The 57158-nt window shown below is 47.9% G+C and carries 57 protein-coding genes and 1 pseudogene (2 of these 58 only partly in view); 34 read left to right on the forward strand and 24 right to left on the reverse strand.

Annotation, left to right across the window (positions count from 1 at the left end):
* The 8 genes from secF to BRW83_RS01220 form a co-directional block, all read left to right on the forward strand.
* Positions 1–340, forward strand: partial view of a protein translocase subunit SecF gene (gene secF / locus BRW83_RS01185; protein WP_005882303.1) — the end only. Its footprint begins 602 nt before the window's first position; 340 of the gene's 942 nt are visible here — the last part of the coding sequence; the start codon falls outside the window, past its left edge; its stop codon occupies positions 338–340.
* A 57-nt stretch (positions 341–397) separates the two neighbouring features.
* Complete coding sequence (icd, locus tag BRW83_RS01190) at positions 398–1651, forward strand: NADP-dependent isocitrate dehydrogenase (protein ID WP_005882301.1); 1254 nt, start codon at positions 398–400, stop codon at positions 1649–1651.
* A gap of 287 nt (positions 1652–1938) precedes the next feature.
* Positions 1939–2712: a fumarylacetoacetate hydrolase family protein gene (locus BRW83_RS01195; RefSeq protein WP_005882299.1), complete on the forward strand. Its 774-nt coding sequence runs from the start codon at positions 1939–1941 to the stop codon at positions 2710–2712.
* 245 nt (positions 2713–2957) lie between these two features.
* Complete coding sequence (locus BRW83_RS01200; protein ID WP_005882297.1) at positions 2958–3503, forward strand: Spy/CpxP family protein refolding chaperone; 546 nt, start codon at positions 2958–2960, stop codon at positions 3501–3503.
* Positions 3504–3675: 172 nt separating this feature from the next.
* Positions 3676–5391: an arginine--tRNA ligase gene (gene argS, locus BRW83_RS01205; RefSeq protein ID WP_005882294.1), complete on the forward strand. Its 1716-nt coding sequence runs from the start codon at positions 3676–3678 to the stop codon at positions 5389–5391.
* A gap of 7 nt (positions 5392–5398) precedes the next feature.
* Positions 5399–6007, forward strand: coding sequence for an SPOR domain-containing protein (locus BRW83_RS01210; protein WP_005882292.1), 609 nt, complete (start codon positions 5399–5401; stop codon positions 6005–6007).
* Between the two features lie 5 nt (positions 6008–6012).
* Positions 6013–6720, forward strand: a complete 708-nt coding sequence (locus tag BRW83_RS01215; protein WP_005882290.1) for a thiol:disulfide interchange protein DsbA/DsbL — start codon at positions 6013–6015, stop codon at positions 6718–6720.
* 232 nt (positions 6721–6952) lie between these two features.
* The gene (locus tag BRW83_RS01220) at positions 6953–8521 is read left to right on the forward strand and encodes a DNA methyltransferase family protein (RefSeq protein WP_005882289.1); all 1569 of its coding nucleotides are present in this window, start codon (positions 6953–6955) and stop codon (positions 8519–8521) included.
* A 27-nt stretch (positions 8522–8548) separates the two neighbouring features.
* On the opposite strand, the gene lipA is transcribed toward BRW83_RS01220, so the two are convergent.
* The 9 genes from lipA to BRW83_RS01265 form a co-directional block, all read right to left on the reverse strand.
* The gene (lipA, locus tag BRW83_RS01225; RefSeq protein WP_005882287.1) at positions 8549–9523 is read right to left on the reverse strand and encodes a lipoyl synthase; all 975 of its coding nucleotides are present in this window, start codon (positions 9521–9523) and stop codon (positions 8549–8551) included.
* A 21-nt stretch (positions 9524–9544) separates the two neighbouring features.
* Positions 9545–10240: a lipoyl(octanoyl) transferase LipB gene (gene lipB / locus BRW83_RS01230; RefSeq protein ID WP_005882285.1), complete on the reverse strand. Its 696-nt coding sequence runs from the start codon at positions 10238–10240 to the stop codon at positions 9545–9547.
* Positions 10241–10260: 20 nt separating this feature from the next.
* Complete coding sequence (locus BRW83_RS01235) at positions 10261–10533, reverse strand: HP0495 family protein (protein WP_005882283.1); 273 nt, start codon at positions 10531–10533, stop codon at positions 10261–10263.
* A gap of 12 nt (positions 10534–10545) precedes the next feature.
* Complete coding sequence (locus BRW83_RS01240) at positions 10546–11691, reverse strand: D-alanyl-D-alanine carboxypeptidase family protein (protein ID WP_050757752.1); 1146 nt, start codon at positions 11689–11691, stop codon at positions 10546–10548.
* A gap of 44 nt (positions 11692–11735) precedes the next feature.
* The gene (locus tag BRW83_RS01245) at positions 11736–12359 is read right to left on the reverse strand and encodes an alpha/beta hydrolase (RefSeq protein WP_005882280.1); all 624 of its coding nucleotides are present in this window, start codon (positions 12357–12359) and stop codon (positions 11736–11738) included.
* Between the two features lie 161 nt (positions 12360–12520).
* The gene (locus BRW83_RS01250) at positions 12521–13120 is read right to left on the reverse strand and encodes an ABC-type transport auxiliary lipoprotein family protein (protein WP_036603292.1); all 600 of its coding nucleotides are present in this window, start codon (positions 13118–13120) and stop codon (positions 12521–12523) included.
* Between the two features lie 27 nt (positions 13121–13147).
* Entirely contained in the window at positions 13148–13912 is a 765-nt protein-coding gene (locus BRW83_RS01255) for an MlaD family protein (RefSeq protein ID WP_232451493.1), read from the reverse strand.
* 103 nt (positions 13913–14015) lie between these two features.
* Positions 14016–14834: an ABC transporter ATP-binding protein gene (locus BRW83_RS01260; protein WP_005882277.1), complete on the reverse strand. Its 819-nt coding sequence runs from the start codon at positions 14832–14834 to the stop codon at positions 14016–14018.
* Complete coding sequence (locus tag BRW83_RS01265; protein ID WP_005882276.1) at positions 14834–15958, reverse strand: MlaE family ABC transporter permease; 1125 nt, start codon at positions 15956–15958, stop codon at positions 14834–14836. The genes BRW83_RS01260 and BRW83_RS01265 overlap by 1 nt, the downstream gene beginning before the upstream one ends.
* 582 nt (positions 15959–16540) lie before the next feature.
* Here BRW83_RS01265 and BRW83_RS01270 point away from each other — a divergent pair.
* The 12 genes from BRW83_RS01270 (at position 16541) to BRW83_RS01325 (ending at position 26104) form a co-directional block, all read left to right on the forward strand.
* Positions 16541–17311: a type III pantothenate kinase gene (locus BRW83_RS01270; RefSeq protein ID WP_005882275.1), complete on the forward strand. Its 771-nt coding sequence runs from the start codon at positions 16541–16543 to the stop codon at positions 17309–17311.
* A 16-nt stretch (positions 17312–17327) separates the two neighbouring features.
* Positions 17328–17996, forward strand: a complete 669-nt coding sequence (locus tag BRW83_RS01275; protein ID WP_005882273.1) for an SPOR domain-containing protein — start codon at positions 17328–17330, stop codon at positions 17994–17996.
* A gap of 188 nt (positions 17997–18184) precedes the next feature.
* A complete protein-coding gene (locus tag BRW83_RS01280; RefSeq protein ID WP_005882271.1) occupies positions 18185–18820 on the forward strand; it encodes an MBL fold metallo-hydrolase in 636 nt (211 codons plus the stop codon).
* A gap of 255 nt (positions 18821–19075) precedes the next feature.
* Positions 19076–19420 (forward strand): ATP synthase subunit I, encoded by a 345-nt coding sequence (locus tag BRW83_RS01285; protein WP_036603289.1) that lies wholly within the window; start codon positions 19076–19078, stop codon positions 19418–19420.
* 2 nt (positions 19421–19422) lie between these two features.
* Positions 19423–20259 (forward strand): F0F1 ATP synthase subunit A, encoded by an 837-nt coding sequence (gene atpB / locus BRW83_RS01290; RefSeq protein WP_005882270.1) that lies wholly within the window; start codon positions 19423–19425, stop codon positions 20257–20259.
* 64 nt (positions 20260–20323) lie between these two features.
* Positions 20324–20566, forward strand: a complete 243-nt coding sequence (gene atpE, locus BRW83_RS01295; protein WP_005878511.1) for a F0F1 ATP synthase subunit C — start codon at positions 20324–20326, stop codon at positions 20564–20566.
* A 75-nt stretch (positions 20567–20641) separates the two neighbouring features.
* Complete coding sequence (locus BRW83_RS01300; RefSeq protein WP_005882269.1) at positions 20642–21112, forward strand: F0F1 ATP synthase subunit B; 471 nt, start codon at positions 20642–20644, stop codon at positions 21110–21112.
* The gene (locus tag BRW83_RS01305) at positions 21112–21645 is read left to right on the forward strand and encodes a F0F1 ATP synthase subunit delta (RefSeq protein WP_036603285.1); all 534 of its coding nucleotides are present in this window, start codon (positions 21112–21114) and stop codon (positions 21643–21645) included. The genes BRW83_RS01300 and BRW83_RS01305 overlap by 1 nt, the downstream gene beginning before the upstream one ends.
* A 49-nt stretch (positions 21646–21694) precedes the next feature.
* On the forward strand, positions 21695–23245 hold the full coding sequence (atpA, locus tag BRW83_RS01310) for a F0F1 ATP synthase subunit alpha (protein WP_005882267.1): 1551 nt from the start codon (positions 21695–21697) through the stop codon (positions 23243–23245).
* A 37-nt stretch (positions 23246–23282) separates the two neighbouring features.
* Entirely contained in the window at positions 23283–24152 is an 870-nt protein-coding gene (atpG, locus tag BRW83_RS01315; protein WP_005882265.1) for a F0F1 ATP synthase subunit gamma, read from the forward strand.
* 59 nt (positions 24153–24211) lie between these two features.
* A complete protein-coding gene (atpD, locus tag BRW83_RS01320; protein ID WP_005882263.1) occupies positions 24212–25588 on the forward strand; it encodes a F0F1 ATP synthase subunit beta in 1377 nt (458 codons plus the stop codon).
* Between the two features lie 93 nt (positions 25589–25681).
* A complete protein-coding gene (locus BRW83_RS01325) occupies positions 25682–26104 on the forward strand; it encodes a F0F1 ATP synthase subunit epsilon (protein WP_005882261.1) in 423 nt (140 codons plus the stop codon).
* Positions 26105–26170: 66 nt separating this feature from the next.
* On the opposite strand, the gene argB is transcribed toward BRW83_RS01325, so the two are convergent.
* The 5 genes from argB to BRW83_RS01350 all read right to left on the reverse strand — a co-directional run bounded on the left by argB (position 26171) and on the right by BRW83_RS01350 (position 30120).
* Positions 26171–27052 (reverse strand): acetylglutamate kinase, encoded by an 882-nt coding sequence (gene argB / locus BRW83_RS01330; RefSeq protein WP_005882260.1) that lies wholly within the window; start codon positions 27050–27052, stop codon positions 26171–26173.
* A 94-nt stretch (positions 27053–27146) separates the two neighbouring features.
* Positions 27147–27911 carry a BPSS1780 family membrane protein gene (locus BRW83_RS01335; protein WP_005882258.1) on the reverse strand — a complete coding sequence of 255 codons (765 nt, stop codon included), beginning with the start codon at positions 27909–27911 and terminating at the stop codon, positions 27147–27149.
* Complete coding sequence (locus BRW83_RS01340; RefSeq protein WP_005882257.1) at positions 27908–28867, reverse strand: homoserine kinase; 960 nt, start codon at positions 28865–28867, stop codon at positions 27908–27910. Before BRW83_RS01340 ends, BRW83_RS01335 begins: the two co-directional genes overlap by 4 nt.
* 47 nt (positions 28868–28914) lie before the next feature.
* Positions 28915–29328, reverse strand: a complete 414-nt coding sequence (locus BRW83_RS01345) for a hypothetical protein (protein ID WP_005882255.1) — start codon at positions 29326–29328, stop codon at positions 28915–28917.
* A 54-nt stretch (positions 29329–29382) separates the two neighbouring features.
* The gene (locus tag BRW83_RS01350; protein ID WP_005882253.1) at positions 29383–30120 is read right to left on the reverse strand and encodes an LOG family protein; all 738 of its coding nucleotides are present in this window, start codon (positions 30118–30120) and stop codon (positions 29383–29385) included.
* Between BRW83_RS01350 and polA the strand changes: the two genes are divergently transcribed.
* Entirely contained in the window at positions 30121–32865 is a 2745-nt protein-coding gene (gene polA / locus BRW83_RS01355) for a DNA polymerase I (RefSeq protein ID WP_005882251.1), read from the forward strand.
* A gap of 5 nt (positions 32866–32870) precedes the next feature.
* Here polA and BRW83_RS01360 read toward each other — a convergent pair whose 3' ends face one another.
* Positions 32871–33824 (reverse strand): DMT family transporter, encoded by a 954-nt coding sequence (locus tag BRW83_RS01360; RefSeq protein ID WP_050757751.1) that lies wholly within the window; start codon positions 33822–33824, stop codon positions 32871–32873.
* A 246-nt stretch (positions 33825–34070) separates the two neighbouring features.
* On the opposite strand from BRW83_RS01360, the gene BRW83_RS01365 reads away from it, so the two are divergent.
* The 4 genes from BRW83_RS01365 (at position 34071) to folE2 (ending at position 38030) form a co-directional block, all read left to right on the forward strand.
* Positions 34071–34319 (forward strand): exodeoxyribonuclease VII small subunit, encoded by a 249-nt coding sequence (locus tag BRW83_RS01365; RefSeq protein ID WP_005882249.1) that lies wholly within the window; start codon positions 34071–34073, stop codon positions 34317–34319.
* Positions 34319–35212, forward strand: coding sequence for a polyprenyl synthetase family protein (locus BRW83_RS01370; RefSeq protein ID WP_005882247.1), 894 nt, complete (start codon positions 34319–34321; stop codon positions 35210–35212). The genes BRW83_RS01365 and BRW83_RS01370 overlap by 1 nt, the downstream gene beginning before the upstream one ends.
* On the forward strand, positions 35212–37071 hold the full coding sequence (gene dxs / locus BRW83_RS01375; protein WP_005882245.1) for a 1-deoxy-D-xylulose-5-phosphate synthase: 1860 nt from the start codon (positions 35212–35214) through the stop codon (positions 37069–37071). The genes BRW83_RS01370 and dxs overlap by 1 nt, the downstream gene beginning before the upstream one ends.
* Positions 37072–37217: 146 nt before the next feature.
* The gene (gene folE2 / locus BRW83_RS01380) at positions 37218–38030 is read left to right on the forward strand and encodes a GTP cyclohydrolase FolE2 (protein WP_005882243.1); all 813 of its coding nucleotides are present in this window, start codon (positions 37218–37220) and stop codon (positions 38028–38030) included.
* Positions 38031–38032: 2 nt separating this feature from the next.
* Here the strand turns inward: folE2 and BRW83_RS01385 are convergent, their stop codons facing one another.
* The gene (locus tag BRW83_RS01385; RefSeq protein WP_005882241.1) at positions 38033–38572 is read right to left on the reverse strand and encodes a cob(I)yrinic acid a,c-diamide adenosyltransferase; all 540 of its coding nucleotides are present in this window, start codon (positions 38570–38572) and stop codon (positions 38033–38035) included.
* Positions 38573–38675: 103 nt separating this feature from the next.
* Here BRW83_RS01385 and pyrC point away from each other — a divergent pair, with 103 nt between their 5' ends.
* Positions 38676–39707 carry a dihydroorotase gene (gene pyrC, locus BRW83_RS01390; RefSeq protein ID WP_231284520.1) on the forward strand — a complete coding sequence of 344 codons (1032 nt, stop codon included), beginning with the start codon at positions 38676–38678 and terminating at the stop codon, positions 39705–39707.
* Between the two features lie 48 nt (positions 39708–39755).
* Here the strand turns inward: pyrC and BRW83_RS01395 are convergent.
* Positions 39756–41039: pseudogene (locus BRW83_RS01395) on the reverse strand (malic enzyme-like NAD(P)-binding protein); the annotation flags it as partial.
* Positions 41040–41532: 493 nt separating this feature from the next.
* Between BRW83_RS01395 and mnmG the strand changes: the two are divergent.
* The 4 genes from mnmG to BRW83_RS01415 are packed head-to-tail and all read left to right on the forward strand — an operon-like array spanning position 41533 to position 45867.
* A complete protein-coding gene (mnmG, locus tag BRW83_RS01400) occupies positions 41533–43452 on the forward strand; it encodes a tRNA uridine-5-carboxymethylaminomethyl(34) synthesis enzyme MnmG (protein ID WP_005882236.1) in 1920 nt (639 codons plus the stop codon).
* Between the two features lie 7 nt (positions 43453–43459).
* On the forward strand, positions 43460–44122 hold the full coding sequence (gene rsmG / locus BRW83_RS01405; protein ID WP_005882235.1) for a 16S rRNA (guanine(527)-N(7))-methyltransferase RsmG: 663 nt from the start codon (positions 43460–43462) through the stop codon (positions 44120–44122).
* Between the two features lie 52 nt (positions 44123–44174).
* Positions 44175–44948 (forward strand): ParA family protein, encoded by a 774-nt coding sequence (locus BRW83_RS01410; protein WP_005882234.1) that lies wholly within the window; start codon positions 44175–44177, stop codon positions 44946–44948.
* Positions 44949–44988: 40 nt separating this feature from the next.
* A complete protein-coding gene (locus BRW83_RS01415; protein WP_036604080.1) occupies positions 44989–45867 on the forward strand; it encodes a ParB/RepB/Spo0J family partition protein in 879 nt (292 codons plus the stop codon).
* Between the two features lie 47 nt (positions 45868–45914).
* On the opposite strand, the gene BRW83_RS01420 is transcribed toward BRW83_RS01415, so the two are convergent.
* Positions 45915–46484 carry a hypoxanthine-guanine phosphoribosyltransferase gene (locus tag BRW83_RS01420; RefSeq protein WP_005882232.1) on the reverse strand — a complete coding sequence of 190 codons (570 nt, stop codon included), beginning with the start codon at positions 46482–46484 and terminating at the stop codon, positions 45915–45917.
* A gap of 150 nt (positions 46485–46634) precedes the next feature.
* On the opposite strand from BRW83_RS01420, the gene BRW83_RS01425 reads away from it, so the two are divergent.
* Positions 46635–48449 carry an aminopeptidase P family protein gene (locus BRW83_RS01425; protein ID WP_005882231.1) on the forward strand — a complete coding sequence of 605 codons (1815 nt, stop codon included), beginning with the start codon at positions 46635–46637 and terminating at the stop codon, positions 48447–48449.
* A gap of 179 nt (positions 48450–48628) precedes the next feature.
* Positions 48629–48889: a hypothetical protein gene (locus BRW83_RS01430; RefSeq protein WP_005882230.1), complete on the forward strand. Its 261-nt coding sequence runs from the start codon at positions 48629–48631 to the stop codon at positions 48887–48889.
* A 71-nt stretch (positions 48890–48960) separates the two neighbouring features.
* Here the strand turns inward: BRW83_RS01430 and BRW83_RS01435 are convergent, their stop codons facing one another.
* The 6 genes from BRW83_RS01435 to dnaA all read right to left on the reverse strand — a co-directional run bounded on the left by BRW83_RS01435 (position 48961) and on the right by dnaA (position 56339).
* On the reverse strand, positions 48961–49407 hold the full coding sequence (locus BRW83_RS01435) for a host attachment protein (protein WP_005882229.1): 447 nt from the start codon (positions 49405–49407) through the stop codon (positions 48961–48963).
* 155 nt (positions 49408–49562) lie between these two features.
* Positions 49563–49799, reverse strand: a complete 237-nt coding sequence (locus tag BRW83_RS01440) for a DUF6139 family protein (protein ID WP_005882228.1) — start codon at positions 49797–49799, stop codon at positions 49563–49565.
* A gap of 42 nt (positions 49800–49841) precedes the next feature.
* Positions 49842–50969 (reverse strand): AI-2E family transporter, encoded by a 1128-nt coding sequence (locus BRW83_RS01445; RefSeq protein WP_005882227.1) that lies wholly within the window; start codon positions 50967–50969, stop codon positions 49842–49844.
* Positions 50970–51194: 225 nt separating this feature from the next.
* Complete coding sequence (gyrB, locus tag BRW83_RS01450) at positions 51195–53687, reverse strand: DNA topoisomerase (ATP-hydrolyzing) subunit B (protein ID WP_005882225.1); 2493 nt, start codon at positions 53685–53687, stop codon at positions 51195–51197.
* Positions 53688–53793: 106 nt separating this feature from the next.
* Complete coding sequence (gene dnaN / locus BRW83_RS01455; protein ID WP_005882222.1) at positions 53794–54900, reverse strand: DNA polymerase III subunit beta; 1107 nt, start codon at positions 54898–54900, stop codon at positions 53794–53796.
* Between the two features lie 59 nt (positions 54901–54959).
* Positions 54960–56339, reverse strand: a complete 1380-nt coding sequence (gene dnaA, locus BRW83_RS01460; protein WP_005882221.1) for a chromosomal replication initiator protein DnaA — start codon at positions 56337–56339, stop codon at positions 54960–54962.
* A 365-nt stretch (positions 56340–56704) separates the two neighbouring features.
* Here dnaA and rpmH point away from each other — a divergent pair, with 365 nt between their 5' ends.
* Both rpmH and rnpA read left to right on the forward strand, forming a co-directional pair.
* On the forward strand, positions 56705–56839 hold the full coding sequence (gene rpmH / locus BRW83_RS01470; RefSeq protein ID WP_036603280.1) for a 50S ribosomal protein L34: 135 nt from the start codon (positions 56705–56707) through the stop codon (positions 56837–56839).
* 23 nt (positions 56840–56862) lie between these two features.
* Positions 56863–57158: the 5' portion of a ribonuclease P protein component gene (gene rnpA, locus BRW83_RS01475; protein ID WP_005882217.1), read on the forward strand. 82 nt of this gene lie beyond the right edge of the window; 296 of the gene's 378 nt are visible here — the first part of the coding sequence; the start codon lies at positions 56863–56865; the stop codon falls past the right edge of the window.

Genomic DNA, 57158 nt, shown 5'->3' on the forward strand with positions numbered 1-57158 from the left:
TTCGGTGAATGAATCGGTCATTATTTTCGACCGGATTCGCGAAAACTTCCGCAAGATGCGCAAAGCGTCCGTCAAGGAAATCGTGAACCACGCCATTACCAGCACGATTTCAAGAACAGTCATCACCCACGGCTGTACCCAGATCATGGTTTTATCGATGCTGATTTTCGGTGGCCCGACCCTGCACAACTTTGCCATTGCACTGACCATCGGTATCTGTTTCGGCATTTATTCTTCCGTTTTCGTTGCTGCCGCCATCGCTATCTGGCTTGGCATCAAACGTGAAGATCTGGTCAAGCCGGTCAAGGAAAAAGGCAACGCCGACGGCGCTGTTGTCTGATCCGTGTTTATGAATGGTTTTGCTTTATTGTTTTAAAAGATTATTCCGGAGCTTCTGATGTATCAACATATTCAAGTACCCCAGTCCGGTGACAAAATCACGGTCAATCCCGATTTTTCACTGAACGTACCCGACCGTCCAATCATTCCTTTCATCGAAGGCGATGGCATCGGTATCGATGTAACGCCAGTCATGCGCAAGGTTATCGACGCTGCCATTGAAAAAGCCTACGGTGGCAAGCGCAAGATCGAATGGATGGAAGTTTATGCAGGCGAAAAATCCTTGAAAGTTTATGGTGAAAACGTCTGGCTTCCTGACGAAACCCTCGAAGCAATGAAAGACTTCGTCATTTCCATCAAGGGACCGTTGACGACCCCGATCGGTGGCGGCATCCGCTCACTGAACGTCGCGATGAGACAGCGCCTTGACCTTTATGTCTGCCTGCGTCCTGTCCGTTATTTTCAGGGAGTCCCATCACCGTTGCGTGAACCGGAAAAAACCGATATGGTCATTTTCCGTGAAAATACCGAAGACATTTACGCCGGCATCGAATGGGCTGAAGGCTCCCCGGAAGCCAAAAAAGTCATCGATTTCCTGACAAAGGAAATGGGCGTCAGCCAGATCCGTTTCCCGCAAACTTCCGGCATCGGCATCAAGCCGGTTTCCCGTGAAGGTACGGAACGTCTGGTTCGCAAGGCCATTCAATACGCCATCGACAATGACCGTCCATCCGTCACGCTTGTTCACAAGGGCAACATCATGAAATTCACGGAAGGCAGCTTCCGTGACTGGGGTTATGCTCTGGCAAAACGTGAATTCGGCGCCGAACTCATCGGCAAAGGCCCATGGTGCACATTCAAAAATCCGAAAACCGGCAAGGAAATTGTCGTCAAGGACGTGCTGGCTGACGCATTCCTGCAGGAAATCCTGCTGCGCCCTGCCGAATTCAGCGTGCTGGCAACACTGAATCTGAACGGCGATTACGTTTCCGACGCACTGGCTGCACAGGTTGGCGGTATCGGTATCGCACCGGGTGCCAACATTTCCGATTCCGTCGCCATTTTCGAGGCGACTCACGGTACAGCGCCAACGATGGCCGGGCAGAATAACGTCAATCCGGGTTCGCTGATCCTTTCCGCAGAAATGATGCTGCGTCACATCGGCTGGACAGAAGCCGCCGATCTGGTCGTTAACTCTATGCAGAAAGCCATTTCTTCCAGACAGGTCACCATCGATTTCGCCCGCCTGATGAACGATGCCAAACAGGTATCGACTTCTGAATTCGGCGATATCATGATTTCCTTCATGTAATGAAATCAACCGGCCGGAAGGTATTATCCTTCCGGCCTTTTTTATTTCTGTTGCTCTTTTGCGATTTCAGGACTGGCAGACATATTCACTTTCAGTCGCAAAAATAAAAAACTGGTTCATTGTTTATACCAATTTTGAAGCAGTTCGGTTATGATGGTTTTTCTAAACCATTGGTTAATTTAAAACAATAGTCTGGCAAATAACCGGGCGAAGTTGTTCCTGTTTAAGGAATACCATTTTCAGGATGCTGCAAAAAAGCTTCCTGCAATGTTTTTTAAGGAGAGAAGATGAAAACTTGGGTCCGTTTCCAACAAGGCGATGCAGTCAAATTCGGTACACTGGAAGGAGATACCATCAGCGTTTACAGTGGTAACATGTTTGACAATCCAAAAGCTACCGGCGAAACCGTAAAGCGTGCAGATGTCAAACTGATGACGCCTTGTTCACCCAGCAAGATGATCCTGTTGTGGAACAACTTTTACGCCCTTTCAAGCAAACTGGGCGTTGCCATTCCGGAAGAACCTCTTTATCTCCTGAAACCGAGTACTTCCTATATCGCTGACGGCGAAATCGTCAGGAAACCGAATTCCTACGACGGCAAAGTCGTTTACGAAGGCGAACTTGGCATCGTTATCGGCAAACGCTGCAAGGAAGTTTCCGAAGAACAAGCCAAAGACTATATCTTCGGCTATACCTGTTCCAATGACGTTACTGCCGGCCAGCTGATCCAGAAAGATCCTACCTTTGCACAGTGGACCCGCGCAAAAGGCTTCGACACCTTCGGTTCATTCGGCCCCGGCATTGTTTCCGGTATCGATGATCCGGACAAACTGGTTATCAAAACCATTCTGAACGATCAGGAACGCCAGAATTATCCTGTTGCCGACATGATTTTCCGTCCATTCAAACTGGTCAGCATGATCTCCCATGACATGACCCTTGAACCAGGCGACATCATCTCCTGCGGTACTTCCGTCGGCGTCGGTTCCATGAAACCGGGCAGCACAGTTGAAGTTGTTATCGATGGTGTTGGACATCTCGTCAACAAATACGAAGCCTGATCCCCGTATTACGTTCAAACGAACGGCAAACAGTAACAAACTGTTTGCCGTTTTTGTTTTTCCTCTTGCACCCCGGCTTCTTCCTCTTTCTTCCCGCTATCTCACGCCATCTTTCATTAATTTGATCAAAATCAGTCGAAACAAACTGTTACATATTCATTTGCTCAAAACCTTACGCTTAAAAGCATGGCAACGTATACTTCTTCACGTGCACAATTCGTTTAATTCATCCGAAAGGAAAAAGAATGAAAATCTTGAACAAATGCCTGATTGCCGGAATCGCAGCAATCGGATTAAGTGGGGCCATTCTTGGTACATCCGCCATCGCGGCTCCTGCAGACAGTGGCTATGACGGCTGTCCGATGAATATGGGCGGCCCCGGTCCGGGTAACTGCTACGTTGATCAGGATAACCGTGGCTACCATATGGAACGCTGGCATCATTACAGGCAGCAACGCCAGACGGCCCTTCACGATCAGCTGAAATTGAATGCGGATCAGGAAAAGGCATGGAAAAATTATCTGGCTGTCGTCGACGCCAACTACAATTCATGGAAGCCCATTTCACGCGCTGACATTGAAAAAATGACGGCACCCCAACGCATGCAAACCATGCTGGACCGCATGAAAGAACGTGAAGGCAAAATGGCCAACCAACTGGCTGCCCTCAAAACGTTCTATAACAAACTGACTCCGGAACAACAGAAAACCTTCGACAACGAGTCCCTGTTCAATCGTGGTTACCACAGGGGTGGCGGTTACGGTCACAGAGGTGGCCCGGGCCCAAGATAAGCAATCGTATTCATTACTCTCCTTCCTGTAACGCCTGACAAGACTGTCAGGCGTTTTTTTATGGAATAAGGCCCGCAAATCCCCTTTAATTTTGCCGAAACAGTATAATTTCTATTTTCGGCAGAATAAGGCCGAAGCCGTCTTTTACTGATTACAGATTTTCGCCATTTCCATGCTTGCACAACAGAAACAACTCATCTCGGGTTTATTACAGGATGCCGTCAATGCCATCATTGATGGACAAAGTCTCGAAAAACAACCAGTCGTTGCGCTGGAAAGACCACGGGATGCCTCTCACGGAGACATTGCCTGCAATATTGCCATGCAGTTGTCGAAACCCCTGAAAAAAAATCCGCGGGAGATTGCCCAGACAATCCTTTCTTCCTTGATGACCAACCCTCTGCATCAGGGTCTGATTGAATCGGGTGAAATAGCCGGTCCCGGTTTCATCAACCTGCGACTCACTGCATCGGCCAAACAGGATGTCGTGAAAGCGGTTATGGATCAAAAAGACAAATACGGATACAGCAATACCGGTACCGGCAGGAAAGTCATGGTCGAATTCGTTTCTGCCAACCCGACCGGTCCCCTTCATGTCGGCCATGGACGGCAGGGCGCACTGGGTGATTCCATCTCGGCACTCTTTGCTTCACAGGGCTACGATGTCACGCGTGAGTTTTACTATAACGATGCCGGTGTCCAGATCGATAACCTGACCTTGTCGGTTCAGGCCCGTGCAAAAGGATTGAAACCGGGTGAAGAAGGCTGGCCGGAAAGCGCCTATAACGGCGATTACATCGCCGACATTGCCACTGACTTTCTTGCCAAAAAAACGGTCGCGGCCCGCAACTGCGAAACCGTTACGGCATCCGGCGATCCGGACGACCTGAAATCGATCCGTGAATTCGCTGTGGCTTATTTGCGCAACGAACAGGATAACGATCTGAATGCATTCGGCATCCATTTTGACAATTTCTTCCTTGAATCGTCCCTGTATCGCGATGGCAAGGTCAAGGATGCGGTCGATACCCTGACCAAAGAGGGAAAAACATTTGAAAGCGAAGGCGCTCTCTGGTTGAGAACGACCGAATACGGCGACGACAAGGATCGTGTGATGCGCAAAACCGACGGTACTTATACGTATTTTGTGCCGGATGTCGCCTATCACATCAACAAGTTCTCGCGCGGTTTCGACAAGGTCATCAATATTCAGGGCAGCGACCATCACGGTACGGTAGCGCGCGTTCGCGCCGGTTTGCAGGGTGTCAACAAGGGAATACCTAAAGCTTTCCCGGATTATGTCCTGCATAAAATGGTGACCGTCATGAAGGACGGCGCTGAAGTGAAAATTTCCAAACGTGCCGGCTCCTACGTTACCGTTCGTGATCTGATCGAATGGTCCGGTGCAGGTGATGTCGTCCGTGGAAGGGATGCCGTCCGTTTCTTCCTGATATCCCGTAAGGCAGATACGGAATTCGTTTTCGACGTCGATCTGGCACTATCCCAGTCGGATGAAAATCCCGTATATTACGTTCAGTATGCCCATGCACGCATCTGTTCCGTATTTTCGCAATGGGGTGGCGATGAATCCGCTCTCGACAACGTCGATCTGTCGCCGCTGACATCGCCTCATGAATATGCGCTCTTGTCCAAGCTGTCGGATTATCCGGACATCCTGACCAGAGCACAGGAAGAATTAAGTCCTCATCTGGTCGCTTTCTATCTGCGTGAACTGGCTGGTGAACTTCACGGGTATTACAATGCAGAGCGTTTTCTGGTAGAAGACGAAACAGTCAAACTGGCGCGTCTTGCACTTTTGAAAGCAACCCGACAGGTTTTGCGTAACGGTCTGGCCTTGCTGGGCGTTTCCGCACCAACCAAAATGTGATTTCACTATGATGAACTTGAAAAATCAAAAAGGCGGTACATTCCTTGGATTTATCATTGGCCTGATTACCGGACTGGTTATTGCCGTCATCGTGGCCTTGTTGATAACCAGAACACCGATCCCCTTTGCCGGGCGTCAGGATAAACCTGAAAGCGCACCGGTACCTGCGACGGCCACCACACCGGCCACTGACCCGAATCAGGCCCTGTATGGTAAAGATGCCAAACCAGCGACCGATGCAGCGACAGCTCCAGTCACTACGGGTATGAACGGTGCGACGGTGACAACACCGGCGAATAACACTGGCTCTGCTGCTGTGTCGACAGAGGAAAAAGATCCTATCGCTGCCGCCATCAAACAGAAAGAAACGGCGAAAGCGGAAGACAAGTCGGTTTACTGGCTGCAGGCAGGCGCTTTCAAAAACAGAACGGATGCTGAAAACATGCGGGGCAATCTGGCATTGCTCGGGTTTGAATCGTCCATATCTGAAGCGACATCAAACAATGGAAAAGTTTATCGTGTACGCTTGGGACCTTACAAGAGCAGTAATGTAAACAGCGCTCACAGCAAACTGACGCAAAACGGTATTAAAACGACGATAACCCGAACCAAATAAATAAAATGATCAGATTATTTTATCGACTAATCGCCGCCGTACTGGTCGGCATGATGGCAACGGCAGCATTCGCTTCTCCCGCCAATCCACAAAAAAACGTTGATTATCAGGTTCTGAAAGTACCTCAACCAACCAATACCGGCAATAAAATCGAGGTCATCGAATTCTTCGGTTATTTCTGCCCTCATTGCTACGCATTCGATACGACGCTGACCAACTGGGCCCGGAAGCAGAAAAAGAACATTGTTTTCAAACGCGTTGCCGTCAAATTCAGTGAATCGATGGAACCGCACCAGAGAATGTTTTATACCCTGTCGGCCATGGACGAACTGACCAACGAACTTCACCACAAGATTTTTGAAGCGGTACAGGTGCAGCGAGTCAATCTGAGAACGGATGAACAGATTTTCGATTTCGTCGAAAAGCACGGCATCGACCGCAAGAAATTCGCTGAAATGTACAAGTCTTTTTACGTCAAGATGCTGGGCAACAAGGCCGTGGAAATGCAATCCACTTACGAAATCGAAGGCGTTCCCATGATTATTATCGACGGGAAATACCTCACTTCTCCCGCCATCGTCAGCTCCGGAAACCAGATGGACCTGACCGAACAGGAAATGCATGTCCAGACCCTGAAGGTAATGGATGCCCTCGTCGCCAAAGCCCAAAAGGAAAAAGCGGTATCCAGAAAAGGATCCAAAAAAGCGAAGTAATAAATACCTGAACCGAACAGGATGAACGGCTCTTGCATTGTCAAAGGGCCGTTTTTTTATAGCCGTTTCGTGCCCGGTAACCCATCAGGGATTCGTGTCCGATGCAAATCCGTTTTTCTTTCATCAATGTTTAGTACAATCGACGTTTATATATTGTTTTTTGAGTACTCAACCGATTAAACTTGTGGTTTCGACCAGTTCGTCCAACTTTCTTTTTTTATGAGATAAATCGATGGAAAACACAGACAACAAACCGGTAACTTCTCTTTTCCATACTGGCATTCTTGAGAACGAATTAAATTCTCCGTCCAGCGTGCCTCCTTCAAAAACGGTTCTGGAAGCATGGATAAAAGGGCTTGATGAACTCAGGAAAAAAGACAGCTCCGCCCAATGTTCGGCATTCGCTTTTAGCATTCTCGAAAAACTGCTGGGATATGACGCCAGTACACTTGAACTGAACACGTCGCCTGACCGTTTTTTCGATATATTCATTAAAAATACCGCCAAAGATGAAACAGGCGCTGCCGTGAAGATCATTGACGGTTTCGGCATCTCTTCCGCACAGGAAAAGACTTTCCTTGAAAAAGCATGGAAAAACGAGGAAGTCTCAAAAAGCGGGTTTTATCTGATGACCAACCTGAACGAAATCCGTCTTTATCCCGCTTCCCGCAAAGAAAAAAGCTTTGAACGTTTCAACCTCACCGACCTTTTGGAAGACGATGCCGCGTTCAAACGTTTCTACCTGCTGATGAATGCCGACAATCTTATGTCGGGCAAAACGGCAAAATGGCTTCATGAAAGTGCCGTAAAGTTGCTGCAGGAAAAATTGACAGGGACTTATCCGACCCTGAAAGAAATGTACGGCCCTGTTTATCAGGGTATTACCACCGGGCTGGACGAAGCTTTCATTGTCGATGAAGCGACCAAAACAAAACTGGTTGAAGAAGATCCCCGTTCTGCCGATATCCTGAAACCATTTGCAGATAAACAGGATATCGAAAAATGGGCAACGGAAAGCCGCTCGCTCTGGCTGATCTATACCCCCGCAAATCTATACAATATCGACGACTATCCGGCCATCAAAAAACATCTGGAATCATTCAGGGATAAACTGGAAAAACGCTCTGGTACCCAGAAATGGTATGAGCTTCAGCATGCCGGCGCCCATCCGGAAAAAATGTTCGGCCAAAAGCTCGGTTTTGCGAAAGAATCGGTCAATTCGACTTTTTCTGTCGATAAATCCGGAGACGTTTTCGGACAGGGCGGTTTTTACACGACCGAATCCGATTACTATCTCGTCGCCTTGTTGAACTCATCCCTGTTCTGGTATCTGATCAGGCAGAGCTCAGCCAAAAAAGAAGATGGCGTCTATGAATTGACCGCCACACAGATTGAAAACCTGCCGATTCCGGATGCGCCCGGCCTGATCCGCGGAAGAATGGGACAGCTCTCCGATTACTGCCAGGACACGGTTCTGACCCGCAACGATCTGGTCAAACATTTCCGGGGCATGACGGCATATAACCTGTTGCCGGATGGCCTGTCTTCCAAACTGACCCAGAAACTTCATAACTGGTTCGCGCATGAATTCGATGCCTTCCGCTCCGAAATCAACACATCCTTCAATACGGATATTGCGGCAGACGATTTGCAGTTATGGAACGATTATTTTTATCAGGAAAGAAAAAAAGTATTCGACCTGAATGCCGACATCGCTCATGCCGAATATGAAATCGACCACGTCGTTTACGAACTTTTCGGCGTCACAAGAGATGAGATCGACCTGATCGAAAGACTCTGATATCAATGGACCGTTGGAGTGAGGGTTTTACTTCACTTCAACGCCTCTGGCCTGCAAATCTGCATGGTAACTCGAGCGAACCATCGGACCGATGGCGGCATGTACAAAACCCATCCTTGTGGCAAGCTGCCGCCATTTGTCAAACGTCGAAAGATCGACATACCGCAAAACCGGCAAATGGCTGGAAGAGGGCATCAGATACTGTCCAATCGTCAGCATGGAAACCCCGTGTTTTCTCAGGTCTTCCATGACCTCGATAATTTCCTCATCCGTTTCTCCAAGTCCGACCATCAGCCCTGACTTTGTCGGGACATTGGGGCACCTTTCACCAAAGGCTTTCAGCAGATTCAGGGACATCGAATAATCGGCCCCGGGTCGAGCCTGCAGGTACAAACGCGGAACCGTTTCAAGATTATGGTTGAAAACATCAGGCGGGTTCTGGCAAAGCGCGTCAAGTGCCCTGTCCACTTTCCCCCGGAAATCTGGCGTCAGTATTTCAACCCGGGTATTCGGGGAATGCAGTTTGATTGCCCTGATGCATTCCCCGAAATGGGAAGCCCCTCCATCGCGCAAATCATCCCGGTTGACTGAAGTGACAACGACGTAAGACAGGCCCAGAGCCGATATGGTTTTGGCGAGTCGCAGAGGTTCTTTTTCATCGAGCGGATCAGGACGGCCATGTGCAACGTCACAAAAAGGACAGCGACGTGTACACCTGTCGCCCATCACCATGAAAGCGGCTGTCCCGTTCCCGTAACATTCTCCCCGGTTCGGACAACTCGCTTCATCACAAACCGTTACGAGTTCCTGTTCCTTCAACAGGTTTTTAACTTCATGAAAATGGGATGAATACGAACCGGCCTTTACCCGAATCCATCCCGGTTTGGGCAATTTTTCAGCGGGCTGGATCTTTATGGGAATGCGCGCTGTTTTCAGCGCTCCTTTTTGTCTGTGAATGTCGCCATTCGACGGGACTTTCGTTCCTGAATCTTTTTCAGACATTATCCTGACTCCATCCGTTTTTTATTGTTCCCGCGTCAAATCCAGCCTGGTGGCCAAGGCATCGACCAGTTCGGACTGAATGTCTTCAAGACAGCAATCGATACCAAGCGATTTCATATCAGTGACGCTCAATCCCGCATATCCGCACGGATCGATCCATGTAAAGGGTTCAAGATCCATGGCAACATTCAATGCCATTCCATGATAAACGGTCCCGTTGCTTTTGACCTTCAGGCCCAGCGCCGCAATCTTGGCGCCCTGATGGATGCCATACTCCGGCAGCTGCGGAATGTAAATGCCCGGCGCTCCGGCACGTCGTTCACCAATGATATTATGGCTAGCCAGTACATCGATGATGGCCGCTTCAATTCTGAAAACCAGCTCGCGCACGAGCAATTTATCTTTAAAGCGCCGGCGCAAATCAATGAGGGGATAAACAACCGCCTGCCCCGGACCGTGATAAGTGACTTCACCACCCCGGTCTGTCTGGACAACAGGTAACTGATGGGCATTCAGGATATGGGACATGTCGGCCGCCTGACCGAGGGTAAAAACAGGCTCATGCTCCACAACCCATATTTCATCCGGTGTTTGCCTGTTACGACACACGGTAAACTCGCGCATTTTCTGAAAAACAGCTTCATACGCCATGCGACCGAGCCGTTTGACAATCAACGGGACAGCGGCAGTCTTATCGTTCACACAGGCGTTTTCCATGAATGCCCGAACCTTGTCACTTAAAGGACAATCTTCACCATCGGATGGGAAGACAAGGCTCTGTACAGGTTATCGAGTTGCTCCCGGCTGGTTGCCTTGACCGTCGCCGTCAGGGAAAGATAGTTACCCTGCGAAGACAAACGCATACCAAGCGTGGTGGCATCGAAAAGAGGATCGTGCAAACGAATGACGTCTGTCATTGTCTGGGCAAAATCGTCTCTTTTTTCTCCCATGATCTTGATCGGGAAATCACAGGGATATTGGATGGGATCTTCATTGCAACCGCAGCTCATAATGGACTCCTTCTATTTAAACCATAACCGGATAGTATCCCAGATTATGCCCAGAAAACTGGCTACATTGATCTGCTCCAGCGCAAGCACAGGCAGCTCGGCAATGACTTTATCACCAACGAGTATCTTCAGTACACCCACCTGTGATCCTTCATTAATTGGGGCGATCAGTGGATCGTTTCGTTCCAGCACCGTTTTAAGCCGGGATATTTCCCCTTTCGGGACCGATACATAGGTATCGACATTAAACCCGATATCGACATCCCCGCTTGATCCTTTCCATACTTCTGGCGATGCGACAACCTGATTTTTTTCATACAACCTGATCGTATCGAAGTTCTGGAATCCCCAGTTCAACAGCTTCAGACTTTCCTGCGCCCGGGCCTGATCAGATACGGCACCGACGACAACGGACAGCATACGGCGTTCCCCCAGAATACTGTCGCGTCGGGCAGAAACGACCATACTATCCCTCACACCGGCAGAAGCCACAAGGCCATCTACCGTTGGATCGACCCACAAAAGCCGGTTGGGATTGCGCTGGGTGATTTTGTTATAAGTGAATTCCCGCGTGGAAAAACCGGAATAATAATCAGGGTAGTCACGCATCAGATTGACTGCCAGTACCGACAAGTCATTCGGTGTTGAATAGCTGTCCTTATCGGCCGTTTCGTATGGATGCGTAAAATTTGTCGATTTCATCCCCAGACGAACCGCTTCCCGATTCATCAGGTCAACGAATGACTTTTCGTCTCCGGAAACGGCCAATGCGAGTGTCAGCGCAGCATCCTCGCTCCCCTGAACAATCAGCCCGTCAAGCAGTTGCTGTATCGTCACTGAACTGCCCGGCTGAAGGAACATTCTGGGACCGCCCGATTCCATTGCACCGATTTCATCACTGACAGAAACAGTCTTGTCCAGATTCAGCTTTCCATCCTTTATCGCGCCAAAAACAAGATAAGCCGTCATCAGGCGGGCAGGCGTCCCGGCCCTGATACGTTCCTGACTGTTACTGGACGCCAGAACCTGATTGCTGACGACATCGATCAGCAGCCACGATCTCGATGTGAGTGTCGGGGCAGCTACACCGGCGGCATGGACGTTAAAGAGAAAACACCAGAAAAACAGGAATAAAACGACGAACTTGCTTTTTTTCATGAAAATATAGTGAGAATCGGTACCCGATCCTTGCAGCTTTCGGCTCAATGATGGAAAACGGTGGTGATGATATTACGAATATGGTGCAGTTTATGATTGAAAAGATGATCGGCACCAGCCACAACCACAACGGACAAATCCTGCGGTCGCGCCCAGTTGAACACATCCGGCAAGGGAACGACTTCATCCAGTTCGCCATGAATCAGCAATGTATCGGCAGGAACGGAATCGACGGCCCACTTTCCGGCTGTGGCACTTACAAATACCATTCGTTCCGGTGGTTGGCCTTCCGCTGCGAGTTTCTGTCGCAATCTGGACTGGACGTAAGTTCCAAATGAAAAACCGCCAAGAACGACAGGCAAGCCGGGATATTGTTTTTTGATATGGTCGAGAAGAACGGCCATATCGTCGGTTTCACCATTCCCGAAATCGTGCGAGCCTTCAGAAGCGCCAACTCCCCGGAAATTCATGCGTACAGCGATATAGCCCAGCGCGACAAACGTTCTCGCAATCATCTGGACCACTTTATTGCTCATTGTTCCGCCATAAAGCGGATGAGGGTGAGCGATCAAGACAATGCCCGACGGATCTGCTTTTGGCAAATCCAGCGCACACTCCAGTTTTCCGGCTGCTCCGGTAACAAAAAATAATTGAGTGTCTGCATTCATAAAATCACCTCGGTCAGCTTGATTTGCACATTGAACGACTTTTCCTTAAATAAGGAAAAGTCGCCTCATGTTAATAATTACTGTCTGTCTTGTAAACAGAACCAGACAGGCAGACTGACAAACAATTGAAATTCACCCCGGCAGCATTTTGTCGGGTGGCACTATCTGGAAGCCACCATCCAGTTCAGGATATCGCCGATAACGGCATCGGTCGCCTGAGCCATGGCACGGACTCCACCGGCAGCATCTGCCGTCGTTGCCGGAATGTCGCGTGTAAAACTTTTTTGCGCGATCAGGTCTTTTCCCCTGAACAGGGACGCTCTCAGGGAGACATGACCGACACTGGCAGAAGGACTCGTAAAATGCTGGCCGAAATCCTCGATATAAACCCGAACGGTCAGGGTAGGCGACGTGGTTCTGAATCCCGTAACGGTACTGCCGGCTGAAGCAAGATAGGAATCGAGCCGGTTCTTGAAGAGTTTCGCAGGATTGGTATTCCAGCTGCTTTCCGTGTAAAACCGTACCTGTTGGTCGTTAACGTAATTCAGGCGGTAATACATCAGATTTTCGCTCATCCATTCCGGCGAATGGACTCTCGTCCTGATCACAGGCATGTCATCCGGCAATTGAACAAGGCCATTCGTTTTCAACGGTCCGAAATCGTACAGGGTTGCAGGCGGTCTGCCATCGCCGAGAGCGCATGCACCCAGCAGGAAGACACTTAATATGGCGGCGACGAAAAGTCTGAACTGTTTTGACATCACGAGTCCCTTACTCAGGTAAATATACTAATTTCCGCTAGCGCTGAATCCGGGTTCACCTGGTCCCGGAGCAGGTCCCCTGGCGCCGAATAACAAGCCTGACGGTCTTTGTTTATATTGCTGCAAAACCTTATTGACGTTATAGAGCGTCGTTTTGGCATCTTCCGCAAGTGAATCCAGACGCTGTACCGTATCGCTGTCGACGTCACTTTCCATCAAAGCATTCGCTTTCTGTGTCAACGCTTTTACATCCTGAGATGCTTCGTTAATGGAAATAATCGTTTTTCTGGCCTCCATCGCGGTTTCAGGAAGCTGGCTGACTGTCGGTTCAAGCTGCTTTCCGACTTTTTCCCATGCCGCCGCGGCCTTGCTGATATTTTCAAACGTCCGGACCATCGTTTCCCGATTCTTTTCATCGAACAGGACGGTCAACTGGGTTGAAACACTCTGAACCTGTTTCAGGATATCCAGACCTCTCTGCTGCAATTCATTCAGCAAACTGGAGCGCATCTCGACGTGCGCAGGATTTTCTGCCGATGTCACCAGCCGTTTGTCGCTGGTCTCGTCATCATTCAGTTCAATGGAAGCGATACCCGTTACCCCCTGATAACTCAGGGTAGCAAAGGTCGATTCCGTCATTGGCGTATCTTCCTTGACTTCGAAATAAATCAGGATTTCACCGGGATCATCTTTGTTAAAACCGATATTGGTGACTTTACCGACATCCAGACCGCGAAACCGGACGGTTGCCTGCGGGTTCAATCCCGGGATCGACAAATTGGTCGCAATCATATATGGCTGCTTGACCGTTCTGTCCATATTGAGAAACCAGACGATCAACAAGGCTGCCGCTACCAGGCAAACTGTAAATAATCCTGCTATAAACGCATGAGATTTATTTTCCATCATTCCCTCTTATACCAATTTCGGCACTCAATTCCGGCAATGCCTCTATAACCTTGCTGCCCCGTTTACCCAAAAAGAAATCCTCGATAAACGGATGTCTGACTTTCAATACCTCTTCAGGAGGCCCGCTTGCGACGACCTTTTTATCGGCCAATACCGCTATTTGAGTAGATAACTCCAAAATAGTGTCCAGATCATGCGAAACCATGACGACGGTCAGCCCCAACTCATCATGCAAACCCTGGATGAGTTCCACAAAACTGTCGGACAGGGCCGGATCCAGTCCAGCCGTCGGTTCATCAAGAAAAAGCAGATCCGGTTCCAGCGACAGGGCACGGGCCAGTGCAACCCTTTTGACCATTCCCCCGGACAAGTCTGACGGCATCTTGATGGCGTCATTCGGAGTCAAGCCTGCCATCTGGAGCTTCAATAACACTGCCTCTTCAATCAATGATTCAGGCAACCCCCTCAATTCGCGCAATGGCAAAGCCACATTGTCGAAAACGGACAGGGCGGAAAATAAAGCTCCCTGCTGAAACAGGACACCCCATTTGTCATCAAGCTTTCTCATGGTGGCAGCGTCCGCTTTTTCGATATCGATGCCCAATACTTTCACCGTCCCGCGTGCCGGTTTCTGGAGACCGAGTATTTCCCGCAAAAGCGTCGTTTTTCCTGACCCCGACCCTCCCACAATGGAAACGATTTCACCTCGCCTGATCGTCAAATCCAGATCCTTGTGAACGACATGACTTCCGAACTGTGTCCACAATCCACGAATCTCGATGGCGATTTCTTCTTTTGTCTTCATCAGAATCCCACTCCCTGAAGAACAATGGCGAAAATGGCATCGGCCAGAATGACAACGGTAATGGAAGTCACCACGGAACGAGTCGTGCCTTCACCCAGACTTTCAGTATTGGGCTTGATTTTCAGGCCATAATAACAAGCGATCAACGCTATCAGAATACCGAACACATAACCTTTTCCAACCCCTATCCAGAAATTGGCGATCGGAACCGCATCTGGCAAAGAAGCCAGAAAATATGACATGGACAAGCCGATCTCGTAACTGCCTGCCAGCATCCCACCCAAAAGGGCAATCACGTCCGTCCAGATAACCAGAAGCGGCATGACAATAGACAGGGCGATGACTTTAGGCATGATCAGGCGGAATCCCTGCGGCAACCCCATGACCTGCATGGCACTCAACTCTTCTGTCACTCGCATGACCCCAAGCTGGGCCGTCATGGAAGACCCGGACCGACCAGCTACCAGGATGGCCGCGAGCAATGGTCCCAGTTCACGAAGAACGCTGATCCCCAATAAATTGACCAGAAAAACGTCACCGCCGAACATATGCAGCTGCTGTGCCGAAAGATAGGATAAAACGACACCGATCAGGAAACCGACTACGGCGGTAATTCCCAGAGCCTGTGCACCGGCGTGATAAATATTGGCGGAAATTTCCGTCCAGGGGCCCCGGCGGGGCGCTTTGGCAAAATTGACAATATCGATCATCAACTGTCCGACGAGCGCGACCATACCGGAAAAATGTTCTGAAACCTTGTGGACAATATTGCGGAAACGTTGCCATGGCCAGAGAAAAGGTTTGGTCGTGTCCGGCAGTTTCAGTTGGCCTGCCTGTTCCAGACGGGCAAAAAACCTTCCCTGTTCTTCGGTAAGGGCCAGATTGGCAGGCCTTTTTTCGCCCCAGCTTTCCCATAAGAACTGGGCGCTGATGTAATCCAGCTCCCGTATACGGGTCAGATCCCAGACAATACCGGTTTTGCCTGAATAGCTATGGATTGTCGATTTCAGGCGATTGATCGTTCCTGCCGATGCCAAAACCTCGACACGCCAACAGCCCCTAGCAACCACTTTGCTAGCGTCAATCAGGTCCAGTCTGGGAGAATTGTCCTTATCAGTCGGCATTGAAATAAATTATGAGATTAAATGTCCGGCAGAAGATTTTAACTTAAGCAAGTTGCACAGATCATTTATTAATAAATAACATAATAACTTTATTAAACACGAATAAGGTTAAAACAAGAATAACGTTCACATCGTACTATGTTATTTATCATATTTTTAACACTATACCGTTCCTTGGCATTGCACGAAAGAAACATTTGACCCTGTTTGCATTCTTTCAAATTTGAAAACAACAATTCATCGACTCCGATTCACAGAAAATCCGCAATGGATTCGATTCCTTTACTACAGGCTTCCTGTATACAAGCTGCCACGAGAAAATGCAAAGCAAATGCGAGGACTTCTTTTCCTGATTCATTCATGAGCTTTTCGCTGGTATTGCACCTTCCATTACCAGAATATCAAGACAAAACAATATCCCGGTTTTGTTAAAATGGCTGAACGATGTTTTAAAGGATAATAAAAACTGGCTGGAAAATTGTCTGACACGGATCGGTCGGACTTTCTCGTTGACGGCAGATGGCTGTATTGCCATCGGAGCCGACAATCTTTCTTTATGATTGAAAAAGGAATAACCCCGAAATGCTGTTAGTCGATGCTGGAAATACTTTCATAAAATGGGCGATGACTCATCCTGACCAGTCATTTTCGGCTGAATCCATCAGCTGGAAAGAATTCGGTGCAGTTCGCCATCATGAACTGTCGTCGCTGAAAGACACCTGGCAAGCCCTGCACCGCGAATCACCATTCGAACGCGTCATCATTTCCAATGTCGCAGGACAAAACCTGGGCAATACCCTTTTTGATTTTCTCAAAACACTGGAACCCAGACCGCAGAAAATCGACTGGTTTTATTCCGCACCTTCGCTGGCTGGCATCAAAAATACCTATCTGGATTTTCGCAAACTCGGAAGCGACCGTTTTGCTTCCATGGTCGGTGCCAGAGCTTTACATCCCGATCAGCCGCTGATTGTCGTCACGGCAGGCACGGCCACCACCATCGACGCCATCTCACCTGACGGGACATTTATGGGAGGGATGATTTTGCCCGGTTTGAAACTGATGGCGGAATCGCTGGCACAAAACACGGCACAGCTCCCCGAAGTCGCCCAGCACAACAGCAAAATAAGCCATTTTGCCAACGAAACGGGAAAAGCCATTTTGAGTGGCTGCATCAATGCCCAGGCCGGTGCGATCGAAAGAGCCGTCACAGATCACCAGAAACAGTATGACAACGTGCAATGTCTGTTATCAGGCGGAGCAGCCAGATATATCGCTCCCAATCTTTCACTCCCGCACAGAATCATAGATAATCTGGTATTGATCGGCTTGCACAGATCATCCATACAATAAGCTTTTTGAATAACTTATGTTGAGACTGACTTTCTGGATTCTTTTAGCGGCCAACGTCGTCATGTTTGCCGCGACACAAACTTATACCGACTTCCCCGAAAAAAAGGATGAGCCGCAACAGCTCCAGTCTGTCGAACCGGAAAAAATCCGTCTGTTGCCCTCCATACTGATAACGCCACAATCCGGACCAGTCCAGCAGGCGATCACAGCAGAACAGGCCAGTGAAACAACAAGCTGTCTTGAAATTGGTGAATTCGACACAACAGGTGCCAGACTCTTTGGAGAAAAGATAAAAAAATTACTGCCTTCCGATTCTGTACAAAAGCTTCAAACCCAAAATCCATCGAGTTATATGGTTTATCTTCCTTCAGCCAAAAACAAAAAGGCAGCAGAAAACCGAATAGGTGAATTGCAGAAAAAAGGCATCGGCAACTACTTCCTCATTACAAACGGGACACAATTCAAAAATGCCATTTCACTCGGCATCTTCAAAAATGAAGAAGCCGCCAAAAATCTGGTCGCAGAACTGCAAAAACTCGGATTCGATGATGCGCAAACGCACGTTCGGAGCAAACCATCGTCAACGGCATCATTTTTGATACGAAATCCGGACAAGAGCCAGTTGCAACAGCTGGAGCTCATTCTTGCCGACTTTCCGCAAGTGTCGAAAAAAGACTGTCAATAGCAAAATAATTTTGCCAAAGACAATTAAATCCACACAAAAACATAAAGATACTGGAATTGATTTGTCTCAAATCGGTCAATTATGGCTATAATGTTCCGGTTTTGACCCGGGCAACGCTATTGAGTAGGGTATGACATCAGAGTCGTTGCTTCCGACTTACCGTTCAAACTTTTATAATGTGAGCAGCCATGAAGTTTCAAATCATTCCTGTAACGCCATTTCAGCAAAACTGTACGCTGATGTGGGATGAAAACACAAATAAAGCGGCCGTCGTCGATCCGGGCGGAGATATCAGCAAAATCAGTGATGCCTTAAAACAACGCGGCCTTACGCTTGAAAAGGTGTTCGTGACACACGGTCATCTTGACCACTGTGGTGGCGCAAAAAAACTGGCCGAAGAATTCGATGTACCTATTGAAGGTCCCCATAAAGACGACGCTTATCTTCTCGAGCAACTTGGCTCGGAACAATCCCGCATGTGGGGCTTGCCAGCAGGCGAACCGTTTACGCCGACTCGCTGGCTGGATCAGGGCGATGAAGTCACTGTCGGAAACGAAACGCTGAAGGTCTTTCATTGCCCGGGACATTCCCCTGGCCATATTATTTTCTTCCATGCCCCGTCAAAAGTCGCCATTTCCGGTGATGTGCTTTTTGCCGGTTCGGTTGGACGTACCGATCTTCCCAAAGGCAGCTTTACCCAGTTGTCCAAGTCGATCAAGGAAAACATGTACACGCTCGGTGATGACGTTCAATTCATCCCGGGTCATGGCCCCGTTTCTTCCATCGGATACGAACGCAAGGGAAATGCATTCGTCAAGGGATAAAAACTGTTTTAATAATTTGCTTTAAAAATATTGCAAAGCCAACTAATTTTTAAAGAAAAAAACGGATTCAGCGAATTACCTAATAAGAAATATTTTGCATATTTATTGTGCAAAGTTTCGTTGACTGACACTCTTTAGCACAAGTATAATTCGGGGGTTTGATGTTGATTAGCGCGCAAGATTTTTCTTTTGTTGAAAGATTGACCGTTCTGATTGCATGCTCCTGATCTGGACCAAAATTTTTTTGAGATCAAAATGGGGCGCGTAGTTCTGTGGCAGCTGGTGGTAGCCGTGATAGTTGCCTTGATTGCGGTACCGATTGGAGGCAATTCCGCCGGAATAGCTTCAATTCTTGCCGGATTGAGTTGTGTTATTCCCAATGGGATATTTTTTCTCGGTTTTTATATTGCTGAAAAAATTCTCCATAAAAATAGCCCTGCCACATTTTTTGTAATGGAATTTTTAAAGATTGCCATATCGATTGTTCTGGTAATCTTGATTTTCTGGTCATACCGGGAAATCAACTGGATTGCTTTTTTAGTGAGCTACATCGTAGTTCTGAAAAGTTATATTTTATTATTGTCGAAATCGAAGAGTTGATCATGTCTGCAGATGCCCATGCGCCTTCACTGGCAGAATACGTTACCCACCACCTTCAAAATTTCGGAACAAGTCATCAGGATAAGATCGTAGATTTTTCTATTATCAATCTTGATACTGTTTTCTGGTCCGTCTTTTGTGGAGCTCTCGCCTGTATCTTTATGTATATCGTTGCCCGCAAGGCAACGTCAGGCAAACCCAACCGTGTCCAGTCCATTCTGGAAATGCTGGTTGAAATGGCCGATACCCAGTCGAAAGCCCAGATCCATGGAGACCGCCGTTTCATTGCTCCTCTGGCTCTGACCATCTTCGTCTGGATTTCCCTGATGAACTGTCTGGACTTTTTGCCAGTCGATCTTTTCGGACAGGCATTCAAATGGCTCGGATTAAGCGACACCATTCCCTACCATCGTGTCGTTCCAACCGCTGACCTGAACGGTACGGTTGGTATTTCACTGGGTGTTGTCGTTCTGATGTTCTACTTCGGCATCAAGGTCAAGGGTCTCAAGGGCTTCATTCATGAACTGTTTGCCGCGCCGTTCGGCATCTGGCTGGCACCGTTCAACTTCGCCCTGAACATCATCGAATACATCGCCAAGATCATTTCACTGGCAATGCGGCTGTGGGGCAACATGTATGCAGGCGAATTGCTGTTCTTGATGATCGCCATGCTGGGTGCTTATGCTGCGATGTCGCTTGGAGGCGGATTTCTGTTCGTCGGCCATCTGATTGCCGGTACCATCTGGGCGATTTTCCATATTCTTATTGTGTTTTTGCAGGCGTTCATTTTCATGATCTTGACGCTTGTTTACCTGGGTCTTGCTCATGAAGGCCACTAAAATTTTGTAAAACCCTTTTTTATTAACTTTTTGTTTTATTTATTACAACTTGGAAGGAAATATAATGACTGACACCGCTATCATCGCCTTGACTTGTGGCCTGATTATCGCTTTCGCAGCTATCGCAGCCGCTTTTGGTATTTCGATCATGTCTGCAAAATACCTCGAAGCATCTGCTCGTCAACCTGAATTGATGAACCCACTGCGTACCAACGTTCTGATTCTGGCTGGTCTGGTCGACGCTGTTTACCTGATCGCTGTCGGTATCTCCGTTATGTTTGCATTCGTTAATCCGTTTGTTAAATAATTTTCCGACACGGCGTCCGGGATTCAACCGGACAGTTGATTGTTAGCGTAAGTTATTTCTAAAAAGGAATTTACCGTGAATTTAAATGCGACATTATTCGCGCAGTTTGTGGTCTTTATTATTCTTGCCATATTCACGGCTAAAGTAGTTTGGCCACCTTTGGTGAAAGTACTAGACGAACGCGCGAAAAAAATTCAAGAAGGTTTGACTGCAGCCGACCGCAGCAAACAGGAAATGATTGCAGTACAAAAACATGTCCAGACCGAACTTGCCAAAGCAAGGGAAGAAGGTCAAAAACGTGTTCAGGAAGCTGAAACTCGCGCACAGAAAATTGCGGATGACATAAAACAAGATGCCGAAAGCGAAGCCGCAGCGATTATCGCTCAGGCCAGAGCCCAGGCAGACCTGCAGATCAAGCAGGCAAGAGAAGAACTTCGTGCAGAAGTCGCTTCCCTTGCAGTTAAAGGCGCAGAACAGATTCTCAAACGAGAAATCGACGCTAAAGCCCATGCTGATCTGTTAAACAAAATTTCTGCTGAACTTTAATTATGGAAATAGCTACAGTAGCGCGCCCATATGCTGAAGCTTTGTTTCAGATAGCGCAAAAGCAGGATTTGACACAATGGTCTCAGCTGATTGAAGCATTGGCTAATATTGGATCGCATCCTCAGGTTCTTGAGGTTGCGAACAATCCGAATTTGAGAAAAGATCAGATTGCTGAAATCCTTTTCTCGATTTTCCGTTGTGAAAACGATGAACTGGTGAAAAACTTCATTCAGGTCCTCGTTGACAATGACCGTGTTTCTCTCCTTCCTGAAATTGCCCATCAGTTTGAAGAACTGAAAAACGCAAGCCAGGGAGCGGCAATTGCAAAAATAGCCACAGCTTTTCCATTAACCGAAGCTCAGGTCGATGACATCGTCAGTAAATTGGAAAAGCGGTTTGGACGCAAGCTTATTCCTACAGTCGAAGTCGATGATTCACTCATCGGCGGCATCTGTGCTACTGTCGGTGATGAAGTTTTAGACCTGTCTGTGCGTGGAAAGCTGCAAAAAATGCAGGAAACCCTTGTTTCGTAATCAAGCTGCTTGAGCGGCGCGAACCGATAGAACAATATTAGGAGTTAGCATGTTACTAAACCCGTCCGAAATCAGTGATCTGATTAAAAATCGGATAGAGAATCTGGGTGATTCGGCCGAGATTCGCAATCAGGGTACCGTTATTTCCGTCTCTGACGGTATCTGCCGTATTCATGGCCTCTCTGACGTTATGCAGGGGGAAATGCTTGAATTCCCTGGTAATACCTTTGGCCTGGCATTGAACCTGGAACGTGATTCCGTTGGTGCCGTGGTTCTGGGTGCATACGAACACATTTCAGAAGGCGATACCGTCAAATGTACGGGCCGTATTCTGGAAGTTCCAACCGGTCCTGAACTGATCGGTCGTGTCGTTGATTCCCTGGGTGCCCCGATTGACGGAAAAGGCCCGATCAATGCCAAACTGACCAGCCCGATTGAAAAAATCGCTCCGGGCGTTATTGCCCGTCAGTCCGTTTCCCAGCCGATGCAAACCGGCTTGAAAGCGATTGACTCCATGGTACCAATCGGACGTGGACAACGTGAATTGATCATTGGCGACCGCCAGACAGGCAAGACTGCTGTTGCAATTGATGCCATCATCAATCAAAAAGGCCAGGACATGATCTGTATTTATGTCGCTGTCGGCCAGAAAGCCTCCTCGATTAAAAATACCGTTCGCGCCCTGGAAGACAATGGCGCCATGGATTACACCATCGTCGTCGCTGCAACCGCTTCCGAATCTGCTGCAATGCAATACATTGCACCATATGCCGGCTGTGCAATGGGCGAATACTTCCGTGACCGCGGTCAGGACGCCCTGATTGTCTATGATGATCTGTCCAAACAGGCCGTTGCCTACCGTCAGGTTTCCCTGCTGCTGCGCCGTCCACCTGGACGTGAAGCATTCCCTGGTGACGTTTTCTATTTGCACTCCCGCTTGCTGGAACGTGCTGCTCGTGTCAACGAACATTACGTCGAAGAATTCACCAATGGCGAAGTCAAGGGCAAAACCGGTTCATTGACCGCTCTGCCGATCATCGAAACCCAGGCTGGTGACGTTTCCGCTTTCGTTCCGACCAACGTTATTTCCATTACCGACGGTCAGATCTTTTTGGAAACCAATCTGTTCAACGCCGGTATCCGTCCTGCAATTAACGCCGGTATTTCGGTTTCCCGTGTGGGTGGTGCCGCCCAGACAAAAGCGATCAAGAGCCTTTCCGGCGGTATTCGTACCGACTTGGCACAGTATCGTGAACTGGCTGCGTTTGCACAGTTTGCATCCGATCTGGACGAAGCAACCAGACGTCAGCTCGACCGTGGTGCCCGCGTTACCGAACTGTTGAAACAGAATCAGTACTCGCCACTGCCTATCTCCTTGATGTCCGTTTCCCTGTTTGCCGTCAACAGCGGTTTCCTGGATGACATCGAAGTCAAGGATGTCCTGCCATTCGAAGCCGAACTGCACGCTTACATGAAAGACAATCATTCTGATCTGCTGAGAAGAATTGATGAAAACAAGAAGCTGGACAAGGACGATGAATCGACTCTCGCAGCAGCGATTACGGATTTCAAACAGATCCGTTCTCAGGAAGCTGCCTGATTAACGATTTAACTGACGCGACAAGGAGTAAAGCCTCATGGCATCAGGCAAGGAAATACGCGGCCAAATCAGCAGCGTAGAAAACACGAGGAAAATTACCAAGGCTATGGAAATGGTGGCCGCATCCAAAATGCGCAAGGCGCAGGACCGGATGCGCTCCAGTCGTCCATATAGCGAAATTGTTCGCAATATTGCAGCTCACTTGGCAGAAGCAAACCCTGATTACGTTCATCCATTTACCGTTGAACGTGCGCAAGCCAAAAGAATCGGTCTGGTTGTCGTTACGACTGACAAGGGTTTGTGTGGTGGCTTGAATACAAATGTATTACGGGTCGTCACCAATAAAATGCGTGAAGAAGAAGCCAAGGGTAACAGTATCGTAACAGTCGCTATCGGCACCAAAGGTCTGGGATTTTTGAACCGGATTGGCGCAAAGGTTTTATCCTCTGTCGTTCAGCTCGGTGATACACCCCGTCTCGAACAGCTGATTGGGCCTTTTAAAGTTTTACTGGATGAGTACAATGCGGAAAATCTGGATGCCATCTACCTGTGCTACAACAAGTTCGTCAACACGATGAAACAGGAACCGGTAATCGATCAGTTGCTTCCATTACCTAAAGATACTCTCAAGGTGGAAACCAAAAGCCACAGTTGGGAATATATTTACGAACCGGATGCACCTGCCGTTATCGATACTTTGTTGCAGCGTTATATTGAAGCACTGTTGTATCAGTCAGTCGCTGAAAATATCGGGTCTGAACAATCTGCGCGGATGGTTGCTATGAAAGCCGCGAGCGACAATGCGGGTAACGTTATCTCAGAATTGAAACTGGTTTATAACAAAACCCGTCAGGCAGCGATTACAACAGAATTGTCTGAAATTGTGGCAGGTGCGGCAGCGGTTTGATCCGTGACCGGTTAGATGGAATTGCATTAAACGAATAATTTATATTGAAGGAACGAAAAATGGCGGAAGGCAAAATCGTTCAGTGTATCGGCGCTGTGGTTGACGTGGAATTTCCACGTGAAAATATGCCTAAGGTGTACGATGCTTTGAAAATGGAAGGTTCCGAACTGACTCTGGAAGTTCAGCAGCAGCTTGGTGACGGCGTTGTCCGTACCATTGCGCTGGGTTCATCCGATGGTCTGCGTCGGGGCATGGTAATTCAGAACACCGGCAACCCAATCATGGTTCCAACCGGTGAAGCAACACTTGGCCGTATTATGAACGTGCTGGGTGACCCGATTGACGAACAAGGTCCAATTGCGACCGAAGATCGTGCATCGATTCACCGTAAGGCACCAGCTTACGACGAACTGTCCCCATCACAGGAAATTCTCGAAACCGGCATCAAGGTTATTGACCTGATTTGCCCGTTCGCGAAAGGCGGTAAAGTCGGTCTGTTCGGTGGTGCAGGTGTGGGCAAGACCGTTAACATGATGGAACTGATCAACAACATCGCAAAACAGCACTCCGGTTTGTCCGTGTTTGCAGGTGTTGGTGAACGTACCCGTGAAGGTAACGACTTCTATCACGAAATGAAGGAATCCAACGTTCTGGATAAAGTTGCCATGGTTTACGGCCAGATGAACGAACCTCCGGGCAACCGCCTGCGCGTTGCGTTGACCGGTCTGACCATTGCGGAAAGTTTCCGTGACCAGGGTCGTGACGTTTTGTTCTTCGTCGATAACATCTACCGTTTCACACTGGCCGGTACCGAAGTTTCCGCTCTGTTGGGTCGTATGCCTTCCGCTGTGGGTTATCAGCCGACACTGGCTGAAGAAATGGGTAAACTGCAGGAACGCATTACCTCGACCACGACCGGTTCCATTACGTCCATTCAGGCCGTTTACGTGCCAGCCGATGACTTGACTGACCCATCGCCTGCCACAACCTTCGCCCACCTGGATTCGACCGTCGTTCTGTCCCGTGACATCGCATCTCTGGGTATTTATCCGGCCGTTGATCCTCTGGATTCGACATCCCGTCAGCTTGACCCACTCGTTGTCGGTGAAGAACATTACCAGACTGCCCGTCAGGTTCAGGGTATTTTGCAACGCTACAAGGAATTGCGTGACATTATCGCCATTCTGGGTATGGACGAACTGGCTCCTGAAGACAAACTGGTTGTTGCCCGTGCCCGTAAAATGCAGCGTTTCCTGTCGCAGCCTTTCACCGTTGCTGAAGTGTTCACCGGCTCTCCAGGTAAATACGTTCCGTTGAAAGACACGATCAAGGGCTTCAAGATGATCGCCAACGGCGAACTGGATCACCTGCCAGAACAGGCGTTCTATATGGTCGGTGCCATCGAAGAAGCAATCGCAAAAGCAGAAAGAATGTAATAGCTTGTGATTGGGTTATCTGTGTGAGAGTAAAAAATACTCTTACACAGAAACAAAATCGAATAGCAAAGAACCATCATAAAGGTTTCAAACATGGCAAACACCATACATGTTGACGTAGTCTCTGCAGAAGAACTGATTTTTTCTGGAGAAGCCGAATTCGTCGTGTTGCCGGGTGAACTGGGCGAGCTGGGTATCCTTCCAAAACATGCTCCCCTGATTACCCGTATCAAGCCTGGTGCTGTGCGTATTAAAGTCAGCGGCAAGGAAGAAGAAGAATACGTCTTTGTCGCCGGTGGTGTTCTTGAAGTTCAACCGCATGCCGTCACCGTTTTGGCTGATACGGCAATCCGTGCAAAAGATCTTGATGAAGCCAAGGCTAGTGAAGCGAAGAAATTGGCTGAGGACGCTATTTTGAATCGTGAATCCCAGATCGACTATGCCAAAGCTCAAGCAGAAATTGCAATGGCAGTCGCGCAGTTGGCCATGATTAAAAAATTGCGGCGCAAGCATTAATGATTTCGGTCATTTAAATAAAAAGGGCAGCTTTCGCTGCCCTTTTTATTTGGTCAATATACTTTCTCAATGAGAACGAATCAAGGTACCGAAAGGCTGTTCTGTCAGGATTTCGAGGAGCAGGGAATGCTCGATTCTGCCATCGATAATATGAACAGAATTAACACCTGATTTCGCCGCTTCAAGAGCCGATCCGATTTTCGGCAACATACCACCAGATATGGTCCCATCGGCGAACAGATGGTCGATTTCGACCGCAGTCAGGTCTGTCAGAAGATTGTCCTGTTTGTCCATGACACCGGGAATATTAGTCATCATGATCAGTTTTTCCGCCTTGAGAATCTTGGCGATTTCACCTGCGACAACGTCTGCATTGATATTGAAAGCCTGTCCATCGTCAGAAAAACCGATCGGTGAAATGACGGGAATGAATGCATCATCCTGCAGTGCCTTGACCACAGCCGGATTGATGGAAGTGATTTCCCCTACAAAACCCAGATCGATGAATTCACCGGGTTTTTCCCTGTCCGGCATCTGCAGCTTTCTGGCGTGGATGAGGCCGCCGTCCTTACCGGTCAAGCCTACAGCCTGACCGCCATACTGATTGATCAGCATGACAATATCCTGCTGAACCTCGCCGCCAAGAACCCATTCCACGACTTCCATGGTTTCTTCATCGGTAATTCTCATCCCCTGAATGAAGGTGCCGCTCTTGCCTACTTTTCTGAGTGCATTGTCGATCTGCGGTCCGCCACCATGAACGACGACGGGATTCATGCCGACCAGTTTGAGCAAAACAACGTCACGGGCAAAGCCATGTTTGAGCTTTTCTTCCGTCATGGCGTTGCCGCCGTATTTGATCACGATGGTTTTACCGTGAAATTTTTGAATATAAGGCAGCGCTTCAGCTAATATTTCTGCCTTGATTTTGGGTTCGAGATCACTCATTTGAATTCCTCACAGCCTCTTGACGATGGCATGAAAAAATGGATTGGCGAAACGGGAATAAAGATGAATTTTACCGTTTAAAATTCAAAAATGATCAATTGTCTGTATCAGGCTGTCCGAAAACATCCTTATACGTGGGATAAAAAGAACAATAGGCCAGAATGCTCAGGAAAACGGATAAAACCACCATGATAAACATGGCCACATTCTGGAATCCCAAAAGGATCAAAACACTTCCGATAATGACTGGCATAAACATTCCGAGTACCAGCCAGCAGAAGATATAAACAAGAAATGCTTTCAATGTACGGAGAACGGCAAAAAAACTGAAAAAAATGGCTTTTCCGATACTCATCTTTTGCCAGCCGATCAAGGGTGTTGCAAACCAGACTGCCATGGCAAAGGGTATATAAAGCGCAATGACCAGAACAAGCGTCATGAACAATTTGACCTGCTGTGAAGAAGTCAGTTCCTCTGCTGCCTGTTGGGAAACCGTCCCAATCAGAAGGCCACCGTCGACAAATATCGCAATGACGGCCAACAACAGTGTATACAAGAGGTACAAACTGCCTAACAAGAGCAGGCGGTTCATTGTCTGACGAGTGAAGATATTGAAGAGATCCCGAAATGAAACATATGTGCCCGAATCGATTTTGTAACAGGTCTGCATGAACAGGAACGAAAATACCGGCATCACTACGATGGGAAGAATCTGGCCGATAAAGGGAATGATGCCAAGCACCGTCAGGCCAATCATATAGCCGAAAAAGAGATTGGTCATTAAAAACGGCCTTTGACGGAAAATGCCGTAACCGTTCACAATCCATGTGAAGCCTGTTTTAGCTGTAATCGAATTCATGCAATCAGTTCAGGAGCGGGTTTATTGACCCGTAATCTCAAAATACGTTCAAAATGACGGGGATCGTGAGGCGTCAGCATTTCAGCTTCACGAGGCAAATAGTAGTCGTACAGTCTGGAAAGCCAGAACCGCAAGGCTGCACCTCTCAATATTGCTTTCCAGGCAGCGCATTCGTCAAGTGTAAAAGGGCGCACAGCATGATAGGCATCAAGAAATGCCCGGACACGAGTGTCATCCAGCTCACCGGTTTCAAGATCGATGCACCAGTCGTTGATGGCAACAGCCACATCGAATAACCAGGTATCGCAACCGGCAAAATAAAAATCAAAAAAACCGGACAGCTTGTCGCCATTGAACATGACATTATTGCGAAACAGGTCGGCATGAACCGGTCCGCGAAATAATTTCCAGTAGAGATCCGAATCGGCAAATTCTTCCTGAAAACGCATTTCATTCTGAAGAAAGAGGGAAGCTTCCACCGGGAGATAATCCTGAACCAGAGGAGCGGTTTTTCTCCACCAGTCGATACCTCGCAAATTGGGTTGCTCCAGAGGATAATCCCGTCCGGCCAGATGCATTTTCGCCATCATGTCACCGACTTCTGCGCAATGAACCGGTTTGGGTTCCGGTTGCCAGTCGCCTTCCAGTTTGGTGACCAGAGAAGCCGGTTTGCCGCACAGGAAGTGCAGAATCCGTCCATCCCTGTCGGGGACAGGCGCTGCCACCTTGATTCCTCTTTGAGCCAGATGCTGCATGAGGTTCAGATAAAACGGGAGTTCTTCTGCAGTCAGCTTTTCAAAGAGAGTAAGTACATACTCACCTTTATCGGTCCTGACAAAAAAATTACTGTTTTCAATACCTGAACTGATCCCTTTGATACTGTGTACCTGCCCCAGAGAAAAGGATGAAATCCAGGGAGTCAGATCCTGCAAACTGACCGATGTAAAAACTGCCATGAGATGTAATGGTGATTGACTAAATTAATTCGACATCAAGACCCGCTTCACTTCATGGAAGGAGGCGGCAGTGCCGGCGCATTCAGTGGTTCCTGCTGTTGTTCCTTGTTTTCATCCTGTTTCTTTTCACCGACATCGAATTCATGGACGCGGAAAAGTGCCGGTCTGACTTCATTGCTCATGAAAGAACCCGGAACGCCATTCGGGCCGTTCGGATAAAGATAATAGGTACTCGGACCACTTTTCACCTTGATTTCCTCAACCATGCCGCCCTGACGTTTTTCGGTAATTTCGCCTGTCGTATCCGGTTTGCGGATGGTAATGGCCGGCTGATCGACTTCGTCGATAATTTCAAGATCCGCAGGCGGAGCTTTCTGCTGAACTTCCTGTCCCACAGCCACAGACGTTACCGCAAGCGCGGCCAACGCTATGGTTTTTCTGAAGTGAAAAAGAACTGGCATGGTTGTGGCACCTTAAAGTAAATGAATGCTGCTATTGTAACAAAGGGATGAGTTTTACAGGTAAAGCATTTTCTGTCTTTCTTCTTCGGAAGGGCCGATAGCCCGTTTTTCATAAAAGGTGAAAATGGCTCCTATGACCTTGTCGACGTCATCGATAACCTGCATCAGCTCGATGTCTTCCTTGTGAATCATTTCCTCGGCAAGCATCGTATCGTTAAGCCATTTCATGAAACCTTCCCAGAATTTGCTGCCGACGAGTATAACCGGAATACGACGGGATTTTCCTGTCTGGATCAGGGTAAGCACCTCACTCATTTCATCCAGCGTTCCGAAACCGCCCGGGAAAAGAACGAAAGCATCGGCGTATTTGGCAAACGCAACTTTTCTGGCGAAGAAGTGTCTGTAATTCAAAGACACATTCTGCCAGCGATTGGGGGCCTGTTCCTGTGGCAATTCGATATTCAGACCGACTGAAAGCGATTTGCCTTCATAGGCACCCCGATTGGCCGCTGCCATAATGCCGGGGCCGCCACCTGAAATAACCGCAAAACCGGCATCGGACAATCGTCTCGCCAGTTCCATGCATTTGATATAGTAAGGATTGTCAGGATGGAGTCGGGCAGACCCGAAAATCGTCACGGCAGGATTTATTTCCGAGAGTCTCTCTGTCGATTCAATAAACTCTGACATAATGGAGAACATGCTCCACGATTCTCGTGCCTTCAAAATCGTTGCATAATTGACGTCAGTAATTTCGTGCAGCTTTTGCGCGTTTTTTGAGTTTTCTTCCATATGAACAAACTTTTGTTATTAGTTGACGGTTCCAGTTATCTTTACCGCGCCTATCATGCATTGCCAGACCTTCGCAACTCCGCAGGGGAACCTACCGGAGCCATTTACGGTTTCCTGAATATGCTTCGCCGTTTGCAGAAAGATTATCCCACAGCATACCGTGCCTGTATATTTGACGCAAAGGGTAAAACATTCCGCAATGATCTCTATCAGGAATACAAGGCGAACAGGGCTGCCATGCCGGACGATCTGGTCGAACAGACAGGTCATATTCTCGAGCTTGTCGATATGCTGGGATGGCCCATTTTACAGGTGGAAGGAGTCGAAGCGGACGACGTTATCGGGACATTGGCGGTAAAGGCACATGAAGACGGGTTCGATACCATCGTTTCAACCGGCGACAAGGATATGTCCCAGCTGGTCGATGACAAGGTAACACTCGTCAATACCATGAACAATGAAGTGCTGGATAGGGAAGGTGTCATCAAAAAGTTTGGCGTACCGCCAGAAAGAATCGTCGATTATCTTTCGCTGGTTGGTGATACATCCGACAATGTGCCGGGTGTTGCCAAGGTAGGACCGAAAACAGCCGTCAAATGGCTGACGCAATACCATACTCTCGATGGCGTCATCGAAAACGCGCAAAACATTGGCGGAGCGGTCGGTGAAAATCTGAGACAGTCGCTGGACTGGCTTCCGCAGGCGCATGAACTGGTCAGAATCCGGACGAATTGCGAACTGCCGGACAAATTCGCCTCCATCGAAACATCGCTCCTTAAAAAACCGGAAAACACCGAAGGCCTGAAAAAAGCGTTTGAACGTTTCGGTTTCAAGAGCTGGGCAAAAGAGCTGAATGCTGCCCGTCAGGAAACTCCGAAAGCAGCTGGACAGATTGCACTGTTTGATGAGTCGGAAGATAAAAAATCAGGATTTGTCAATGACAAGGAATATGAAACCGTCCTGACTGAAAAACAACTCGAAAAATGGCTCGAAAAAATCGACAAGGCTGACCTGACAGCTATCGATACTGAAACGACATCACTGGATGTCATGAACGCAAAACTCGTCGGAATTTCCCTCTCCATCGAACCCGGTCATGCCGCTTACATTCCTCTCGCTCATCACAGCATGGAACAAAGCGAGCAACTTCCACTGCAATCCGTTCTCGACAAACTCAAACCCTGGCTGGAAAACCCGAAGAAACACAAAGTCGGCCAGAATCTCAAGTATGACAGCCATGTGCTCGCCAATTACGGTATCCGGTTGCAAGGGATCGTTCACGATACCCTGCTGGAATCCTATGTCCTCGAATCGCACAGGCGACATGACATGGACAGCCTGTCCGAAAGGTTTCTGGATTACAAACCGGTCAGCTATACCGATATCTGTGGCAAAGGTGCTTCCCAGATCGGCTTCGATGAAATCGCCATCGATGTCGCGACCCACTACGCTGCTGAAGATGCCGACGTGACCTTGCAACTTCATCAATCCATGTGGCCACGCCTGAAAGAAAACGATGGCCTTCGTTTTATCTATGAAAAAATCGAAATCCCGACGTCCATCGTCCTTCAGAAAATGGAACGCAATGGCGTACTGATCGATGTCGATAAACTGAATGTCCAATCACGTGAACTGGGCGTGAAAATGGACAGCCTTCAGGAAAATGCCTATGTAACGGCAGGACAGCCTTTCAACCTCAATTCACCCAAACAGCTGGGTGAACTGCTTTTCGACAAGCTCAAACTGCCGATGATCAAGAAAACGCCATCGGGCGCACCCTCGACAAGCGAAGAAGTGCTGGAAAAACTGGCTGAAGATTTCCCGCTTCCGAAAATCATTCTGGATTACCGGGGCATGTCGAAACTGAAAACGACTTATACCGACAAATTGCCGAGAATGGTCAATCCGGAAACCGGACGCGTTCATACAAATTACGCACAAGCTGTAGCTGTCACCGGCCGGCTCGCATCGAACGACCCCAATCTGCAAAATATTCCGATCCGTTCGGAAGAGGGCAGGCGTATCCGTGAAGCTTTTATCGCCTCACCCGGAAACAAAATCATTTCGGCCGACTATTCCCAAATCGAGCTCAGGATCATGGCGCATCTTTCCGACGACGCCAGTTTGCTGAAAGCTTTCCACGATGGACAGGACGTCCATCGTGCGACAGCATCCGAAATATTCGACATCACTCCTCTGGAAGTGACCTCCGACCAGAGACGTTATGCCAAAGTCATCAATTTCGGCCTCATTTATGGCATGAGCGCTTTCGGTGTCGCCTCCAATCTGGGCATTTCCCGCACAGACGCCAAAAACTATATCGACCGTTATTTTGAGCGCTATCCGGGTGTTGCCCGTTATATGGATGAAACCCGCCAGCTGGCCCGGGAACAGGGTTATGTGGAAACGGTTTTTGGAAGAAGACTCTGGCTACCTGAAATCAATTCGCCAAACGGTCCGCGCCGTCAGGCTGCCGAAAGGGCGGCTATCAACGCGCCGATGCAGGGAACAGCGGCCGATATCATCAAATTGTCGATGATCGCCGTTCAGGACTGGCTGGAAAAAGAAAAGCTGGATTCGAAACTGATCATGCAGGTACACGATGAACTGGTTCTGGATGTGCCGGAAAAAGAACTGGTTCTGGTTCGGGAAAAACTGCCTGAACTGATGGCGCAGGTCGCCAGACTCAAAGTGCCATTGATAGCCGAAGTCGGCGTTGGAGACAACTGGGACCAGGCCCATTAGAAATATCAGGCTTTTTCGGGCTGATTTTGTTGTGACAGCTTTTTACGTGCCGCGTCATACGTAGCCGCAGTCGCTGCCATACGATGACGCACGTCGAAGAATGTCGTAGTGACCCCACTGGCGATAATGATGGCAATGCCAAGCCATCCGAGCCAGCTCAAATTATCGTTCCATATCAGCAATCCCCATATGCAGGAAAAAACGATGCCGGAATATTGGAGGTTGGCCGTGACAAGCGTATTGCCCAGATGGTAAGCCCGCGTCATGGCCATTTGGCCGAGCGCGGCAGACACGCCGATGAAAACGAGATAAAAAACACTTAAAACTGAATGTCCGTGAAAAGGAATGCCGTCCCCGCCGGGCATATGAGCCGCAATAACGGCCATAATCGCTCCACCTATTGTTCCAATGACGCAAAAGTAAAACACGACGCGATATTCCGGCTCTCCCAGATTGCCCAGATGTTTTACCTGCAAATACGCCAGCGCAGCCAGAATGCCCGATATGAAAGCGATCAGGGCGCCCAACCACTGATCTTCTGCCAGAGTCGGCTGCAAAAGAATGTATATACCGATGAAACTGGCGATGATTGCACAGGCAAGTCGCCATTCAAACTGGAGCCTGCCGTGAAACAGGCCTATTCCAAAGAGAATTGCCGCGATCCAGATCGGCGACATGTAATTCAAGGTGATCGACGTTGCCAGAGGCAATTGCGACATGGAAAAAAACCACAGGCCGAATGCCGTTGCACCGACCGTTCCCCGCCAGAGATGCTGAAGCGGATACTTCGTTTTGAACGAACCGCCTTTGACCAGCACCATACAAAAAAGAAAAACAGCTCCGATCAGACTGCGATACATAACGATTTCAGGAGTGGAATACGTATCGGAGACGAGCTTGACGCATACTGCCATCAGGGAAAATACAAAAGCGGCAACGAGCATCCAGAGAGACTGCATGAAAAAACCTGAAAAGAATGAAAAACAAAAAGGACTGAAACAGTGATCTTATACCGATTTGGTGCTTTGACAAGTTTTACTTTCAGAATACAGATGGAAAAGGCTTCCAGCCTGTCTCAGGCAAAACCGGATCGTACTGCGGCAGAGATCCATTTCTCTGGTTTAAAAAACAGAAAAACGCAGTCTGAAAACGCCTGAAGGGTATAATAACGGCTTAATTAAACTGTATTTTTTCTCTCTTGCCATATGACGACAGAAGATCAGGAACGAAAAGACGAAATGTCTTTTGAAGATGCCATTGCCGAACTCGGATCGCTCGTATCCCGACTGGAAGCCGGTGAATTACCTCTCGAAGAATCGATTGCCGCCTACAAAAAGGGAGTTGAACTCGTTCAGTTATGTACTTCCAGACTTGAGAAGGTGGAAAACCAGATAAAAATCCTCGACAAGGAATTGTTGAAGCCTTTCTCTTCCGACAAAAGTGATATCGAATAATGACCGTACCCGCCAGTTTTGACGATTGGATGCGTAACGTCCAGTCAACGATGGAAGAAAGCCTTTCCAGCCTGTTGCCGGAAGGAAAACTCGCTTCTTCTTCCCTGCATGAATCCATGCGTTATGCCGTTTTAGATGGTGGAAAACGCATTCGTCCATTGCTGGTCTTTGCCACGGGATATCTTTTCGATGCCGAAAAGCTTGCACTGGCCCGGGCTGCTGCAGCTGTCGAAATGATCCACGCGTATTCGCTTGTTCATGACGATATGCCGTGTATGGACAATGATGTGTTAAGAAGGGGAAAACCGACCGTTCATGTCAGATTCGGTGAAGCGACTGCCCTTCTGGCAGGAGATGCCTTGCAGGCTCAGGCGTTTGTCGTCTTGTCAAACCAGCAATGCGACCCGGTCCTGACCGTTGAAATGATGCGACTGTTGTCTGAAGCCGCCGGTGCAGCGGGTATGTGCGGTGGTCAGGCAATCGATCTTGCCAGCGTCGGCAAATCCCTGACAGTCAATGAACTCGAAAACATGCACCGGCTGAAAACCGGTGCGCTTTTGACTGCTTCCGTTTTCCTCGGGGCTTATTGTTCGAAAATTCCGACCGAACAGGAAAAAAATGCCTTGAATGCTTATGCAAAGGCCATCGGACTGGCTTTTCAGGTTGTCGACGACATTCTGGACGTCACGGCTGATTCTGCCGATCTGGGCAAAACGGCAGGAAAAGACAGTGCTGACAACAAGCCTACCTATGTTTCACTGCTGGGACTGGAAGAATCCCGGCAACTGGCTGAAAAACTGCGGAATGACGCGTATGCAGCGCTTTCCATTTTTGATGAAAAAGCGGATTATCTCCGTCAACTGGCCGATCTGGTTGTACGCAGAAAGAAATAATGAAGCTGCTGAATACGATTAACAGTCCTGCTGATCTGAAACGCCTTCAGGCATCGCAATTACCGCTTCTGGCAGATGAATTGCGGGATTACATTATTCAATCCGTTTCCAGAACCGGAGGACATTTATCGTCCAATCTGGGTACGGTCGAACTGGCTATCGCTCTCCATTACATTTTCGATACGCCAGACGACAGATTGATCTGGGACGTCGGTCATCAGAGTTATGCCCATAAAATCCTGACAGGCCGGAAAGACCGGATGAATACGCTTCGCCAGTTAAACGGCCTTTCCGGATTTCCGAAACGGGATGAAAGTGAATTCGATTCCTTCGGTACTGCCCATTCATCGACGTCCATTTCGGCTGCATTGGGAATGGCACTCGCTGCAAAACTGAAAGGGGAAGATACCTATTCCATCGCCGTTATCGGAGATGGTGCCATTACAGGCGGAATGGCTTTTGAAGCCATGAATAATGTCGGCGTTTACGACGACATCAACATGCTGGTTATTTTGAACGATAACGATATGTCGATTTCCCCGCCAGTCGGTGCCTTGAACAGTTATTTTGCACGGCTGATGTCCGGCAAATTCTATGCGGCAGCGAAAAACGTCGGCAAGACAGTTCTGCCAGCTCCAATGAGACATATCGCCCGAAAATTCGAGGAACACGCCAAGAGCATGATCGCTCCTGCAACCCTGTTCGAGGAATTCGGATTCAATTACATCGGACCGATTGACGGTCATGATCTCGAAGCGCTGGTTCCTACCCTGCAAAATCTGAAGGAAAGAAAAGGCCCACAATTCCTGCATATCGTGACGAAAAAAGGACATGGCTACAAACTGGCCGAGGCTGATCCCATTCTTTATCACGGCCTTGGCAAATTCTGTCCTGAAGAAGGGATCAAGCCGGTTTTGGCTGCCAAACCGACTTACGCCGATATCTTTGGCAACTGGTTATGCGATATGGCGGCTGTTGATAAAAAGCTGATCGGCATTACCCCGGCCATGAAAGAAGGCTCGGGAATGGTCCAGTTTGCAAAAGATTACCCCGAGCGCTTTTTTGACGTCGGTATAGCCGAACAACATGCCGTCACTTTCTCTGCCGGCCTCGCCTGTGAAGGCCTGAAACCGGTTGTAGCCATCTATTCGACTTTCCTGCAAAGGGCTTATGACCAGCTGATCCACGACGTTGCCCTGCAAAATCTGGATGTGACATTTGCGCTGGACCGTTCCGGTCTTGTCGGCGCTGACGGCGCAACCCATGCGGGCAACTATGATATGGCTTATCTTCGTTGCATACCGAATATGGTCGTCATGGCTCCATCGAGTGAAAATGAAGCCCGGCAGATGCTGACGACAGCCTATCGTTACAATGGACCGGCAGCCGTGCGTTATCCTCGTGGTGCAGGAATCGGTATTGAACCCGAAAAAGAATTGACTGCACTCCCGCTTGGCAAAGGAGATATCCTGCGCAAGGGAAAAAATATAGCCATACTGGCTTTCGGTACCATGGTCAATCCTGCCCTGTCCGCTGGTGAGGAACTGGATGCGACCGTCGTCAATATGCGCTTCGTCAAGCCGATTGACAAGGAACTGATTTGTGAAATGGCGAAAACCCATCCTTGTCTGGTCACAGTGGAAGAAGGAACCATTCATGGTGGTGCAGGCTCTGCCGTTATGGAAACACTTGCAGAAGAAAAACTGACTCATCCGGTACTGTTACTGGGATTGCCTGACAAATTCATCGATCACGGCGATGTGGGACAATTGCTTGCCATGCACAAATTGGATAAACATGGCATCATGGCATCCATTATCGAACGGTTCGGAAAGATTGACGACTCCGGTAAAGAGTAAATCATCAACTTTTTTGTTTCTTTCCTGTACCGACCGCCGTTTTTTAAGGTTTAATAATGAATTTCCGAGATTCACACTCTTTTGAATGTAACTGGGATGACTGCTCAAACATTCATACAACCATAACCAGTTCATCGGCACCAAACATGAATGCAGACGACAACTTTTCCATTCCGGACGTACAAAATACTCTGGATACAAGACACATAGCCATACAAAGGGTTGGTGTCAAAGGCGTTCGCCATCCCCTTCAGATCCAGACCAGAGACGGTATCCAGTCTTCCGTCGGTACATGGAATATGACTGTGCACCTGCCCGAACAGAAGAAGGGCACACACATGTCGCGCTTCATGGCTTTGCTGGAAGAATTCACGAGTTCCGATTCCAAACCGCTGAATGTCGATGTTTTCGGCAAGCTGATCCGCAATATGCTGGAGTTGCTTGACGCTGAATCCGGTCGGATCGAACTGTCTTTTCCGTTTTTCATTACCAAGACAGCCCCGGTTTCCGGCGTCAAAAGCCTGATGGATTATGAAGTGGGTCTGATCGGGGAAATGAAAAACGGCCAAATCGAAATTTCGCAGAAGGTACTCGTTCCGGTAACCAGCCTGTGTCCATGTTCCAAGGAAATTTCGGCTTACGGTGCTCACAACCAGCGCTCGCACATTACCGTCCATGCCATTATCAAGGATGACTTGCCGATTGAAGACCTGATTTCCAAAATCGAGGCACAGGCTTCCTGTGAATTGTTTGGACTGTTGAAACGTCCGGATGAAAAGTACGTCACAGAACACGCCTACGACAACCCGAAATTCGTCGAAGATCTGGTGCGTGACGTGGCAGGCATGTTAAATGCCGACTCGCGTGTACTGGCTTATTCTCTGGAAGCGGAAAATTTCGAATCGATACACAATCATTCCGCTTACGCCTGCATTGAATTCGACAAACGAAAACAGTAAGCTTATTTTTTCCAGAAAATATCGGACTGATTCGCCAATTGATTGGCGACGCGTGCATAAACAAAAAACAGGTCAGAAAGACGGTTAAGGTACTGGTAAAGAACAGGAGAAATATTTTCCTGTTTTCCCAGTGCCACAATAGCGCGCTCGGCACGTCTGCAAACGCTTCTGGCAAGATGACATAAAGCGGCAGTCTTTGTCCCCCCTGGCAGGATGAAATCGCGAAGAGGAGGCAACTCATCGTTATACTCTTCAACCAGTTTTTCCAGAACGAGAACCTTGTCTTCCGTCATCAAAGAAGTTTTCACAACAGCCAATTCCCCACCGATATTGAATAATTCGTTTTGAACGGCCTGAAGTTCCTGTCTCATTTTGTCAGACAAACCTTCACTGACAAGCAGACCGATTACCGAATTAAGCTCATCCACCTGACCGATAGCATCGATTCTGAGATTGTCCTTCGACACACGGCTACCATCGGCAAGACCTGTCGTTCCCTGATCGCCTGAACGGGTAACCACTCTCGATATGCGATTTTTCACTTTGACGAAAACCTTATAAAAAAGATGAATGAACCGGAACAAATACAATAAAATAAAAGTTTCAAAGAGCCAAGACCTATTACTTACTATGCCAGAATCCGATATGCAAACCTTGACGATCATTCAACCAGACGACTGGCATCTTCATCTGAGAGATGGAGATGTATTGAAATCAACCGTGCCACAGGCTGCCCGGCAATTTCATCGTGCCATTATCATGCCTAATCTCAAACCGCCCGTCACAACAACGGAAAAAGCTCTTGAATACCGTAAAAGGATACTGGATGCATTACCTTCCGGCAGTGATTTCGAACCGCTTATGACGCTTTATTTAACGGACAACACAAGCCCGGAAGATATCAAACGTGCAAAAGAAAGCGGGATCATTCACGGCGCCAAACTGTATCCTGCAGGCGCAACGACCAATTCCGATGCCGGAGTCACCTCTCTGGACAATTGCATTGCCACACTCGAGGAGATGCAAAAACAGGGTATTCCCTTATTAATGCACGGTGAAGTGACTGATCCCTCTATCGATATTTTCGACCGGGAAGCCGTTTTCATCGACAGGGTTCTGATACCACTCCGTAAAAAACTGCCGGATCTGAAGATCGTATTCGAACATATAACCACCAGGGAAGCCGCACAATACGTCTCAGAGGCCGAAGGATACATCGGGGCGACCGTTACTGCCCACCACCTCCTTTTCAACCGTAACAGCCTCTTTCAGGGCGGTATCAGGCCACATTACTATTGCCTGCCTATCCTGAAGAGGGAAGAAAACAGACAAGCCCTGCTAAAAGCCGTTTCGACAGAGAACAGGCGTTTCTTTATGGGAACCGATTCGGCTCCTCATGCGCAGGGCGCGAAAGAAAACGCTTGCGGATGTGCGGGGTGCTATACCGCCTTGCATGCCATTGAACTCTATGTTCAGGCTTTTGATGAAATCGGTGCATTGGAGAAAATCGAGTGGTTTACCAGCATCAACGGACCAAAATTCTACAATCAAAACGTTAACCGGAACAAAATCACACTGGTTAAAAAAGAATGGACAATCCCGCAGGATCTTCCATTTGGTGAGAACAGGGTGATTCCCCTCATGGCAGGTGAAACCCTAAACTGGCAATTGAAATAAAAAAAACCGCGCTCTATGCGCGGTTTTTTTTATCTTCGGGAATTACCCCACGAATTCTTTCAGTTTTGCGCGATATGCATCCATATCAGCGATCTGTACGCGCGCCACGCCAGAATCCATAGCTGCCTGAGCCACAGCAGGAGCAACGACCCACAACAGACGTGGATCGAACTGGAACGGCAACAGGTAATCACGGCCAAAGGTATATTTTTTGCCATACATTGCCACGATTTCTTCCGGACATTCCATTTCAGCCAGACTGGCAATGGCACGAACAGCTGCCAGTTCCATTTCACGGTTGATTGTTTTTGCGCGACAATCCAGAGCTCCTCTGAAAAGATAAGGGAAACACATGGAATTGTTGATCTGGTTCGGGTAGTCGGAACGTCCCGTACCCATGATGACATCGTCACGAGTGGCGTGTGCAACTTCCGGCAGAATTTCAGGAATTGGATTGGCCATAGCGAAGATAACAGGATCTTTTGCCATTTTCAGCACCATTTCCGGTTTCAGAACATTGCCTGCTGACAATCCAAGGAAAATATCCGCATCGGAAATCACGTCCATCAAGGTACGTGCGTCTGTTTCCTGAGCATATTTTTCTTTTTCCGGATCCATCAGTTCCTTGCGGCCTTTATATACCACACCCTTGATGTCGGTTACCCAGATATTTTCAACAGGAAATCCCAAATCCACCAGCAGTTCCAGACAGCCCATGGCACCTGCACCTGCACCCGACACAACCATTTTGCAATTCTTGATATTTTTGCCGACGACTTTCAGGGCGTTCAGAACAGCTGCCCCAACGATAACAGCCGTACCATGCTGATCATCGTGGAAAACAGGGATATTCATTTTTTCACGCAGTTTTCTTTCAATATAGAAGCATTCAGGTGCGCGAATGTCTTCCAGATTGATACCGCCGAAAGTGGGTTCCAGAGAGGCGATGATATCGCACAGTTTGTCCGGATCCAGTTCGTTGATTTCCAGATCGAAAACGTTGATGTCAGCGAATTTTTTGAATAAAACGCCTTTGCCTTCCATAACCGGTTTCGAGGCTTGTGCACCAATATTGCCAAGACCCAGAACGGCTGTTCCGTTTGAAATGACAGCAACCAGATTTCCCTTGGTTGTGTAGATATAGGCGTTTTCAGGATTAGCGTGAATTTCTTCACAGGCACAGGCTACGCCCGGAGTATAGGCGAGAGCCAGCTCATTCTGGTCTCTGACTTCTTTGGTTGGATTTACACTGATTTTTCCAGGAATAGGAAAACGGTGAAAGGCGAGTGCATTTTTTTTAAGCAGCTCTTTTTTTTGATCTTGCGAATTCATTTGTTTTGTCTTCTCAAATTAAAAGGCCATGTTGAACAGGCATCATTCTATCAGATGAACAACTAAAGCTAAAATTGTTCAGCTTGATGACGCCGAGATGTATTTATTTAATAGTTATTCATATATATACATAGGAATAATAGAATCCCACTTTTATGGGAATAAGTATTATAATTCTTTTAAAATCAATATGTTACGAAAAATAAGCTTTCTGGATAAGTGAAGTATATATTTTGTATATTTTTTCTGCCTTTTTTTTATGCAAGGTTGTTCCCAAAAGGCTCACAACTTATCAACAATTTTGTTAACATATTTTATTCTCTTTTTGTTGGTTTTTAGAACATTTGGGAAATTAAAAAATCTTCAAATTGTGATTGAAAGAAAAAACGATCTAAAATATCTTTTTTCTGATTCTCGAATTTCCTTTCCATTTTTTCAATGTTTCACGTGAAACATTTCAATTTCTCAGTTTAAAACTACTGATAAAAACGTTATGCTTTATTCGGTTCAATTTGATGTCATAGTTGTTGGTGGTGGTCATGCCGGGACAGAAGCTGCTCTGGTTTCGGCAAGAATGGGTATGAAAACATTATTGGTTACCCATAACTTTGAAACCCTTGGTCAGTTGTCCTGTAATCCATCTATTGGCGGGATTGGTAAAAGTCATCTTGTTAAAGAAGTGGATGCAATGGGTGGTGTAATGGCCCTGGCAACAGATAAGGCAGGCATTCAATTCAGAATTCTGAATTCTTCCAAAGGTCCGGCTGTCAGAGCTACTCGTGCACAGATTGATCGGGTTATTTATCGGCAGATTATTCGTTATCAGTTGGAAAACCAGAAAAACCTTCTTTTATTTCAGCAACAGGTCGATGACCTTATTCTGGAAGGGGAAAAAGTTGTAGGGGTTAAAACACAGGGTGGTGTTGAATTTCGGGGCACTTCTGTTGTTCTGACAGCGGGTACTTTTATTGATGGGAAGATTTTTGTCGGACTGAATTCCTACCCGGGTGGACGAGCCGGGGATGTTCCTGCTTTGGCTTTATCTCATTCACTTAAAGAACTGAATTTACCTCAGGGCCGATTGAAAACAGGAACTCCCCCAAGAATCGATGGAAATACCATTGATTTTTCAGTGATGAAAAAACAACTTGGCGATCTCGATCCTGTGCCTGTTTTCTCATTGCGGGGAAATGCATCCATGCATCCGGAACAACTGCCATGCTGGATAACGCATACGAATACGAAAACGCACGATATTATCCGGGCCGGTCTGGATAAGAGTCCATTGTTTACCGGAGTTATTGAAGGGGTGGGGCCGCGCTATTGTCCTTCTATTGAAGACAAGATTCATCGTTTTTCGGATAAAAATTCCCATCAGATTTTTCTGGAACCTGAGGGAGTGAAAACGAACGAATACTATCCTAACGGTATTTCAACCAGTTTGTCATTTGAAACGCAGATTGATCTCGTAAGAACCATTCCGGGTCTTGAAAACGCTCATATCTTAAGGCCCGGTTATGCAATCGAATATGACTTTTATGATCCACGTTGTCTGAAATCGTCACTGGAAACGCGCCAGATCAAGGGACTTTTCTTTGCGGGGCAGATAAACGGAACGACCGGGTATGAAGAAGCCGCGGCACAGGGTTTGCTGGCAGGTATCAATGCTTCGCTCTATGTTCAGGAAAAAGAACCCTGGGTACCAAAACGCAGTGAAGCTTATATGGGTGTCATGGTAGACGATTTGATCACGCAAGGTGTTCAGGAGCCATATCGTATGTTTACGAGTCGCGCTGAATACAGATTGAGTCTGCGTGAAGATAATGCAGATATCCGCCTGACTGAAGCCGGTTATAAACTGGGTTGCGTGCCTCTGGAACAGTGGATCGATTTCGAGCAAAAGCGTGAAAAAATTGCACGTGAAATCGAACGAATGAAATCGACCTGGGTTCATCCTTCCATGTTGAATTCAGAAGAGGCCGAAAGGGTCATCGGCAAGGAAATCGAACGGGAATATTCGCTGGCTGACCTGATGAAACGTCCCGATGTGGATTATGACAAACTGGCAAGTCTGACCTCAATCGAAGGAAAAAATTGGGCAGCTGAAGAAGAACTGGATGAAAAGGTAAAAGAACAGGTTGAAATCCAGATCAAATATGCGGGTTATATTGAAAGACAAACCCGTGAAGTCAGACGCCAGCAATATTATGAAAACCTGCGTTTGCCACAGAGCATGAGTTATGCGGAAGTCAGTGCCTTGTCAATAGAGGTCAGACAAAAACTGGACAAGCAAAAACCTGAGACACTTGGACAGGCGTCGCGCATTTCTGGAGTCACTCCAGCCGCCATTTCATTATTGCTCATTTATCTTAAGAAGCAGGGCTTGATCGATTTTGCTGAATTGGAGGCCTGATCGTTTTATGCAAAAAAAACAGAAAAATCTGATTGATTGGGATGAAATCCGGACTGACCTGATAGATGGCATTATCGCCTTGAATATCAGACTGACAAATGATCAGGTAAAAAAATTGCTGGATTATCTGGTTTTACTGGACAAGTGGAATTCTACCTACAATTTAACGGCTGTCAGAAACCCTCAGGCAATGCTGACTTATCATTTGCTGGATTCGCTTGCTGTCGTTCCATATTTGCCGGAAACAAGAAAACTGCTGGATGTAGGTTCCGGAGGAGGCTTGCCTGGACTGGTTTTATCCATAGTCTATCCTGATATGAAAGTGTCGATGATTGATATTGTTCATAAAAAGACAGCATTTTTGAATCAGGTAAAGATTGAACTTGGTCTGGATAATGTGACGGTTTATACGGGACGGGTTGAAGAACTGGAAGTTGAAGAGCCGTTTGACGGAATTATTTCACGCGCTTTTGCCAGCCTGCATGATTTTGTCAGCCTCTCTGCTCATCTGTTGTCGGAAAACGGTCTCTTTTATGCCATGAAAGGATTGATTCCCGAGGATGAAATCAGTAACCTTGAATCTGGCTGGACTGTAAAACGTATTGAAGCACTAAAAGTACCGCAGCTTGATGCACAACGTCATCTTCTTTTTATCGATAAAAAGAAATAATTGCCGGAAGTATCAGCATGCATCGATCATTGTCTTTTTATAGAGCATAGCTATGGCCACAATATTTTGTATCGCCAATCAGAAGGGTGGAGTCGGAAAAACGACAACCACAGTCAATCTGGCAGCCGGTCTTGCGCGACTGGATCAGAAAGTGCTTCTGGTCGATCTCGATCCGCAAGGCAATGCAACGATGGGCAGTGGCATTCAGAAATCGGAACTGGAAACATCCGTCTATCAGGTGCTTCTGGGTCTCGACAATATCGAATCGGCATGCATGCGTTCATCTACAGGCAATTATGATTTGCTTCCGTCGAACCGTGATCTTGCAGGTGCTGAAGTCGAAATGGTCGATATCGATCGCCGGGAAATACGCCTTAAAGAAGCGCTGGATGCCATTTCTGACAGATACGACTACATTCTCATCGATTGTCCTCCGGCCTTGTCCCTCCTGACCCTGAATGCGTTCTGTTCGGCAAATGGTGTCATCATCCCGATGCAATGCGAATATTATGCTCTCGAAGGTTTGTCCGATCTGGTCAACACGATCAAGCAGGTTCATGCCAATATGAACCGTAATCTGAAAATAATCGGTTTGTTGAGAGTCATGTTCGACAAGCGGGCAACACTGTCCCAACATGTTTCCGAACAACTTGAAAAACATTTTGGGGACAGAGTCTTTAAAACCGTGATTCCCAGAAATATCCGTTTGGCGGAGGCACCTTCATATGGTTTGCCTGGCATCGATTTCGATCCATCTTCAAGGGGGGCACAGGCTTACCTTTCTTTCGCCGAAGAAATGCTGGGATGGCTGAAAGACCGGAATTGAACTTTTTTAAATAAAGATACGGGCGATAAAAATGAGTGAAATGACCATAAAAAAGAAAAAAGGTTTGGGACGTGGACTTGAAGTATTACTTGGGTCTGCTCCTGATTTTTCAGCCGATCCATCGCCGGTATCGAGTTTGCCAATCACCCGGTTGCAGGCGGGCAAATACCAGCCGCGTAACCGTATGGATGAGGGAGCCTTGAATGAACTGGCCCAATCCATACGCGAACAGGGGGTTATGCAGCCGATTCTCGTCAGACCCGTTTCCGGGAGTGGAAATACAACGGTATATGAAATCATTGCCGGCGAACGCCGTTATCGTGCTGCCCAGATAGCTGGCTTGTCCGATATGCCGGTCATCGTGAAAGATGTCGACGATCAAACAGCCGCAGCAATGGCGCTGATCGAAAACATGCAGCGCGAAGACCTGAATCCACTTGAAGAAGCACAGGGTATTCATCGTCTTATCACGGATTTCGAATTTACCCATGAACAGGCAGCCTCGGCCGTCGGTCGTTCAAGAAGCGCTGTCTCGAACCTTTTGCGCCTTCTGAACCTGACACGTCCTGTCCAGACAATGCTTGTGGCCGGCGATATCGATATGGGACATGCCCGCGCTTTGCTTGCGGTGGACGGAGCGACCCAGATTGCTTTGGCGACCCAGATTGTCGCGAAAAGGATGTCGGTCCGGGAAGCTGAAAAGCTCGTGGCACAGGAATTGAATAACAGGAATTCCGTAAAGAAAGTCGCTCTGGAAAAATCGGCGGATCTGGTACAGCTGGAAGAAGAGCTGTCAGACTTGCTGGCGACCAAAGTCAGTTTCCGACTGGGTTCCAAAGGACGTGGACAGCTCGTCATCGACTTTGCCAATCTCGATATTCTGGATGGGCTGATTCAAAAAATAAGACCGATGCATTGATTAGTTATCATTTTGACAACTAATTGTGGTATTGGCACAAGACCTGATTACAATTCCTTTGTCAGAACGCGAATATCGGGCAGATTACGCCAGAAACCGCCTATATCCATTCCAAAGCCGATAACGAACTGGTTAGGTACATCCAGACCGACGTAATCGGCCCTGATCGGTTTTGTTGCGCCTGTCTGTTTGTCTGCAAAAACGGCGATGACCACCTTTGCCGCTCCCATATCTATCAATTTGTCACGGACGTGAAGCAGGGTTTGTCCTTCATCCAGAATGTCATCCAAAACGATGACGGTTCTGTTGATGACGTTTTGTCTCGGTATGACTTTCCAGATAAATTCGCCGCCGTACTCTTCGTTACCGTAGCGGGAAACATGTATGAAATCGAATTCAAGCGGAAACGTCAGATAAGGTAACAACTGACCTGTGAAAATAGCCGCACCTCCCATGATACTCAATACCAGAGGCGGCGTTTTGACGTCTGGAATATCGAAGTCATGATTCAGTTTCGCAGCGACGTCAGTTATCGCTTTCCGGATTTGTTCAGGTGAAAAAATCTGCTCGGAATTTTTGAGGATATCCAGGGCTTTTGCATTGATCGATTCTGTCATAACGGAAACTTTCACTCAATTTCATGAAATTCGCAACAAGCCGACTATAAGATGAAAATCACTCTTTTGACAATTCATATTGTCTTAAAGATGATATCGTTTGATGATTGTTTGACGATAATTGTTTCATCAGCTTCCAAAAAGAAAAACATGAATACACCCTCCATATTGAATGACGTCACAACACGTCTGGCAGCACTAAGGCAGGAAATGAAGGGGCAGGCTATCGATGCCCTGATTGTTCCCACTTCCGATCCGCATCTTTCTGAATATTTGCCTTTGCACTGGCGGAGCAGGGAGTGGCTTTCAGGCTTTACCGGTTCAGCCGGTACCCTGATTGTGGGAATGGAAAAGGCGTCGTTGTGGGTCGACAGCCGATACTGGACACAAGCCTTGAAACAGCTGGAAGGATCGGGGATTGAAATGTGCAAAATTTCCGGAGGAAGCCAGATACCCTATCTTGAATGGATAGGGGCTCATCTTCCTGCGGGTGCAACGGTCGGTATGGATGGACGACTTCTTTCCCTGAATCAGGGAAGGCTGCTGGAAGAGGCGCTGCTCAGAAAACAATTGTCGTTCAGACCTGACGTCGATTTGATCTCTCCCATCTGGAAAGGCAGGGCATCTGTCCCGAAAACACCTGTGTTCGAGCATACAAGGCAATTTGTTGCCACATCCAGGATAGATAAAATCGAACGTATCAGACATCTTGTGAAAGAGTCGGGAGCAGATTGGCATTTGTTATCGACGCTTGACGATATCGCCTGGACGTTCAATCTGAGAGGAAACGATATCGAATTCAATCCGGTGTTCATTGCTTATGCCCTGATCGGCCCTGAAAAGACAACTCTGTTTATCGATAATGAAAAACTGCCTGATGAAATCAGGAGATCCCTTGTATCTGACGGGATCGGGATAATGGCTTATGAAGATACCGAAAAAATCCTGCATCGGATACCTTCAGGTTCGACGATGCTGCTCGATCCAAGAAGGACATCGTACTTCATGTACCGTCAGGCCAATTCAGGCGTGAAATTCGTTGAAACCGTCAATCCGGCCGTACTTTTGAAATCCAGAAAAGAAACATTCGAAATAGAGAATATCCGAAAGACGATGATCGAGGATGGCGCCGCTTTCTGCGAGTTTCAGGCCTGGTTCGATGATGCCATTGAAAGCGGAAACAGCCCTGTATCCGAACTGACTGTCGCTGAAAAAATCGAGCAATTCAGGTCGAAAAGGCCGAATTATATTTCGCCCAGTTTCGGAACGATTGCAGGGTTCAACGAAAATGCCGCTTTGCCCCATTATCAGGCAACGGAAACAGACTTTTCTTTCATTAAAGGAGACGGCCTGCTGCTGATCGATACAGGGGGGCAGTATCTGGGTGGCACAACGGACATGACAAGAGTCATTCCGGTCGGTTTGCCGGGTCAGGAACAGAAAAAGGATTTCACACTCGTTCTGAAAGGAATGATTGCATTGTCCGAAACCTGTTTTCCGCAATCGATACCGGCAGCCATGCTCGACAGTATAGCCAGAAAGCCTTTATGGGCTCATGGAGCCGATTACGGGCACGGAACGGGTCATGGGGTCGGATACTTCCTGAACGTGCATGAGGGCCCGCAGGGTATCTCGTATCATGCCAAACCGGAACCACAGACTGCAATGGAAGAGGGAATGGTAACATCTGTGGAACCGGGGCTCTATAAAGAAGGCAGATGGGGTATCCGGATTGAAAATCTGGTCGTCAACCGGTTTTACAGGGAAACCGGATTCGGAAAATACCTGAATTTTGAAACATTGACCCAATGCCCCATCGACACGAGATGCATCGAAAAAGATCTGCTCGACGAAAATGAAATCGCATGGCTGAACCGGTATCATGAAGGTGTGCGTGAAAAGCTCATGCCTTTCGTCCCGGAACACGTCAGGAACTGGCTAATCAGACGTACGGAACCTCTTTGATAAAACAGGTAAACGGCCGAAGATGAAGGGTTGATATTGCAAGAGGACAATTGATGTAACTCAGGATACCTCGAAATTAAAACAGAGGATGAAACTACCCTGAATTTTCCCCGTCTGACGGAGGTGGGCCAATGATGGCGGAAAGCCTGAACATTTATCATTTATATTGAGGTAATACTATGAGAAAAATACGTTTCGCTCTGTTAATGGCAGCCATTGGTGTATCCGGCATTGCTTCGGCACAGGTCTATTATCCCAATACGACCGTAACGACAACCACGACTTACATCGTCGAGGAAATACCGGCCAGCAAGATTACGGCTGAATTGACGGACAGGGATTGTCCTGCCGGCACAACTCTGATTTTCGATATCAACGATATGAACCGTGCCAAATGTGTCCAGTCATGGGAAGCTCAAAGACGGATGAACAATTATTGAAAATGTCATTCAAAAAAAAGCGTATTCATTCCTGAATACGCTTTTTTTGCTGGAAGTGAATAAATTGAAAATCAGTGCCAGACAGTTTTGTCCCTGAGAAATTGTTCAATTTCGGCAGCTGAATAGTCCGAAATTTCTTCTGACCATTCGTTTTCAATCAGACGGTTGACTTCCTTGCCCAGTTTGTTGCGGAGCGTTCCAAGGAAATGAGGCGAAGAAATCAGGTATAGACGGTGAAATTTTGAATCCTTTCTTCCCTTGTCCAGATAAAGTGCGATCGATTTTGCGAAAAGATCGTTCTGGTGTGCCAGTGGACTCACAGAAGGGTCGTCGGTATGGCTGTGTCCTGTTCCGACGTCATGATAACGACCGCGGGTGTGATGTTCCAGTTCGTTTTTATTTTCAAAAGCGGCCGGATCGACCAGATCCTCGAACTCCATCAAAGGTTCGTTAGCCCCTTTTTTTTCAAAAATGCGTGCTCGTGTACTGTCTGTCACGATAACCCAACTTGTATTCATACTGGTGTTCCTTTACTGTTTTGCAGACATCGATGAAATGTCTTTGAATCATTCAGGGGTTCATTGAAAACCAGGCTGAAGGTAATCAGTTTGATGCACTTCAAAAAAATGTTCTTCAAAGAAAAATTTTCCGGGTTTGGTATATAAAAAATCAATCAATTCGACAGGCTCGACAAGTTACTGATGGCATAGCCCTTGTCCCTGATTTGTATGGCCGGATAAACGATGGAGAAATCGTCAAGACTTTCCTCATCGACGTTAATGTCCACTTCTTTCGCATCCAGTTCCCAGTCCGTATTTGTCGCTTCTCCGGGGATGTTTTTTCCCGCAGGAATCAAAAGATAGGAATAAATTCCGTTAGCTTCTTCACGTTTGAAAATGTCGACTCTCATTTCACCCTCCTTTTTAATTGAGACATATGGAAAAGTTCATTGCTACAAAGATTCCGCCGAATCATCGAAAGCGGTTGGCAAAGTAATATCCCTTTTGTATCCGGTGGCCTTGAGCCGCCACAGATGAAGCAGAAAGGCACTGGCCGTTAGCGTAATGGGGCCCAGAATGACCCCGGAGGCGCCATAGACAAGAATGCCGCCTGCCAGCGCGATGAACGCAACAATCGTATGTAATTTGAGTTTTTTGCTGACCAGAATGGGATAAAGGACATTGTTTACCACTCCTCCCACCACAATCCCCCAGATAACCAGAACTAAAGCCTGGGCCCAATATCCATCCAGAGCCAGATAGACCGCGGCCGGTATCCAGATAATATAGGAACCCAAAAGTGGAATGATCGACAGAATTCCCATAATCGATCCCCACAACAGGGGTGCGGGAAGTCCTAGAACCCAGAACATGAAACCGGATAGAAAACCTTTTACTGCCGAAACAGCCAGAGTACCGAAAACAGTCGCTCGAATGGTGTCGTTGACGACCTTGAAAAGACCGTTCGTTTCCCGGCCGCAAAGCGGCGAAAATCGTCTCACCGTCCGCAGGATTTCATTACGATCCCTGAGAAAATAAAAAAGAAGATAAAACGTCAGGACAATGACAATAATCTGTATGAAAGACGATCGTAAAAACAAAGTCACCTGAGCGGTCAGCCATGACGTAAGATTATTGACGGCCTGATGGATATTCAGGTGATTTTCAAGCCAGTATACAGCTCTTCCGACAAAAGGCATGCTTTCCAGATTGTCTTGCCATTCTCCCGAACTGACCCTGTCCATGATTAATGTTGCGCCCCTGTCGACTTCCAGAACGACACGAATGACCATCCACATGACCGGAATGACCACAATGATTATCGCCAGCGCGGATGTGAGCATGGCCGCAATATTCTTCTTCTTCAGTTTTTTTAAAATACGCCTGTGAATAGGCATGAATAAAACCGCCAGCGCGAGGGCCCATGCCAGTGAAGACAGGAATGGAACCGTCATCAGATAGCAGAGGAATACCCCCAGTATCGTTATCCCGAGCTGTATGAAAGACCGGATATGATTGCGGGATTTCCAGTCTTCTTTTTCCGGAAGAAGCGCTTCTTCCCTGATTTCATTCGTATTCATGGCGCTGACATGAAAAAACGTGGCAGTGATTCGAAGTGTCTTTGATGTCACGTTACGTTAAATTCATATATCGGCCATGAGTGAAGTCAAATGACGTTCAGCTCGGGTTTTTTCAAGAGGGGAAAAGCCGAAAGGAAATTCAAGGGTGAATGAAAAGCAGTGAACGTATGAAAAAAGCTGTTTCACGTTTTCGTGAAACAGCTTTGAATAAAGGCGGGAAGAAAATCAGACGTCGATATTGCCGGCCAGAAGTGCATGATTTTCAATAAACGCCCGGCGTGGCTCGACATTGTCGCCCATCAGCGTCGTGAAAATCTGGTCCGCGGTGATGGCGTCTTCGATTTTGACTTTCAAAAGACGACGCATGGTCGGGTCCATCGTCGTTTCCCACAACTGATCCGGATTCATTTCACCCAGACCTTTATAACGTTGCTTGGAAATGCCTCTTTCAGCTTCGGAACGCAGCCATTGCATTGCCTGATGGAAGTTTTTCACAGCCAGCTGGCGCATGCGGTCACCTTCACCACGAGTGATCATGGCACCGGGTCCGATCAGGTTCAAAAATGCTGTGGCCGTTTTTTCCAGAGTCCGGTAATCATTGCCATATACGAAATCCTTGTCGAGTCTGGTGACGTGGGCATTGCCATAATGAGTTTTGATGACGGAGAGAGCAATATCACCGTTTTCATTATTCTCGACGTTGACTTCAACAGTTGGATCGTTAATGATTTTCGCCAGCGACCGGGCCGATTGTTCGGCTTCTTCCATTGAATTCAGGTTCAGCTTCGCACCGTTCATAATGGCGGACAATACATCCATGTCGATCATTCTTGAAATACGCTGGATGATGTTATAGGCGATGGTGTGCTGGTCAGCCATTTCCTTCAACTGTTCACCGGCAATCGGTTCTGCACCTTCACGTGGCGTCAATGAAGCGCCCTGAAGGGCTATCGACATCATGTGATTGGCTTCTTCCAGATCGTCTTTCAGATAACGCTCGTCCTTGCCGTTCTTGATTTTGTATAAAGGAGGCTGGGCAATGTATACGTAGCCTCTTTCGACCAGCTGCGGCATCTGGCGGTAGAACAGGGTCAAGAGCAATGTACGGATGTGGGCTCCGTCCACATCGGCATCGGTCATGATAATGATGCGATGATAACGGAGCTTGTCGATATTGAACTCATCCGGGCCGATACTGGTACCCAGTGTCGCAATCAGGGTCGTGATCTGCTCGGAAGAAAGCATTTTCTCGTATCGGGATTTTTCGACGTTCAACACCTTGCCGCGCAAAGGCAGGATCGCCTGGAATTTGCGGTCTCTTCCCTGTTTTGCCGAACCGCCCGCCGAATCCCCTTCGACGAGATACAGTTCACACATGGAAGGATCTTTTTCCTGACAGTCGGCCAGTTTTGCGGAAAGGCCAAGTCCATCCAGAACACCTTTCCTGCGTGTCAGTTCACGTGCCTTGCGTGCCGCTTCACGGGCACGGGCGGCCTCGACGATTTTCGAGCAAATGATTTTTGCGTCGTTCGGCTTTTCCTGCAGGAAGTCGGTCAGGGTTTTCGTGATGATTTCCTCGACAGGGCCACGGACTTCGGAAGAGACCAGCTTGTCTTTCGTTTGGGAGCTGAATTTCGGTTCCGGGACTTTTACCGAAAGCACACAGGTGAGTCCCTCACGCATATCGTCGCCGGTAACGTCAACCTTGGCTTTTTTGGCCAGCTCGTTTTCCTCGATGTAGCGGTTGATAACGCGTGTCATCGCGGCACGCAGGCCGGTCAGATGGGTACCGCCATCACGCTGCGGAATATTGTTCGTGAAACAAAGCACCTGTTCGTTGTACGAATCGTTCCATTGCATCGAAATATCGACGTAAATCGGTGTTCCCAACTCGGACATCCGTTCGCCGGTTGCCTGAAAAATCGTAGGGTGCAAGACGCTTTTGCCGCGATTGATATATTCGACGAATCCGCGCGTGCCGCCTTCGTAGGCAAAAATTTCTTCCTTGCCGGTACGCTGGTCGGTCAGGCGAATACGGACGCCATTGTTCAAAAACGACAATTCACGGATTCTTCGGGCGAGAACTTCATACTGGAACTCGATTGTCGTGAAAATCGTCGGGTCAGGCCAGAACTGGACGCGTGTGCCCTGTTTGTCGGATACCCCGACAATCTTGATTGGCGAGCATTCGACGCCATTGATCATCTCGACGGAATTGTTTTGCGGGAGTCCCTGTGCAAATTCCATGTAATGCTCTTTGCCGTCGCGCCAGATGGTCAGCTTCAACAGGGTGGACAGGCCATTGACGCAGGAAACGCCGACGCCATGCAGCCCACCGGAAACCTTGTACGAGTTCTGGTCGAATTTGCCTCCGGCATGGAGTTCAGTCATGACGATTTCGGCAGCGCTGCGTCTGGGTGTGTTTTTATCGTCAAATTTGATACCGGTCGGAACGCCACGGCCGTTATCGACCACGGATACGGAATTATCCGCGTGCAGCGTGACGTGGATCTCTGTACAGAAACCGGCAAGGGCTTCATCGATCGAGTTATCCAGCACTTCAAAAACCAGATGATGCAGACCGGTACCATCCGACGTATCGCCGATATACATCCCGGGCCGTTTTCGAACAGCTTCCAGGCCTTCCAGAATCTGAATGGAGGAAACGCCATAGTTTTCTTCGTTCTGCTGAACATCGTTTTGTGAATTTTGCGACATGGAACTGTTTTCCTTAAAACGCCGATTGTCGTAATGCCGGGTAGGGCACTACGACATGACTCAATGCATTGATCTTCAAATCATCAATAACGGGTCTGTTGCACGATTAAATACGCATCGGCATAACAACATATTTGAAATCCGAATTGTCGGGAACGGAGACCAGTGCGGAAGAATTGGCGTCACCCAGTTCTACGCTGACCTGTTCATTTTTCAGATTTCCCAGAACATCCAAAAGATAGGTGACGTTGAATCCGATATCGATACTGTCACCGCCATAGTCGAGTTCGATTTCCTCGATGGCTTCTTCCTGATCGGCATTGGTAGAACTGATTTTCAGACTGCCGGGGGCCAGTATGCAACGGATACCCTTGAATTTGTCACTTGTCATGATGGCGGCACGCTGCAGGGCTCTTTGCAACTGTTCACGCGAAAGTGTGAATTTGTTTTTGTAGCCTTTTGGAATAACACGGGTGTAATCAGGGAACTTGCCTTCCACCAGTTTCGAAATGAGTTCGACGTCACCGAAAACGAATCTGACCTGACCGCCGGAAAAATCGATACGGACCGGTTCGTCGCTGTCTTCAAGCAATCTTTGCAATTCAAGAATGGTTTTACGCGGGATGATGACGTCGTTTTTGGAAAATTCCTGATCGGTTTCCATCTGGCAGAAGGCCAGACGGTGACCGTCGGTCGCGACAGCCGTCATTTTATTACCGTCAACCTGCAAAAGCAGGCCGTTCAGATAATAACGGATGTCCTGCTGCGCCATTGAAAAGTAAACCATCCCCAGAAGGTTCTTCAGTGCCTTTTGAGAGACTGTGACAGACGTTTCATATTCAGCCGGTTGCGAGACGATCGGAAAATCGTCGGCAGGCAAGGTCTGAAGGGAAAAACGGGATTTGCCAGCCTGAACAACGAGTCGCTTGTCATTTTGGGAAATGGCGATATCGGACGTATCCGGCAATGCGCGAAGAATGTCGAGAAGCTTGCGTGCGGCGACCGTTGTCGTCGTATTTTCTTCATTCGTACCGATTTCGGCATGCGTGACGATCTGGATTTCCGTGTCTGTCGACAGGAAAGAAACCGCTTCACCTTCTTTCCTGATCAAAATGTTGGCCAGAATCGGCAAGGTATGTCTGCGTTCCACGATACCGCTAACGATCTGCAGTGGGCGAAGAAGATTGTCTCTGCCGGTTTTTACCAGTTGCATGTTCTTATCCTTGAAAATTTAATTGTTCTTTATCCCAAGATCTTCCAATTGTAATGCTGTCAACCTTTCAGAGTTTGTTCCAGCACATGAAGCTCATGATTGCATTCAGGATTTTTCAACCTGTCCTGTGCAATTTTGCGAACAGCGTGCAAAACAGTCGTATGGTCACGTCCACCAAACAATTCCCCGATCTCGGGCAGGCTTTTTTGAGTCAATTCTTTTGTCAAATACATGGCGATCTGACGCGGCCTTGCAATATTGGCCGGACGTCGTTTCGAATACATATCGGCAACCTTGATACGAAAGAAGTCGGCAACCGTCTTCTGGATATTTTCAACCGAAATCTGGCGGTTTTGTACGTTCAGCAAATCCTTTAAAGCTTCCTTTGTCAGCTCGATAGTGATATCCCTGCCGTGGAAACGGGAGAAAGCCAGTATCTTTCTGAGAGCGCCTTCAAGTTCACGAACGTTTGAACGCAGGTGTTTTGCCACGAAAAAAGCGACGTCGTCGGAAAGCTGGATTCCTTCCTGGCAGGCCTTTTTGATCAGAATGGCCACACGCATTTCCAGTTCGGGCGGTTCGATGGCAACCGTCAGGCCGGAATCGAAACGGGAAGTCAGCCGGTCATCCATCCCCGATATTTCTTTCGGATAGGTGTCGCTGGTGATAATGATCTGTTTTCGTGCTGCAATCAGCGCTTCAAAGGCATAGAAAAATTCTTCTTGTGTACGGCTCTTGCCGGAAAAGAACTGGATATCGTCGATCAGAAGCATGTCCAGTGAATGGTAGTAACGCTTGAAGTCGTCGAACCCCTTGCGCTGATAGGCGGTGACGACATCCCTGACGTACTGTTCGGCGTGGATATAACGGATTTTGGCCGAAGGTGTGTCGGCAAGAACCTGATTGCCGATGGCATGAATCAAATGGGTTTTGCCAAGGCCGACACCACCGAACAAATAAAGCGGGTTATATGATACGCCCGGATTGTTGGCAACCTGAATGGCTGCCGCACGGGCAAGCTGGTTTGCTTTGCCGGTGACGAAACTGTCGAAAGTCATTTCAACATTGATCCGGCTCTGTTCGCGTGTAGGGGTATCGGAAACGTGACTTCTTTGACTGGTTTCAGCTGTTTCCGAAGGCATAACCGGTTCAGGCTTCGGTTGTGACGGAGCCGGTTTTGAAGGAGACGCCGAACGTGTTCCCGGATTCAACATGAACTGCACATCAACCGTCGATTCCAGAAACTGGCAGGCCAGGGAGGTAATACGATCGGCATATTGTGTTTTTACCCAATCCAGCTTGAAGCGATTGGGAGCGGCAACACGTAAAATGCCGTCCTTGTAATCGAGCGGCACCAGAGGCTTGATCCAGGCGCTATACTGCTGCGGAGTCAGTTCCGATTCCAGTTGGGACAAGCAGCTCTGCCAAAATTTTTCCATAATTCCAATCGACTAAACATCAGTTACCGGTTGACTTGACGCGGCTGGTCATTGCCAGTATTCCGGACAAAAAGGCGTGGATGCACTGTCCGGGGAAAGTCAAAATATTCAATAAACACTTTTCCAATAAGTTGCTATTTTACCTTGAATTAGGCAAGTTATCCACAGGCGCCGTCTGTTTTTTCACCTATTTCTGTCATGAAATACAGATTCATATTGACAGGATGGTGAAAATTACGGTCTAATCATTGGTTCCTTGCGCATAATTGATGCCTTGCCATGGTTAATATGACCGATCAGCCGGTATTTTAACGGGGCAACTGGCATCGGATTTTGAATTTTTTTTGCTGATTAGCGAGACCATCATGAAACGTACTTATCAACCTTCAGTTGTGCGTCGCAAACGCACCCACGGCTTCCGTGCCCGTATGGCGACCAAAGGCGGCCGTGCAGTTTTAAATGCACGTCGTGCCAAAGGCCGTAAACGTTTGGCTGTATAACCAGACGATGTTCAGCTGGTTGTGTGAACAGAAATTTTTCTTCCGATCGGCGTATCGTTAAAACGGATGATTTTTCATCCGTTTTTCGTATGCGTCCCCGTGCGCGGACGAAACATTTTGTTATGTACGCACGCCCCAACCAGCTGGAAAGTGCACGACTCGGAATTGTCGTTGCCAAGCGGTTCGCACATCGGGCCGTAACGCGAAATACAATCAAACGGCTGTGTCGCGAAACATTCCGCTGTATACAAATTCCTGCAATGGATTGTATTATCCGTTTGACGTCACCAGTTAATACACGGAAAGATCCTGCCACAAA

Source organism: Oxalobacter formigenes, assembly GCF_002127965.1.
Lineage (GTDB): Bacteria > Pseudomonadota > Gammaproteobacteria > Burkholderiales > Burkholderiaceae_D > Oxalobacter > Oxalobacter formigenes.

What these genes read in the sequence shown, in the direction of transcription:
- BRW83_RS01420 (WP_005882232.1), bottom strand. Translation starts at nt 46,484, where the DNA reads ATGACAGAATCGATCAATGCAAAAGCCCTGGATATCCTCAAAAATTCC.
- BRW83_RS01250 (WP_036603292.1), bottom strand. Translation starts at nt 13,120, where the DNA reads ATGTCAAAACAGTTCAGACTTTTCGTCGCCGCCATATTAAGTGTCTTC.
- polA (WP_005882251.1), top strand. Translation starts at nt 30,121, where the DNA reads ATGAACAAACTTTTGTTATTAGTTGACGGTTCCAGTTATCTTTACCGC.
- BRW83_RS01210 (WP_005882292.1), top strand. Translation starts at nt 5,399, where the DNA reads ATGATGAACTTGAAAAATCAAAAAGGCGGTACATTCCTTGGATTTATC.
- dnaN (WP_005882222.1), bottom strand. Translation starts at nt 54,900, where the DNA reads ATGCAACTGGTAAAAACCGGCAGAGACAATCTTCTTCGCCCACTGCAG.
- BRW83_RS01285 (WP_036603289.1), top strand. Translation starts at nt 19,076, where the DNA reads ATGGGGCGCGTAGTTCTGTGGCAGCTGGTGGTAGCCGTGATAGTTGCC.
- argB (WP_005882260.1), bottom strand. Translation starts at nt 27,052, where the DNA reads ATGAGTGATCTCGAACCCAAAATCAAGGCAGAAATATTAGCTGAAGCG.
- BRW83_RS01200 (WP_005882297.1), top strand. Translation starts at nt 2,958, where the DNA reads ATGAAAATCTTGAACAAATGCCTGATTGCCGGAATCGCAGCAATCGGA.
- BRW83_RS01215 (WP_005882290.1), top strand. Translation starts at nt 6,013, where the DNA reads ATGATCAGATTATTTTATCGACTAATCGCCGCCGTACTGGTCGGCATG.
- BRW83_RS01425 (WP_005882231.1), top strand. Translation starts at nt 46,635, where the DNA reads ATGAATACACCCTCCATATTGAATGACGTCACAACACGTCTGGCAGCA.
- BRW83_RS01260 (WP_005882277.1), bottom strand. Translation starts at nt 14,834, where the DNA reads ATGAAGACAAAAGAAGAAATCGCCATCGAGATTCGTGGATTGTGGACA.
- lipA (WP_005882287.1), bottom strand. Translation starts at nt 9,523, where the DNA reads ATGTCTGAAAAAGATTCAGGAACGAAAGTCCCGTCGAATGGCGACATT.
- BRW83_RS01195 (WP_005882299.1), top strand. Translation starts at nt 1,939, where the DNA reads ATGAAAACTTGGGTCCGTTTCCAACAAGGCGATGCAGTCAAATTCGGT.
- BRW83_RS01325 (WP_005882261.1), top strand. Translation starts at nt 25,682, where the DNA reads ATGGCAAACACCATACATGTTGACGTAGTCTCTGCAGAAGAACTGATT.
- pyrC (WP_231284520.1), top strand. Translation starts at nt 38,676, where the DNA reads ATGCAAACCTTGACGATCATTCAACCAGACGACTGGCATCTTCATCTG.
- BRW83_RS01360 (WP_050757751.1), bottom strand. Translation starts at nt 33,824, where the DNA reads ATGCAGTCTCTCTGGATGCTCGTTGCCGCTTTTGTATTTTCCCTGATG.
- BRW83_RS01270 (WP_005882275.1), top strand. Translation starts at nt 16,541, where the DNA reads ATGCTGTTAGTCGATGCTGGAAATACTTTCATAAAATGGGCGATGACT.
- BRW83_RS01345 (WP_005882255.1), bottom strand. Translation starts at nt 29,328, where the DNA reads ATGCCAGTTCTTTTTCACTTCAGAAAAACCATAGCGTTGGCCGCGCTT.
- BRW83_RS01410 (WP_005882234.1), top strand. Translation starts at nt 44,175, where the DNA reads ATGGCCACAATATTTTGTATCGCCAATCAGAAGGGTGGAGTCGGAAAA.
- BRW83_RS01430 (WP_005882230.1), top strand. Translation starts at nt 48,629, where the DNA reads ATGAGAAAAATACGTTTCGCTCTGTTAATGGCAGCCATTGGTGTATCC.
- atpB (WP_005882270.1), top strand. Translation starts at nt 19,423, where the DNA reads ATGTCTGCAGATGCCCATGCGCCTTCACTGGCAGAATACGTTACCCAC.
- argS (WP_005882294.1), top strand. Translation starts at nt 3,676, where the DNA reads ATGCTTGCACAACAGAAACAACTCATCTCGGGTTTATTACAGGATGCC.
- BRW83_RS01440 (WP_005882228.1), bottom strand. Translation starts at nt 49,799, where the DNA reads ATGAGAGTCGACATTTTCAAACGTGAAGAAGCTAACGGAATTTATTCC.
- BRW83_RS01370 (WP_005882247.1), top strand. Translation starts at nt 34,319, where the DNA reads ATGACCGTACCCGCCAGTTTTGACGATTGGATGCGTAACGTCCAGTCA.
- icd (WP_005882301.1), top strand. Translation starts at nt 398, where the DNA reads ATGTATCAACATATTCAAGTACCCCAGTCCGGTGACAAAATCACGGTC.
- atpE (WP_005878511.1), top strand. Translation starts at nt 20,324, where the DNA reads ATGACTGACACCGCTATCATCGCCTTGACTTGTGGCCTGATTATCGCT.
- rpmH (WP_036603280.1), top strand. Translation starts at nt 56,705, where the DNA reads ATGAAACGTACTTATCAACCTTCAGTTGTGCGTCGCAAACGCACCCAC.
- BRW83_RS01350 (WP_005882253.1), bottom strand. Translation starts at nt 30,120, where the DNA reads ATGGAAGAAAACTCAAAAAACGCGCAAAAGCTGCACGAAATTACTGAC.
- BRW83_RS01245 (WP_005882280.1), bottom strand. Translation starts at nt 12,359, where the DNA reads ATGAATGCAGACACTCAATTATTTTTTGTTACCGGAGCAGCCGGAAAA.
- BRW83_RS01235 (WP_005882283.1), bottom strand. Translation starts at nt 10,533, where the DNA reads ATGAGCTGCGGTTGCAATGAAGATCCCATCCAATATCCCTGTGATTTC.
- BRW83_RS01435 (WP_005882229.1), bottom strand. Translation starts at nt 49,407, where the DNA reads ATGAATACAAGTTGGGTTATCGTGACAGACAGTACACGAGCACGCATT.
- BRW83_RS01280 (WP_005882271.1), top strand. Translation starts at nt 18,185, where the DNA reads ATGAAGTTTCAAATCATTCCTGTAACGCCATTTCAGCAAAACTGTACG.
- BRW83_RS01415 (WP_036604080.1), top strand. Translation starts at nt 44,989, where the DNA reads ATGACCATAAAAAAGAAAAAAGGTTTGGGACGTGGACTTGAAGTATTA.
- atpA (WP_005882267.1), top strand. Translation starts at nt 21,695, where the DNA reads ATGTTACTAAACCCGTCCGAAATCAGTGATCTGATTAAAAATCGGATA.
- BRW83_RS01265 (WP_005882276.1), bottom strand. Translation starts at nt 15,958, where the DNA reads ATGCCGACTGATAAGGACAATTCTCCCAGACTGGACCTGATTGACGCT.
- gyrB (WP_005882225.1), bottom strand. Translation starts at nt 53,687, where the DNA reads ATGTCGCAAAATTCACAAAACGATGTTCAGCAGAACGAAGAAAACTAT.
- atpD (WP_005882263.1), top strand. Translation starts at nt 24,212, where the DNA reads ATGGCGGAAGGCAAAATCGTTCAGTGTATCGGCGCTGTGGTTGACGTG.
- lipB (WP_005882285.1), bottom strand. Translation starts at nt 10,240, where the DNA reads ATGGAAAACGCCTGTGTGAACGATAAGACTGCCGCTGTCCCGTTGATT.
- BRW83_RS01255 (WP_232451493.1), bottom strand. Translation starts at nt 13,912, where the DNA reads ATGATTGCGACCAATTTGTCGATCCCGGGATTGAACCCGCAGGCAACC.
- BRW83_RS01220 (WP_005882289.1), top strand. Translation starts at nt 6,953, where the DNA reads ATGGAAAACACAGACAACAAACCGGTAACTTCTCTTTTCCATACTGGC.
- BRW83_RS01340 (WP_005882257.1), bottom strand. Translation starts at nt 28,867, where the DNA reads ATGGCAGTTTTTACATCGGTCAGTTTGCAGGATCTGACTCCCTGGATT.
- BRW83_RS01335 (WP_005882258.1), bottom strand. Translation starts at nt 27,911, where the DNA reads ATGAATTCGATTACAGCTAAAACAGGCTTCACATGGATTGTGAACGGT.
- BRW83_RS01365 (WP_005882249.1), top strand. Translation starts at nt 34,071, where the DNA reads ATGACGACAGAAGATCAGGAACGAAAAGACGAAATGTCTTTTGAAGAT.
- dnaA (WP_005882221.1), bottom strand. Translation starts at nt 56,339, where the DNA reads ATGGAAAAATTTTGGCAGAGCTGCTTGTCCCAACTGGAATCGGAACTG.
- rsmG (WP_005882235.1), top strand. Translation starts at nt 43,460, where the DNA reads ATGCAAAAAAAACAGAAAAATCTGATTGATTGGGATGAAATCCGGACT.
- dxs (WP_005882245.1), top strand. Translation starts at nt 35,212, where the DNA reads ATGAAGCTGCTGAATACGATTAACAGTCCTGCTGATCTGAAACGCCTT.
- folE2 (WP_005882243.1), top strand. Translation starts at nt 37,218, where the DNA reads ATGAATGCAGACGACAACTTTTCCATTCCGGACGTACAAAATACTCTG.
- BRW83_RS01240 (WP_050757752.1), bottom strand. Translation starts at nt 11,691, where the DNA reads ATGAAAAAAAGCAAGTTCGTCGTTTTATTCCTGTTTTTCTGGTGTTTT.
- BRW83_RS01445 (WP_005882227.1), bottom strand. Translation starts at nt 50,969, where the DNA reads ATGAATACGAATGAAATCAGGGAAGAAGCGCTTCTTCCGGAAAAAGAA.
- BRW83_RS01275 (WP_005882273.1), top strand. Translation starts at nt 17,328, where the DNA reads ATGTTGAGACTGACTTTCTGGATTCTTTTAGCGGCCAACGTCGTCATG.
- mnmG (WP_005882236.1), top strand. Translation starts at nt 41,533, where the DNA reads ATGCTTTATTCGGTTCAATTTGATGTCATAGTTGTTGGTGGTGGTCAT.
- atpG (WP_005882265.1), top strand. Translation starts at nt 23,283, where the DNA reads ATGGCATCAGGCAAGGAAATACGCGGCCAAATCAGCAGCGTAGAAAAC.